This is a genomic window from Glutamicibacter sp. AOP38-B1-38 (genome assembly GCF_052377485.1).
Lineage (GTDB): Bacteria > Actinomycetota > Actinomycetes > Actinomycetales > Micrococcaceae > Glutamicibacter.
Genome location: NZ_JBQSWU010000030.1, coordinates 1 through 48,571, shown reverse-complemented (window position 1 = coordinate 48,571; position 48,571 = coordinate 1). Strand labels below are relative to the sequence as shown.

General features: G+C 57.1%; 47 protein-coding genes. 28 read left to right on the top strand and 19 right to left on the bottom strand.

What is annotated here, in order from left to right:
- Positions 1-112: 112 nt before the first annotated feature.
- From dmpG to ACT3TP_RS15780, 7 genes are all read right to left on the bottom strand, one after another.
- On the bottom strand, positions 113-1,141 hold the full coding sequence (gene dmpG, locus ACT3TP_RS15810; protein ID WP_105678383.1) for a 4-hydroxy-2-oxovalerate aldolase: 1,029 nt from the start codon (positions 1,139-1,141) through the stop codon (positions 113-115).
- Between the two features lie 18 nt (positions 1,142-1,159).
- Complete coding sequence (locus ACT3TP_RS15805; RefSeq protein WP_443445131.1) at positions 1,160-2,095, bottom strand: acetaldehyde dehydrogenase (acetylating); 936 nt, start codon at positions 2,093-2,095, stop codon at positions 1,160-1,162.
- Positions 2,096-2,151: 56 nt separating this feature from the next.
- Positions 2,152-2,994 (bottom strand): 2-keto-4-pentenoate hydratase, encoded by an 843-nt coding sequence (locus ACT3TP_RS15800; protein WP_442346900.1) that lies wholly within the window; start codon positions 2,992-2,994, stop codon positions 2,152-2,154.
- Positions 2,994-3,932 (bottom strand): 3-carboxyethylcatechol 2,3-dioxygenase, encoded by a 939-nt coding sequence (locus ACT3TP_RS15795; protein WP_442346901.1) that lies wholly within the window; start codon positions 3,930-3,932, stop codon positions 2,994-2,996. Before ACT3TP_RS15795 ends, ACT3TP_RS15800 begins: the two co-directional genes overlap by 1 nt.
- A 250-nt stretch (positions 3,933-4,182) precedes the next feature.
- Positions 4,183-4,470 carry an alpha/beta fold hydrolase gene (locus ACT3TP_RS15790; RefSeq protein ID WP_444620978.1) on the bottom strand — a complete coding sequence of 96 codons (288 nt, stop codon included), beginning with the start codon at positions 4,468-4,470 and terminating at the stop codon, positions 4,183-4,185.
- A gap of 38 nt (positions 4,471-4,508) precedes the next feature.
- Positions 4,509-5,036 (bottom strand): alpha/beta fold hydrolase, encoded by a 528-nt coding sequence (locus tag ACT3TP_RS15785; protein ID WP_444620977.1) that lies wholly within the window; start codon positions 5,034-5,036, stop codon positions 4,509-4,511.
- Between the two features lie 57 nt (positions 5,037-5,093).
- Positions 5,094-6,923: an FAD-dependent oxidoreductase gene (locus ACT3TP_RS15780; protein ID WP_444620975.1), complete on the bottom strand. Its 1,830-nt coding sequence runs from the start codon at positions 6,921-6,923 to the stop codon at positions 5,094-5,096.
- Between the two features lie 165 nt (positions 6,924-7,088).
- On the opposite strand from ACT3TP_RS15780, the gene ACT3TP_RS15775 reads away from it, so the two are divergent.
- The 3 genes from ACT3TP_RS15775 (at position 7,089) to ACT3TP_RS15765 (ending at position 10,771) form a co-directional block, all read left to right on the top strand.
- The gene (locus tag ACT3TP_RS15775) at positions 7,089-7,598 is read left to right on the top strand and encodes a MarR family winged helix-turn-helix transcriptional regulator (RefSeq protein ID WP_444620974.1); all 510 of its coding nucleotides are present in this window, start codon (positions 7,089-7,091) and stop codon (positions 7,596-7,598) included.
- 182 nt (positions 7,599-7,780) lie between these two features.
- Positions 7,781-9,133 (top strand): MFS transporter, encoded by a 1,353-nt coding sequence (locus tag ACT3TP_RS15770; RefSeq protein ID WP_444620973.1) that lies wholly within the window; start codon positions 7,781-7,783, stop codon positions 9,131-9,133.
- 135 nt (positions 9,134-9,268) lie between these two features.
- On the top strand, positions 9,269-10,771 hold the full coding sequence (locus ACT3TP_RS15765) for a CoA transferase (RefSeq protein WP_444620972.1): 1,503 nt from the start codon (positions 9,269-9,271) through the stop codon (positions 10,769-10,771).
- Between the two features lie 235 nt (positions 10,772-11,006).
- Here the strand turns inward: ACT3TP_RS15765 and ACT3TP_RS15760 are convergent, their stop codons facing one another.
- The 4 genes from ACT3TP_RS15760 to ACT3TP_RS15745 all read right to left on the bottom strand — a co-directional run bounded on the left by ACT3TP_RS15760 (position 11,007) and on the right by ACT3TP_RS15745 (position 14,993).
- A complete protein-coding gene (locus tag ACT3TP_RS15760; protein ID WP_444620971.1) occupies positions 11,007-11,867 on the bottom strand; it encodes an alpha/beta fold hydrolase in 861 nt (286 codons plus the stop codon).
- A gap of 132 nt (positions 11,868-11,999) precedes the next feature.
- Positions 12,000-12,488, bottom strand: coding sequence for a PaaI family thioesterase (locus ACT3TP_RS15755; RefSeq protein ID WP_444620970.1), 489 nt, complete (start codon positions 12,486-12,488; stop codon positions 12,000-12,002).
- Between the two features lie 156 nt (positions 12,489-12,644).
- Complete coding sequence (locus ACT3TP_RS15750; RefSeq protein ID WP_444620969.1) at positions 12,645-14,009, bottom strand: MFS transporter; 1,365 nt, start codon at positions 14,007-14,009, stop codon at positions 12,645-12,647.
- A gap of 201 nt (positions 14,010-14,210) precedes the next feature.
- Complete coding sequence (locus tag ACT3TP_RS15745) at positions 14,211-14,993, bottom strand: SDR family NAD(P)-dependent oxidoreductase (protein WP_442346909.1); 783 nt, start codon at positions 14,991-14,993, stop codon at positions 14,211-14,213.
- A gap of 180 nt (positions 14,994-15,173) precedes the next feature.
- On the opposite strand from ACT3TP_RS15745, the gene ACT3TP_RS15740 reads away from it, so the two are divergent.
- From ACT3TP_RS15740 to ACT3TP_RS15710, 7 genes are all read left to right on the top strand, one after another.
- Complete coding sequence (locus tag ACT3TP_RS15740) at positions 15,174-16,595, top strand: aromatic ring-hydroxylating oxygenase subunit alpha (protein ID WP_255248314.1); 1,422 nt, start codon at positions 15,174-15,176, stop codon at positions 16,593-16,595.
- Complete coding sequence (locus ACT3TP_RS15735) at positions 16,592-16,939, top strand: non-heme iron oxygenase ferredoxin subunit (RefSeq protein WP_096283112.1); 348 nt, start codon at positions 16,592-16,594, stop codon at positions 16,937-16,939. Before ACT3TP_RS15740 ends, ACT3TP_RS15735 begins: the two co-directional genes overlap by 4 nt.
- Positions 16,940-16,975: 36 nt before the next feature.
- Positions 16,976-18,190, top strand: coding sequence for an NAD(P)/FAD-dependent oxidoreductase (locus ACT3TP_RS15730; protein ID WP_442346911.1), 1,215 nt, complete (start codon positions 16,976-16,978; stop codon positions 18,188-18,190).
- 29 nt (positions 18,191-18,219) lie between these two features.
- Positions 18,220-18,786, top strand: a complete 567-nt coding sequence (locus tag ACT3TP_RS15725; RefSeq protein WP_096283110.1) for an aromatic-ring-hydroxylating dioxygenase subunit beta — start codon at positions 18,220-18,222, stop codon at positions 18,784-18,786.
- A gap of 72 nt (positions 18,787-18,858) precedes the next feature.
- Complete coding sequence (hcaB, locus tag ACT3TP_RS15720; protein ID WP_442346912.1) at positions 18,859-19,713, top strand: 3-(cis-5,6-dihydroxycyclohexa-1,3-dien-1-yl)propanoate dehydrogenase; 855 nt, start codon at positions 18,859-18,861, stop codon at positions 19,711-19,713.
- Positions 19,710-21,284 (top strand): acyl-CoA synthetase, encoded by a 1,575-nt coding sequence (locus ACT3TP_RS15715; protein ID WP_444620967.1) that lies wholly within the window; start codon positions 19,710-19,712, stop codon positions 21,282-21,284. Before hcaB ends, ACT3TP_RS15715 begins: the two co-directional genes overlap by 4 nt.
- Positions 21,285-21,292: 8 nt before the next feature.
- Entirely contained in the window at positions 21,293-21,754 is a 462-nt protein-coding gene (locus tag ACT3TP_RS15710; protein WP_141393435.1) for a hypothetical protein, read from the top strand.
- A 79-nt stretch (positions 21,755-21,833) separates the two neighbouring features.
- Here ACT3TP_RS15710 and ACT3TP_RS15705 read toward each other — a convergent pair whose 3' ends face one another.
- Positions 21,834-22,622, bottom strand: a complete 789-nt coding sequence (locus ACT3TP_RS15705) for an IclR family transcriptional regulator (RefSeq protein WP_444620965.1) — start codon at positions 22,620-22,622, stop codon at positions 21,834-21,836.
- Positions 22,623-22,760: 138 nt separating this feature from the next.
- Here ACT3TP_RS15705 and ACT3TP_RS15700 point away from each other — a divergent pair, with 138 nt between their 5' ends.
- A complete protein-coding gene (locus ACT3TP_RS15700) occupies positions 22,761-23,330 on the top strand; it encodes a helix-turn-helix domain-containing protein (RefSeq protein ID WP_096283105.1) in 570 nt (189 codons plus the stop codon).
- Here ACT3TP_RS15700 and ACT3TP_RS15695 read toward each other — a convergent pair.
- Complete coding sequence (locus ACT3TP_RS15695; protein WP_096283104.1) at positions 23,327-23,800, bottom strand: PaaI family thioesterase; 474 nt, start codon at positions 23,798-23,800, stop codon at positions 23,327-23,329. The two genes, ACT3TP_RS15700 and ACT3TP_RS15695, sit on opposite strands and share 4 nt — an antisense overlap.
- A 137-nt stretch (positions 23,801-23,937) precedes the next feature.
- Here ACT3TP_RS15695 and ACT3TP_RS15690 point away from each other — a divergent pair, with 137 nt between their 5' ends.
- Positions 23,938-24,972: a zinc-binding dehydrogenase gene (locus tag ACT3TP_RS15690; RefSeq protein ID WP_444620964.1), complete on the top strand. Its 1,035-nt coding sequence runs from the start codon at positions 23,938-23,940 to the stop codon at positions 24,970-24,972.
- Positions 24,973-24,982: 10 nt separating this feature from the next.
- Here the strand turns inward: ACT3TP_RS15690 and ACT3TP_RS15685 are convergent, their stop codons facing one another.
- Positions 24,983-25,792, bottom strand: coding sequence for an HpcH/HpaI aldolase family protein (locus tag ACT3TP_RS15685; protein ID WP_096283102.1), 810 nt, complete (start codon positions 25,790-25,792; stop codon positions 24,983-24,985).
- A 372-nt stretch (positions 25,793-26,164) separates the two neighbouring features.
- Between ACT3TP_RS15685 and ACT3TP_RS15680 the strand changes: the two genes are divergently transcribed.
- A complete protein-coding gene (locus tag ACT3TP_RS15680) occupies positions 26,165-26,818 on the top strand; it encodes a peptidyl-tRNA hydrolase (RefSeq protein ID WP_096283101.1) in 654 nt (217 codons plus the stop codon).
- 116 nt (positions 26,819-26,934) lie between these two features.
- Here ACT3TP_RS15680 and ACT3TP_RS15675 read toward each other — a convergent pair whose 3' ends face one another.
- A complete protein-coding gene (locus ACT3TP_RS15675; protein ID WP_444620962.1) occupies positions 26,935-27,792 on the bottom strand; it encodes an SDR family oxidoreductase in 858 nt (285 codons plus the stop codon).
- 440 nt (positions 27,793-28,232) lie between these two features.
- Between ACT3TP_RS15675 and ACT3TP_RS15670 the strand changes: the two genes are divergently transcribed.
- From ACT3TP_RS15670 to ACT3TP_RS15650, 5 genes are all read left to right on the top strand, one after another.
- Positions 28,233-30,230 (top strand): SH3 domain-containing protein, encoded by a 1,998-nt coding sequence (locus tag ACT3TP_RS15670; protein ID WP_176484052.1) that lies wholly within the window; start codon positions 28,233-28,235, stop codon positions 30,228-30,230.
- Between the two features lie 264 nt (positions 30,231-30,494).
- Complete coding sequence (gene hutG, locus ACT3TP_RS15665; protein ID WP_096283098.1) at positions 30,495-31,475, top strand: formimidoylglutamase; 981 nt, start codon at positions 30,495-30,497, stop codon at positions 31,473-31,475.
- 119 nt (positions 31,476-31,594) lie between these two features.
- Positions 31,595-32,548: a metal ABC transporter substrate-binding protein gene (locus ACT3TP_RS15660; protein ID WP_444620961.1), complete on the top strand. Its 954-nt coding sequence runs from the start codon at positions 31,595-31,597 to the stop codon at positions 32,546-32,548.
- Positions 32,545-33,285 carry a metal ABC transporter ATP-binding protein gene (locus ACT3TP_RS15655; protein WP_444620960.1) on the top strand — a complete coding sequence of 247 codons (741 nt, stop codon included), beginning with the start codon at positions 32,545-32,547 and terminating at the stop codon, positions 33,283-33,285. Before ACT3TP_RS15660 ends, ACT3TP_RS15655 begins: the two co-directional genes overlap by 4 nt.
- The gene (locus ACT3TP_RS15650; RefSeq protein ID WP_096283096.1) at positions 33,282-34,154 is read left to right on the top strand and encodes a metal ABC transporter permease; all 873 of its coding nucleotides are present in this window, start codon (positions 33,282-33,284) and stop codon (positions 34,152-34,154) included. The genes ACT3TP_RS15655 and ACT3TP_RS15650 overlap by 4 nt, the downstream gene beginning before the upstream one ends.
- Positions 34,155-34,345: 191 nt before the next feature.
- Here ACT3TP_RS15650 and ACT3TP_RS15645 read toward each other — a convergent pair whose 3' ends face one another.
- On the bottom strand, positions 34,346-35,032 hold the full coding sequence (locus tag ACT3TP_RS15645; protein ID WP_096283205.1) for a metal-dependent transcriptional regulator: 687 nt from the start codon (positions 35,030-35,032) through the stop codon (positions 34,346-34,348).
- A 227-nt stretch (positions 35,033-35,259) separates the two neighbouring features.
- On the opposite strand from ACT3TP_RS15645, the gene ACT3TP_RS15640 reads away from it, so the two are divergent.
- The 8 genes from ACT3TP_RS15640 to ACT3TP_RS15605 all read left to right on the top strand — a co-directional run bounded on the left by ACT3TP_RS15640 (position 35,260) and on the right by ACT3TP_RS15605 (position 42,601).
- The gene (locus tag ACT3TP_RS15640; protein WP_443466087.1) at positions 35,260-36,339 is read left to right on the top strand and encodes a LacI family DNA-binding transcriptional regulator; all 1,080 of its coding nucleotides are present in this window, start codon (positions 35,260-35,262) and stop codon (positions 36,337-36,339) included.
- Positions 36,336-37,850, top strand: coding sequence for a sugar ABC transporter ATP-binding protein (locus ACT3TP_RS15635; RefSeq protein ID WP_096283094.1), 1,515 nt, complete (start codon positions 36,336-36,338; stop codon positions 37,848-37,850). The genes ACT3TP_RS15640 and ACT3TP_RS15635 overlap by 4 nt, the downstream gene beginning before the upstream one ends.
- Entirely contained in the window at positions 37,850-38,818 is a 969-nt protein-coding gene (locus tag ACT3TP_RS15630) for an ABC transporter permease (protein WP_096283093.1), read from the top strand. The genes ACT3TP_RS15635 and ACT3TP_RS15630 overlap by 1 nt, the downstream gene beginning before the upstream one ends.
- 47 nt (positions 38,819-38,865) lie before the next feature.
- The gene (locus ACT3TP_RS15625) at positions 38,866-39,804 is read left to right on the top strand and encodes a substrate-binding domain-containing protein (RefSeq protein ID WP_444620958.1); all 939 of its coding nucleotides are present in this window, start codon (positions 38,866-38,868) and stop codon (positions 39,802-39,804) included.
- A gap of 64 nt (positions 39,805-39,868) precedes the next feature.
- Positions 39,869-40,792 carry a ribokinase gene (locus ACT3TP_RS15620; protein ID WP_444615689.1) on the top strand — a complete coding sequence of 308 codons (924 nt, stop codon included), beginning with the start codon at positions 39,869-39,871 and terminating at the stop codon, positions 40,790-40,792.
- A 32-nt stretch (positions 40,793-40,824) separates the two neighbouring features.
- On the top strand, positions 40,825-41,208 hold the full coding sequence (gene rbsD, locus ACT3TP_RS15615; RefSeq protein WP_444615688.1) for a D-ribose pyranase: 384 nt from the start codon (positions 40,825-40,827) through the stop codon (positions 41,206-41,208).
- A gap of 290 nt (positions 41,209-41,498) precedes the next feature.
- Positions 41,499-41,690, top strand: a complete 192-nt coding sequence (locus ACT3TP_RS15610) for a hypothetical protein (RefSeq protein ID WP_096283089.1) — start codon at positions 41,499-41,501, stop codon at positions 41,688-41,690.
- 101 nt (positions 41,691-41,791) lie between these two features.
- On the top strand, positions 41,792-42,601 hold the full coding sequence (locus ACT3TP_RS15605; RefSeq protein ID WP_105552930.1) for an oxygenase MpaB family protein: 810 nt from the start codon (positions 41,792-41,794) through the stop codon (positions 42,599-42,601).
- On the opposite strand, the gene ACT3TP_RS15600 is transcribed toward ACT3TP_RS15605, so the two are convergent.
- Positions 42,598-43,095 (bottom strand): DUF6328 family protein, encoded by a 498-nt coding sequence (locus ACT3TP_RS15600; protein WP_096283087.1) that lies wholly within the window; start codon positions 43,093-43,095, stop codon positions 42,598-42,600. The genes ACT3TP_RS15605 and ACT3TP_RS15600 overlap by 4 nt on opposite strands.
- Before the next feature lie 165 nt (positions 43,096-43,260).
- On the opposite strand from ACT3TP_RS15600, the gene ACT3TP_RS15595 reads away from it, so the two are divergent.
- On the top strand, positions 43,261-43,629 hold the full coding sequence (locus ACT3TP_RS15595) for a hypothetical protein (RefSeq protein ID WP_096283086.1): 369 nt from the start codon (positions 43,261-43,263) through the stop codon (positions 43,627-43,629).
- 100 nt (positions 43,630-43,729) lie between these two features.
- Positions 43,730-46,195: an ABC transporter gene (locus tag ACT3TP_RS15590; protein WP_444620957.1), complete on the top strand. Its 2,466-nt coding sequence runs from the start codon at positions 43,730-43,732 to the stop codon at positions 46,193-46,195.
- Here the strand turns inward: ACT3TP_RS15590 and panD are convergent, their stop codons facing one another.
- The gene (gene panD / locus ACT3TP_RS15585) at positions 46,196-46,618 is read right to left on the bottom strand and encodes an aspartate 1-decarboxylase (RefSeq protein WP_096283085.1); all 423 of its coding nucleotides are present in this window, start codon (positions 46,616-46,618) and stop codon (positions 46,196-46,198) included.
- Positions 46,619-46,690: 72 nt separating this feature from the next.
- Positions 46,691-48,235 (bottom strand): histidine ammonia-lyase, encoded by a 1,545-nt coding sequence (hutH, locus tag ACT3TP_RS15580; protein ID WP_444620955.1) that lies wholly within the window; start codon positions 48,233-48,235, stop codon positions 46,691-46,693.
- Positions 48,236-48,571: the final 336 nt, after the last annotated feature.

The window sequence follows — 48,571 nt, the reverse complement described above, 5'->3', positions numbered from 1 at the left end:
TGTTTACCTATACGGCCCAACAAAAGCCAGAAGCGGGCAATGGTTCAGGGATAACGTATGAATGCCGGGGGATCAGATGATCACCCCGGCATTCAATGAACTGCGGAAATACTTATTTAGCTGCTGCCAGCTGCACTGCCACGTCGACAATCATGTCTTCCTGGCCGCCCACGTAGCCGGCCTTGCCGACCTCTTCGAGGATCTTGTAGGCAGGAACTCCGTAGCGCTCGGCTGCACGCTCGGCATGGATCAGGAACGAGGAGTATACCCCGGCGTAGCCCTGCATGATCGAGGCGCGGTCCATCACCGGCATGCGGGTGATGAATGGCTTCACAATATCTTCGGCGGCACCCATCAAACCCTGGATATCAACTCCGGTTTTGATGTCCAAGCGGTCAAAGGCCGCGGCAAGGACCTCGGTGGGGGAGTTACCCGCGCCGGCGCCCAGAGCCATCAGCGTGCCGTCGATCTGCTTAGCCCCTGCACGGACGGCGAACACGGAGTTCGCTACGCCGAAGCTCATATTCTGGTGGCCATGGAAGCCAACCTGGGCATCATTGCCAAGCTCGGAAACCAAAGCCGAGACACGGTCCGAGACATCATCAAGGATCAGTGCGCCAGCCGAATCGACCACGTAGACGCACTGGCAGCCAGCGTCAGCCATAATGCGTGCCTGCTTGGCCAATTCTTCAGGCGACACCCGGTGGGACAGCATCAGGAAGCCCACGGTTTCCATGCCCAGCTTGCGTGCATGTTGGAAGTGCTGGATCGAGACATCTGCCTCGGTGCAGTGGGTGGCAATGCGGGCTACCGATGCGCCCACCTCGTGGGCTTGGTTCAAGTCATGGATGGTGCCCAGACCTGGGAGCATCAGCACGGCAATTTTTGCCTGCTTGGCCTCGTCTACCGCGGCCTTGATCAGGTCGAGTTCCGGGGTCAGCGAGAACCCGTAGTTGAACGATGAGCCGCCCAGGCCGTCGCCGTGGGTGACCTCGATGACCTCAACGCGGGAGTCATCCAGTGCGCGCACCACCGAGCGGACGTGCTCCTCGGTGAATTTGTGGCTCATCGCGTGCGAGCCGTCGCGCAGGGTGGTGTCGGTCAGACGGATGTCAAAGGTGGTGTCCATTGGTGCAGTCATGGTGTGCGTCCCCAATTCCTAGTTCACCGACGCGGCGGAGCGCGCGGCGTCGATCTTCTCTGAGAGCAGGTCCGCGGTGCGGGTAGCTGCAGCGGTGATGATGTCCAAGTTGCCTGCGTATTCCGGCAGGTAGTCGGCGGCGCCGGCGACCTGGACCCAGATGCCCACACGGCCAAAGCCGCCCCAGTCTTCGCGGGCTTCCTCGAACTGTGGTTCCATGCGAAGTTCATAACCTGGGACGTAGTCGCGGATATCGGCGGCTGCCTTGTCGATGGCCGCACGGATCTTGTCTTGGGTTTCGCCGGCTGTGGCAGCCTCGGCAGGGATCATCGCGTAGATGGTGTTGCGCATCATCATCGGTGGTTCCACCGGGTTGATGATGATAATTGCCTTGCCACGCTTGGCGCCACCAACCACTTCAAGAGCCTTGGCAGTGGTTTCGGTGAACTCGTCCACGTTGGCACGGGTGCCCGGACCGGCAGACTTCGAAGCAATGGAGGCAACGATTTCTGCATATTCCACCGGAACCACGGAGGAAACGGCAGCCACGATTGGCGTGGTGGCCTGGCCGGCGCAGGTAATCATGTTCACGTTCATGGTGTCGGTCAATGAATCCAGGTTCACTACCGGTGCCAGGTACGGGCCGACAGCCGCGGGAGTCAGGTCAATGGCGTGAATGCCGGCGGCCTTGTACTTCGGGGCATTGGCCTCGTGTGCTTTCGCCGAGGTGCATTCGAAGACAAAGTCAGGCAGTTCGTCCTGAGCTAGTAACCAGTCCACACCTTCGGCAGAGGTGGTGATGCCCAGGCGCGCTGCGCGAGCCAATCCGTCTGAGGAAGGATCAACACCAATCATGTATTTGACCTCGACGTTGGTCGAGCGGCGCATAATTTTGAACATCAGGTCGGAACCGATGTTTCCGGAACCGACAATGGCGGCTGTTTTCTTGGCCATGGGAGAGCTTCCTTAGCTACAGAGCAAAATGGATGGTGGGGTAACGCAGGGCGTTACTAGGAGAAATTGATCTTCAGCGAACCGAGCTCACCAAAATCTGCGGTGGCGGTCGAGTTCTTGACTACCGGCATAGCGCCGGTGAAGGAACCGGGCAGGATCAGCTGTCCGGCTTCAAGGGAGACTCCCTGTTCACCGAGCACGTTGGCTAGCCAAGCAAGCGGGGCAACCGGATCATTCATCACGGCACTGCCCTTGCCGGTGGCTACCTTTTCGCCATCGATAATGAGCGAGCATTCAACCTCAGCCAAGTCTTCGATGCGCACATCAAGTGGGGTGGTGCCCACAGCGATAGCGCCGCAGGAAGCATTATCGGCCACGGTGTCCACCAGCTTGATATTCCAGTCTTCGACTCGCGAATCGATGATTTCAATGGCTGCGTAAACTTCACCGATAGCTTCGGCTGCCTGTTCACGGGTGACACCGGGACCGGTCAAGGTTTCCTTAAGGATGAAACCGAATTCTGGTTCTACCTTGGGGGAGATGAACGAATCTGCGGGAATCTGTGCGTCTTCGTGGTGAACCATGTCGGCGAAGAAGTAGCCGAAGTCCGGTGAATCAACACCAAGCTGCTTCTGCATAGCAAGCGAGGTTAGACCGACCTTGCGTCCGGCAAGAACACGGCCCTTGGCCAAATGATGCTGCAACTGCGCATCTTGGATCTGGTACGAATCCTCTACGGTCATGTTCAGCACTCGGTCACGCAGTGGCGGAACTGGAACCAATGATTCGGTGGCGACAAGTAGTTCGTCTGCCAACCGCTTGATCAATTCGCTACGTGGAGCCTCGGAGGAATGGTTGCTTGCCCATTCCGCTGCGCCTGTCTGAGGAGCCTGTGTCATTACTTAATCACCGCTGTCGTTACGCCGAATCCGGCTATGTATTCTTTGATTGGTTTGTAGAACTCGTAGGTGACTTCGTAGTCACCGCAGGCCTTCAATGCCGAGTAGGCTGCCACCCAGGTGCGCACCTCGTGCGAGGAGTGGCCTGCTACTGCGTCCATCTCATCCGCGTTGAGCGCATCAAAACCAGTCACATCCCCGGACTTGCAAATCTCAAGGAACGCGCGATCCCATTCGGGGTTCAAATCCATGATGTTTGCGTCGCCCTTGGCGAAGGCCAAAGCGGTATCGATGGTGCGCTGCTGGCGCGTTGCGCGGGCTTCCGGAGTTGGTTTGCGTCCGTCGGTGAGGAATGCGCGTTGCGCTTCGGTGGCTGTCGCGATCTGCGGCACTGGGGGATCATGGGACAGTCCGCCGGAACCGATGAATAGGACCTTCTTGTCGGAGTCCTTGAAGAACTCACCCACAGCCTGGCCAAATTTGCGCACGCGTGAAACCTTGCAGAAAGGAGGAGCGACGGAATTGACGAAGATGGGAATCATTGGCTTGTCAGCGAGGTTGCCGTACATGATTTCCATTGGCTGCACCGCACCGTGGTCGACTTCCATCTTGCGGCTGATTGCGGTGTCTATGTCCTGATCGATTACGTACTGAGCCAATTCTTCGGCGATGGACGTGGGGACGTTGATGGGCCCCTCCCACGAGTCATAGTCGCCGGTGCCCAAGGCTTCATAGCCAATGCAGAATGGCGGCATCAGGTCGTAGAAGAACCCGTTGTAGTGGTCCGGGCCGAAGTTGATGACCAGATCCGGATCGAAGTCTTTGACGAAGGCGCGGGCTTTTTCGAAGGCTGCCTCAACGGCTGCTTTGACCTCAGCTGGTGGGTTGACGTGTTCCAACAGTGGACTGTGGGACATACATAGCAATGCCTGGGGCATGATGTTCTCCTTGAACTGGCGGCAGACTTAAACGAGTCTCTGATGGCTTGTTATCCATTTCACTCGGTAAGCAACCGCGAGGCTAGTTTGTGTTCCATCAGTCGGAACAGCGCACAATTATTTGACGACGCAGCTTAAAATTTCCATGGTGCAGTGGCTAGTGCGTTGTATTCTTTCGGGGGCCGAAGATGCGGTGCCCTAGAACGGTATGAGCGTTACTTGGGCACCGCCTCGTCTTCTACAGCACGTTTTACATGTGGCGATTCAGGTACGCCGAGATCACCTGGTTGAATTCATCTGCGCGTTCGACCTGTGACCAGTGGCCGCACTGATTGAAAATGTGTGAATCGGCAGTAGGAATTACGCTTTGCAGTTCGTGGGTCCGGGTGACTGGAATGACGACGTCCTGCATGCCGTGGATCAGCAGTACTGGGATTTCCAGCTTGCTGAGTACTTCAAAATCCAGTGGCAGCGCGTCACGGTCACGGTCGCGTGCGGTGACAACATCAACCAGACGATCACTGGCAGTGTCGTTCAAGGCCGACTGGTAGCGCAGGGAAACGAGCTCGTCAGTGACTAGTGATTTATCGACAACGAACTGTTCAAGTGTCCGGCGGATGCCTGCTTCGGAGAGCTCTGGCTTGGAGTGCCCGGAGAGTGCAGCGGTTTTTTCGCGCCGCCGGTGCCCATGGATACGATGCCTAGCAAGCGTTCAGGGAAATCGATGGCGAATTGCATGGCAACCCAGCCGCCGATGGAGTTGCCGACGATCCAGGTTTTGTCGATGCCCAGTGCATCGAGAACTCGCACCGAGTGGCGGACCCATTCTTTGATGCCGTATTCGATTCCTTCTGGGACGACGGTCTGGCCGTAGCCGACGGAGTCGATGGCGATGCAGCGGCCGGTCTGCGCTAGCTGCGGGAGATTGAGCCACCAATTGGCTGCGGCGGTGACGCCGGTGCCTGAGCCATGGAGGAAAAGCATCGGAGCGCCTTCACCCAGTTCGTGGTAATGGGTCAGCTCGCCCTCTGCGGTCTGTAGCCATTTGTCTTCGAGACCAAAGAACTCGTCTGTGGTGTATTCCGGGATTGCGGTCTGGGTCATTGAATTTTCCTTTGAATCGTTGGTGTTCTGTGAAGTGAGCAAATGAATCGAGTTTGGCTAACCAGCCGTGACAAGAGAGGCTAAAGTGGTTCCAAGGACCTGTTCCAGAGCCAGGGAAAGCTGCTTACCGGCTTCGCCTGCCTCCCAGGTATTTTTGATCTGGCGCCACGCAATGTATCCGTCGGGGCGTACCAGCAGGGCTCCGGCTTCCTCGATTTTACGGACACGGGCCCAGTAAGCGTACGGATCTTTGATTTGTTCTTCCCCAACAACCAAGGTGTCGAGGAACGGAAGATTAAGATCTTGAGCGGCGTCTTTCCATGCTTGTCCGGACAAACCGGTAATCAGAGTGAACCGACCCTTGCCCGTGACATCCAATGTAGAGATTCGTCGTCCGTTGGCGCCAACGAGCCATGCATGCGGTAGCTTGGCACCGGGGCGCGTCGTGGCCTGCAGATGCAACTGAGGATCGAGCGCAAAGACTTCCTCCTCGTGGGAATCCGAAAGGACCGCCGTGCTGGAATAGCGTTGGTTTAGTTCGACACCCAACGCATTAAACTCGGTGTTCTTCAGCTCCAGTGATGTGGCGAGCTTTTCTCGGAGCTCTGCGCCTTCCTTGGTAGGTGCCTGCAATCGCGCCAGTCCTGCTTCGATGGATTTTGTTCCATCTCCCATCTCGGTATTGAAGCACTCTCGAAGCGGCGCATAGTCCAAACGGGACTGGTTAGCGCGTGCAACGATCTGGGCACCGACAGGTATTCGTTCGTCAGAGTAGGAATCCAGAAGAGATTCTCCGGCGTAGCCCTTGACAGCGTATGCCAATTTCCAGGCGAGGTTGTAAGCATCTTGCATGCAGGTGTTGGATCCCAATCCGCTGCTTGGCGGATGACGATGTGTTGCGTCTCCACCGCAGAATACGCGACCCTTCGACATGGACAACGCATGCTGTTGGTTCACGTACCAGGTAGACGTGCCTTGCAAGTCGATTTGCAGATCAGGATCGCCCACCAGCGTTCTAATTTGGGAGATCACCCGTTCATCGCTGAGATCGGGTTCACCGTCATCCACGCTGAAACCCCAACCGGCAATCCATTCGTCCCATGGCCGGACTGCCCGGAGCAAGCCCATGCCGATCTCGCCGAAATCAGCCGCAGGGTTCATGATCCAATGCAGAATGCTGGGGCGATGGGCGACGTAGGAGGACAGATCTGCGTTGAATCGGACATACGCGGTGCCTGCTCGGGCGGTGTGGCCCTCGAACTCCAGTCCAAGTTCCTCGGCGATTTGGCTCTTGGCTCCATCTGCTCCTACCAAGTAGCGGGCGCGCAAACTATATTCTTGACCGGAGGCGCGATTGAGCAGGTGGACTGTCACGCCGTTGGCGTCTTGTTCATGGCCAAGATACTTAGTGGAGAAAAGGACCTTTGCCCCTCGTTCTGCCGCGTTCTTGACCAGAAGTGGTTCCATATAGGTCTGAGGTATGTCCAGCATGGTGCATGGACTGGCTTTGACATAGTCCCCTGAACGGAGATCTCCGGTACCCCAGGTTTCCAATCGAGCAATTTCTGGCCCGTTCAGTGAAGTAGTGAAGAGCGTATCGCCCATTTCTTTCCACGAGACGGCATATTTTTTCGCTTCTTCTTCTATCCCCAGATCCCTAAGAACCTCGACGGCTCGAAGATTCGTAATGTGGGCGCGCGGAGTGTTTGCCAGCCAAGACCATTGGGAAATCATTGTTGTCCGTACACCGTAGCTCGCCAACGCGAGAGCCGTCGTAGCGCCCATCGGTCCGGTTCCGACGATGAATACATCGGTGTCGAATTCGTTGTGGTCCGAAGAATTATCTAGGTGATCGGCAGCGCCGATGATGCTTGTGAAATTGTTCATTAGTCGTTTCCTTGGCTAGGTCGGGCGGCGGATGAGGAATTCTGATTGTTATTTCCTGATGGATAAGCCTTAGCTTTATATGAATGAGAATGTTTCTTGCCTTAGCAGGAAGTCCTCAGTGAGTGCCGTCACAATCATCCTAAACTAGTTAGCTGGTGAAGTAAATTGAATTCTGAAAAAGACTCCATTGACGAGGTTCAGCGACAGTGGACGCGAATCTTGCCTGCGCTTGATACTTCGCCGATGGTAATTACCGGGCGCATTAGATACCTTGCCCAGGCGATTCAGGCGGGTAGCGACGAGGTTCTGGCCCGACAAGGATTGACCCGAGCAGATTTCGACATCCTTTCGGTGCTGGTGCGCAGTGGACGAGCATTGAGTCCGACCGAAATTACGGTCCAATCTTTGATTAGCGCTCCGGGTACGACTAAAAGAATCAAGAAACTTGAGTCTGACGGCCTTGTTAATCGAATTTTGAACCCAAGTGACAAGCGTGGATATCTTATAGAACCCACGAATCATGCATTGGAAATCTTCCAGCCCGTCGTGGAGTCCATCTCTGACTACGAGCGGACGCTGCTAGGCAAGTTGGAGCCCAGGGACGTTATTCAACTTACGGAAAGCTTGCGGGCTTTCGTGTCTGCGGTCCGAGAGTCAAAAACGGAATCTGACTAGGAATGTGGCGATGGTTACGTCAGGGGAAGGGCGAGGAAGTGGAGAGAATTTGAAAAAAGTTATTTGCTAGTTAAGTAATTTCATGTGATAGTAGTCACGAAGAACGATGTTGTGCCGACCAGATTCGGAATTGCGACATTGATTCCCGACCTTTCCTACAGCTCTCACTCTGGAGACCTCCTGTGTCTACTCACCAAAATGATCGGCGTACCGCCGGTCCCTTTAAAGTTGCGATGGCAAGCTTCATCGGCACGACTATCGAATATTACGATTTCTTCATTTACGGCACCGCAGCCGCGCTTGTCTTTCCCCGGCTATTCTTTCCCGAAGCCACACCAGTAATGGGAACCTTGTTGTCCTTCGCTACGTTCGGTGTCGGCTTCCTGGCGCGTCCGCTCGGTGGCATCGTATTCGGGCATTTTGGTGACCGCATTGGACGCAAGAAAATGCTCATCATCTCCCTCGTGGGAATGGGCTTGGCGACGATGCTCATGGGATTGCTCCCCGGGTATGCGCAAATTGGCATAGCCGCCCCGATCTTGCTCACGCTTCTGAGACTGTTCCAGGGCTTCATGGTTGGAGGTGAATGGGGTGGTGCGACGCTGATGGCTGTCGAGCATGCGCCTAAAGGCAAACGTGGATTCTACGGGGCATTCCCTCAAACTGGCGCTCCTGCCGGAACAGCTCTGGCCACCGTGGCGTTCCTCTCTGTTTCTCAGTTGCCGGACGAGGCTTTCTTCACATGGGGCTGGCGTCTGCCGTTCTTGGTAAGCGCGGTCTTGGTAGTGGTCGGCCTCATCATTCGTATGGCAGTTTCCGAGTCTCCGGCGTTCGCCGCCGCACGTTCGAAGGATGCGATCGTCAAGCTCCCGATTAAGGAGGCGTTCAAGCGCCGCCCGAAGGAGATCTTCCTGATCGCGGGAACCTACATGTCCCAAGGTGTCTACGCGTACATCACCATGAGCTACCTGGTGAATTACGCGTCCAAGGTCGTTGACTTGGATAAGAGCACTGCACTGATGGGCGTCTTCATTGCAGCCGTCATTGCCACAGTGCTTTACCCGGTGTTTGGCGCGTTATCGGACACATACGGACGCAAAACCATGTACCTGATAGGTGCCCTAGCCATGGGTGTAGTTACCTGGCCGGCGTTCATGCTGATCAACACCGGAACCGCCTGGGGATTCACAACGGCTGTCGTCCTGCTCTTCGGCATTGCCATGCCACCTGCCGCAGGCGTCACCGGATCCTTGATGGCCATGGTGTTTTCCCGAGAAGTCCGCTACACCGGAGCATCGGTGGGGTACACGCTTGGCACTCTGGCCGGACCGGCCTTTGCGCCAACGATCGCGACCGCGTTGTTCGCAGCATACGGATCCTCTGATGCCGTAGCCATATACATGATCATTGTTTCGGTGATCTCCGTCGTCTCGGTTTCATTGCTCCCCGGTGGCTGGGGACGGAAGGAAGCGCTCTACAACGCCGAGTCCCAGGACCAAGCCATAGAGGCAAAGGTCAAGGCCGCAGCAAACTAGGAGTCGGGAGCGTCGCCGGGTCGATTTCGAGCGGCGCTCCCGAGCGAACGCGAGCGGCCGAGAGGCAAGCTTCGCGGCCGTCCGTGAGGAACTAAGTTCCTCACGGACGCAACCGGCCCCGACGATCTCTGAGGAATGATTACGCTGTCGAAACTTACGCTCGAGCAAAAGATTCGCGCCTCTCTGGCCGCGCCGCTGAACTCCGAAAATGTGCTTGATCCGGATCGAGAGTTGGCAAAAATATTGTCCCTTGTGGGACTTGACGCAAAAGATGGGGGCGGAACTGTGACCTTCTCCGGCAAAGACCCCATCTTGAAGAGTCCTTGGCCGCTTGCAACCATGGGCGGAGTGGCGCTGATGGCCAAATCCGTCGCTGCAGCCGACCTATGGCGCCATCGCACGGGTACGGGACAAGACCTGTCCTTGGATCTACGTCGGGTACCTCATCGCCTGTGCCCCTTCTATGATCAGAAGTGGGAACTGCTCAACGGATATCCTCCTGTCAACGCGCATGATCCGACGAATCCGTTCTTTCCGTCATTCATGTACCCGACCCGAGACGGCCGCCTGATCCAGTTGCTTAACATCTACCCGAAAGCAAAAACCAAAGCCCTTGAATTCTTGGGCTGCGCAGATAACTATGACGCCATCGCCGAAGTCACCCGCGGGTGGGATTCCTTTGAACTAGAGAAGGAAGCTAATCGACGTGGCCTCCAAGCCACGGTGGTTCGCAGTACCGAAGAATTTCTCGAACACGAGCAGTTCCCGCACCTTGCCGGACTCCCACTGATTCATATCGAGAAAATAGGAGAATCTGCACCCGAACCCTTTTCTGCGGACCCCGTATCACCGCTGGACGGCGTGCGAGCCCTCGGTCTGGGACATGTCATTGCAGGAGCAGGACTCGGTAGGACCCTGGCCTACCACGGTGCCGATGTTCTGAATATTTGGAGACCTTTCGACTTCGAAATGGATTCCATCTACAGCACCTCCAGTGTAGGAATGCGTTCGGCAACGCTGGAAATCGGGGATCCAGACGGAATGAGCAGAATGCTTGACTTGGCTCGGGACTGCGATGTGTTCTTCGCGAACCGCCGGCCTGGCTACCTGAACCATTTCAACCTAGCGGCAGAGCACCTCGCAGAAATCCGCCCAGGGATCATCCACGTTGAGATGTCTCTGTACGGCCCCACTGGGCCATGGGCAGACCGTACGGGATTTGATCAGAACGCTGGCGCGGTCACCGGGATCCTTTCCCGCGAGGGAACCAATGAAAAACCGCAACTGACGGAAATTTTTGTTATCAACGATTACGCCATGTCATGGCTTGCGTCCATGGCTGTCATGGCCACATTGAAACGCAGGTCGGTGGAAGGCGGAAGTTACAAGATCCACCTGTCGCTTGCGCGTCTGTCGCTGTGGCTGATAGAGCTCGGAATCTTCGATAAGAACTACGCCGCAAAGGTCGGAGCTACCGTCGGTGAGCATGCATTCCTGGATCCCGAAGTGTTCCAAGCACAAACCCCAAGTGGGCACTACCAAGGGGTCACCGATCAGGTGACAATGTCGGAAACCCCGGGACGATTCGCCTTTCCACTCGTTCCGCGAGGATCCAGTGAAGCACGGTGGCTGCCCTAACAGGGGTTACCGGTCGGGTAGTCCCGGGCTGTGCGAACTGGCCCCGGAAGAATACAGCAGTTGATTTTCTGGCCTGGTGACCGATCCGATCAAGGATCGCATCGGTGGCGACTTGGGTGTCTTTAGACGCGCAACGTGCGCCAAAGACAGTCCATGCCGTTAGTTGAAACGCCGGAAGCCCCGACGGTCCTTGGAAAAGGACGTGCGGGGCTTCGGCGGCGGTTGAAGTGTGTGGCTACTTGGCCATATGTAGTGCCAGGTACTGCTTGATGACCTGATTAAATTCTTCGGCACGTTCAACCTGTGACCAGTGGCCGCACTGGTTGAAGATGTGCGAGTCGGCGGTCGGGATGACTGCCTGCAGTTCGTGGGTGCGGCTCACCGGGATGACGACGTCCTGCATGCCGTGGATCAGCAACACAGGGATGTCGAGCTTGCCCAAGACCTCGAAGTCCAGCGGCAGGGCGTCGCGGTCGCGGTCCCGTGCCGTGACGACGTCGACGAGGCGGTCCGAGGCAGTGTCGTTCAACGCCGAGGCGTAGCGCAAGGAGACGAGTTCGTCGGTGACCAGGGACTTGTCCACAACGAACTGCTCCAGGGTGCGGCGGATGCCTGCCTCGGAGAGCTCGGGCTTGGCGTGGCCGGAGAGGGCAGCGGTCTTCTTGGCCCCGCCGGTGCCCATGGACACGATGCCCAGCAGGCGTTCGGGGAAGTCGATAGCGAACTGCATGGCGACCCAGCCGCCGATGGAGTTGCCCACGATCCAGGTCTTGTCGATGCCCAGGGCGTCCAAGACGCGCACGGAGTGGCGGACCCATTCCTTGATGCCGTATTCGATGCCTTCGGGCACGACGGTCTGGCCGTAGCCAACGGAGTCGATGGCAATGCAGCGGCCGGATTTGGCGAGCTCTGGCAGATTCAGCCACCAGTTGGCTGCGGCGGTGACGCCGGTGCCTGAGCCGTGGAGGAAGAGGATGGGGGTGCCCTCGCCTAGCTCGTGGTAGTGGGTGATTTCGCCCTCGGCGGTTTCCAGCCACTTGTCTTCGAGGCCGAAGAACTTGTCTGTGGTGTATTCCGGGATTACTGATTGCGTCATGGGGTACTCCTTCATTTTGGTCACGAATGTCGTATGTTGCTGGTCCGCAAAACGGCATGGATCCTAAACTCAACGATAGGAACTACGCGTAACTATTGCTTCCTCGCGTTCCATCTAATGGAACGCGAGCGGCTACTTACCTAGCTTGCGTTCCTTGATGACGTAGGTGAACGTCGCATGCATCAAGGCTTTATCTTCGGAATCTGAGACGGTGACCTCGGTGACAGCGACCGAGCCGCCGCCACGAAGAATCTTTGCGGTAGCCACGACGTACTCGGTTTTGGAATTGCTCATGTAATTCTGATTTGACTGCACAGCGAGTGGAAACTGGCCCGAATCGGCGTAAGCCGACATAGCGAGGAAGGTACCGGCAATATCGGCCGCGCCAAAGAGTGCTGCTGCCGAGTACATGCCGTTGGCTTGCGCGATGGAATCCTGCAATGGCATGCGAAGGCTAATGGTTTCGCCATTGGCAGCATGCGGTGCAAGCCCCAACGTGGTCACTATGTCATCGAAGCCCAAACGTGAAAGGAACTTGCTGACTAGCTGATCTAAATCTTCAACATTGGCCGGAATAGCCATTGAAACTCCTAAAATGATGGGATCGGTCTTGAAATTCACTCTATTCGCCACGGCCGCGAACTAGAACCTTAGGTTTCAAACGATGAAACGACCAGCGATGTCAAGTGCTCACACACAACATTGGAGCGCTCTGCGACCCAGAGCGCTCCAATGGCAAAACGGTCTTTGGCTGACGTTCTGCGAACAACGGCTTACCTAGCGGCCCAGAACCTGATCGTCGATGGATTCGTCGGCTCGCGAAGCAGCCCGCTCTGCACGTCCGCGAGTTTCCTTGGACAGTAGTACAGCCAGACCAGCGAGTACGATCAGCAAGATGAAGTACCACGCGATGTTGTTGGTTCCACCACCATTTTCGAGGCTAACCAACCACGTAGCCATCAGTGGGGCAGTGCCGGCGCCGACGAGTGAGCCGAGCTGGAAAGTCAATGAAACACCAGTGTAACGATCCTGTGTTTCGAACTTCTCCGCCAAGAAAGCACCGATCGGTCCGTACATCGAAGCTTGGATGATTGGATTTCCAACCAGGAAAGCTAGCGCAATCAACCAGAAATTACCGGAGTTGAAGAGCGCAAACATGGGGAAGACCAATGCTATGGAAATACCTGCACCGACCAACATGACAGGGCGACGTCCATAACGGTCTGAAAGCATAGCAAAGAATGGAATCGCGAAGATATGCAAGAAGGAAGAAACTGTAAGCATCATCAGCGCTTCTTGACGAGTGACAACGCCAGTCCCTGCAACGTAAGGGACCATGAAGATAGCCAAGAGCGCCTGCATGAACAACGGACCAGCGGCAGCAAGGATTCCGTAGAGCGAAGACAACGGGTATTTGGTCAGTACGCGCAATATTGGTACACCTGTGTGCACTTCGCCCTTCGCTTGGGCTGCGACGAAGTCAGGCGATTCGGTGACGCGGTATCGCATGTACAGACCGATAACTACCAAAGCTGCAGAAAGCAAGAAGGGTATGCGCCAGCCCCAAGCGAGGAACTGATCCTGCGGCAGGCCAGCGAACAAACCGAGCATCAAAGTAGCGAGTACCGAGCCGGTTGGACCGCCGGTGACGGCGATCGAAGCAGCAAGCCCTCGGTTTCTTTCTTGGACGTGTTCGGCGGCCATCAATGTGGCCCCCGCCCATTCGCCGCCGACGGCAAGTCCTTGGACTACACGCAGGAGCACAAGAATCAACGGAGCCGCTACACCAATCGTGGCGTAGCCAGGCATCAAGCCGATGCAGACAGAAACAATGCCCATCATCATCAGCGTTATGAACAACATGTTTTTGCGACCGAAGCGGTCGCCGAAGTGACCGAAGAGGATGCCACCGATAGGACGAGTGACGTAGCCGGCTAACAAAATAACAAAGGACAAGGTCATGCCCAAGGTTGGGTCCATCTCATCCGAGAAGAAGAGGTGTGGGAATACTAGACCTGCTGCGGCTCCATAAAGCAGGAAATCGTAGTATTCAACGGTGGATCCAAGGAAGCTGGACACGAGTGCCCGTTTGGTTTCCTTAGATGATTTAGGCTGTTGAGCCGAGGCGGGTGCCTGATCCATTGCGTGCTCCGAGTGTGGTGAATGGGTGAAGACGGGCTGTGCGTGAGTCGATTGACTAGCAAGACTATGGCGCTTCAAATAGTGTGAGTTGAATTACTCAGATCTTGCTAAACGTCGTTCCGTACATCGGAACGTTCTGCTGCAATACCGATCAATATCGGTTGAGACTAAGTGTCAAAAACGGTATGGGCGCGGCATTTCTTAACCCAGCCGAAGCGCGCCGTCGAGACGCACAACTTCGCCGTTAAACATCGGATTAGTAGTAAGTGAAACTACTAGGTGCGAAAATTCGGTTGCTTTTCCGAGCCGGTTTGGATGAGGAACTGAGTTGCCAACGGCGTTGCGAGCATCCTCCGAAAGTACATCCATAAACGGTGTATCAAAGACGCCTGGTGCAACGCCGAAAACTCTGATCTTATCCCGTGCGAGATCACGTGCTGCTGGCAAGATCATGGAGTTAATTCCACCTTTAGCTGCTGCATAGGCGACTTGACCTCGTTGTGCTTCAAACCCGGCTACAGAGCTCGTCAATACGATCGCACCTCGGCCGAGGGCTTCCTCGGGCTCATTTTCTGCCATGACTTGCGCAGCTAGTCGAAGCACATTGAACGAACCCACGAGATTGATCTGAATCTGACTTAAGAATGAGTCCAATTTATGTGGAGTTCCTCGATGGAGTGTTTTTTCCACAACTGCGCTCCCTGCTGCATTGACTACTGCACGCAGACCACGCGGGGCGGTGGCTGACAGCTCCAGGGCCGCCTGAATTGATTCTGGGACTGTGACATCCACTGTACAAAAGTGGCCTTCTATTGATTTGGCAATCCTTTCGCCGGCTTTGCTGTTTCGGCCAGCAACGGTAACTATTGCACCGGCTCGCGCGAATTCCCTCGCCGTTGCTTCTCCCAGCCCGGAGGTTCCTCCGACAACCAGTACGCCCGCGTTCTGCCACGTATCTGAATTTTCGATTGATGAGTCAGTCATTTTGCTTACGGTACCCAAAGAAAGTTGCGGCCTATCTACTCCGTGCCACCAGATGGAACACCGTGATCAGTGGTGTGAAAAGCAGATTTTAGTAAGTGACCAGAGTTCAGGTTGTTGACAAGTTGCCCGGTCTTATGGTTCGGAACAGTGGCTGGTGTTCTGCATTACGTACGTGGATAAATGGTTACTAAGCAAGGTCGCCAGCAGTCGGCGGCACCAAAACAGAGCAAGGACGGTACGCAGATGGGCACCGCTGATAATTGTTCCTCTCAACCAGAGGCAAACGCTTCAATTGGCCGCATGGATCGACCAGCAGAGCTAACCCGTAATATCGATGTCAGTACCCTAGTCGATTCTGAGGGTGGTCTGATAGATCGTTCAATCTACACCGACCATACGATCTATGGGCAGGAGCAGCGACGCGTCTTTGCTCGAAGCTGGCTATTCTTGGCGCATACCAGCCAATTCAAAAAGCCAGGAGATTTCTTCACAACGTTTATGGGCGAAGATCCCGTCATTGTCACGATGGATAAGACCAGGAAGATCCGTGCTTACCTGAACTCCTGCCGTCACAGAGGCGTGCGTCTGTGCCGTGCCGATGCGGGCGCCACCAAGATGTTCACTTGCACGTACCACGGTTGGTCCTTTGACCTCGCTGGAGCGTTGAAGAGTGTCCCCAACGAGCAGGCTTATCCGGAAGACTTCGACCGGAAAAAGTGGAGTCTGATTGAAGTCCCAATGGTCCACGAGTATAAGGGACTTATCTTTGGCAACTGGGATCATAACGCTGAACCTCTAGAAGAGACACTTGGCGACATGCGCTACTACATGGATGCCATGTTGGATCGAGATCCTGAGGGCACCGAGGTTATGGGTGGCGTGATGAAGTGGGAATTGGAAGGTAACTGGAAGCTCGCTGCAGAGCAGTTCGCTACCGACTGGTATCACGTAAATATGTCTCATGCATCGGCACTGATGGTGCTATCCCCGACTGGGCGTGGACCAAAGCCGGAAATTGTTGCCACTCCGGGGCGTCAGTTTGTCAGCGAAAACGGTCACGGTGCAGGTTTTCCGACCCACCCGAAGTCACGCTTTGATGCGAAGCCAGTCCACGAATACTACGACTATGAATTGTTGCGTGAACGCCTCGGCGACGCGGCAGTCGAAGGTCCAATGACTACTGGTCATGCTACGGTTTTCCCGAACTTCTCCTACCTGCCAGTCAACGGTTCCATCCGAGTTTGGCACCCAAAGGGACCGGACAAGATCGAGGTCTGGGCTTGGGTATTGGTTGATAAGTCGATGCCTGATGACGTGAAGGACGCGCAGCGTCTTTACAACCTGCGAACCTTTGGCCCTTCAGGCATCTTCGAAGCTGATGACGGAGAAAACTGGTCTGAAATTCAGGCAATTTCCCGTGGTTTTGTCACGAACCAGGTGCCGCTGAACTTCCAGATGGGCATCGGATCGGAGAAGGACGACGGAACGTATCCGGGAAAGACCAGCGAACTGTATTCAGATGCTGCCGGACGCTCGTTCTATAAGCACTGGTCAAAATTGATGAACACCCCTGCATGGCATGAAAAGAAGGAAGAAGCATGAGCAACTCACTGAACATCGGATCCGTTGATGACATTGATGAAGGCGAAGCAAAGGTTATTCCGGGCGATGAGAACGGCACCGGTAACGACATTGCCGTCTTCCATGCAGAAGACGGTAACTTCTATGCACTCGATGACACCTGCACCCACGAAGAAGCTTCGCTAGCGGACGGCTGGATTGAAGGTACCGAAGTGGAATGTCCAGTGCACTCGGCAAAGTTCTGCCTCAAGGCAGGCACTGCGCTTTGCATGCCAGCGACCATCGCCGCGCGTACCCACAAGGTTGAGGTTACCAATGAAGGCTTGGTGCTTTACCCGAATGTTGCAGCTAACGCTGACGCCTAAACGGTAATCACGAAAACGAATACGGACAGGAAAATCATGGCACTGGAATCAGTGATCATTGCAGGTGGTGGCATGGCAGGATTCACCGCAGCTCGCCAGTTGCGAGACCGTGGATATACCGGGAAGCTGACCATCATTGACCCCGAGGGTATGCCCTACGACCGTCCGCCGCTGAGCAAGGACTACCTGCTAGCCAAACGTGATGCAACACAAATTCTGCTAAGTGCCGCAGACTGGTTCAGCACCCACAACGTGCAGGTTATCACCGGTAAGGTCGTGGAACTGGACGTTGATACTCCCACGGTTACGCTCTCAGACGGTCAGCAGCTCGGTGCGGACAAGATTATTTTGGCTACCGGTGGCACCGCCCGACGCCTACCGATCCCTGGTGGGCAACTGCCGACGGTGCTCGAATTACGCACTATGAATGACGCGGACCACCTTCGATCCGTACTTGGTGAGGGCGTTCGCATGGCGATCGTTGGGGCGGGGCTCATCGGTGCCGAGGTCGCTTCCTCAGCGTTGCAGCTCGGTGCCACCGTGACCTTGATTGATCCGGTGGACCCCCCGCTGGTTCCCGCGGTCGGTGAGGTTTTGGCACGCCGTCTTCACCAAATGCATGATCAGCAGGGCGTCAGTGTGGTCACCGGTGTACCTACCGAGATCACCGTGGATGGCAGCGGAGTACACACCATTTCCTTGCAGGATGGCTCGGCCATCGAGGCAGACACGGTGCTTGTCGGTATCGGCATTGTGCCTGATACCGGGCTCGCCGCTACTAGCGGCCTAGACACCGACAATGGAATTCTGGTCGATGAATCCCAGCGCACTAGCCATCCAAATGTTTACGCAATCGGTGACACCGCACGCACACGATTAGCAGACGGAACGCTCTTGCGCCGTGCCGAACATTGGGAACACGCGATGAACACCGGGACCACGGTTGCCGCCGCCCTGCTCGGTGAAGAATTACCGGTACACGGTGCCTCTTGGTTCTGGTCGGACCGACATGGGGTCCACGTTGAAGGCGTGGGATCGATGCTCGGCGAAGGAACGCAGGTAATTCGTGAGCTTGAAGGAATCCCCGTTGCTGCCTTCCGCATCGATGAGCAGGGAATGCTTGCAGGCTGTGCGGCGATTGATGGTGGGCTGATGGTACGTGCAGCGCGTCGCATTATTGACAAGCAAAAGCCAGTGAACGCAGAACAACTGGCTGACCCCACATTCGATCTGAAAAAGCTAGCCCGTTAGGGCCACAGAGAAGGAACGAGGATCTGTTCATGACACAGGATGCAACTGCAACTAGCGAGAGCGAAGAATTTGGGCTGGCAGGCCAACTTGTCGATTCCGAATTGTCTTACCGTATCGCCCAGTTTTACTTCCGTGAGGCAGAGCTGTTGGATGACGGACGCTTTGCCGACTGGTTGGAAATCTTTGAAGAGGACCTATTCTATTTCGCACCGCTACGCACCAACAGGTTGCGTCGACAGGCTGCTCTTTCTATTGGTCGTGAAGGTGAAGCCGCTTACTTTGACGAAACAAAAGAGTCATTGGCTTGGCGAATCCGCCGATATGACTCGGGCATGGCGTGGGCTGAAGATCCGCCTTCGCGTACTCGTCACCTGATCTCAAATGTGACAGCCCACTGGGTGAGCAAAGACGAGCTGAGCGTGCGTTGTGCGTTCTTGGTTTATCGCAACCGGCTTCAGACCGAAACAGATATATATGCAGGTGGCCGAACCGACATTATCAGGTTGCGGGAAGACGGCAGTTTTGGCGTGGCTCGCCGCGAGCTGCTTTTCGACGCAAATGTGCTTCAGGCAAAGAACCTAAGTACCTTCTTCTAACCACTACCCAAAAGAGTGTGTCCGTCCACGAAGGCGGCGGGTGGCTCTTCACAGATATTCAGGAGAACAGTCGTGAGCACAGCTAAATCAGCGAACGGATGGCTCGACGGGGACGTCGCGCTCATCACCGGTGGTGGTTCGGGAATCGGACGCGCGGTAGCCGAACGATTCTTGGCTGAAGGTGCCAAAGTCGCAATTATCGGACGTAACCAGGACAAGCTGGAGCAGGTTGCGGAAGAGTCTTCCTACCCGGAAAACATGCTGACGATTGCAGCTGACGTGCGTGACTCGCAGGCGTTGCATGTTGCCGTCAAGCATACGGTTGAACACTTTGGGAAATTGAATATCCTAGTTCCCAACGCAGGAATTTGGGACTTTAACCGTTCGGTTACACGCTTAGACGGACAGCAGCTCTCCGATTCATTCGATGAATTGTTCTCGATCAACGTCAAGGGCTATTTGCTCACCGTGGAAGCTGCTTGGCGTGAGCTGGTCGACAGCCGCGGGTCAATCGTCATGACCCTTTCGAATGCATCGTTTCATACGGCCGGCGGAGGTCCGGTGTACACCGCAAGTAAGTTTGCGGTGCGTGGACTGGTTAATCAGCTGGCCTATGAACTTGCGCCGAAGGTACGAGTGAACGGTGTAGCCGTCGGTGGGATGAATACCGATCTGCGAGGGCCCGAATCTATCGGGCTGGCCGATCGATCGATCGCAGACTCCTTCGCCAAATCCTCGATCACCGGGAACAACCCACTGATTCCGTTACACGACGCCTCGACAGACCCAGTCGATTTCACCGGCTCATACGTGCTGCTGGCATCGAAGAAAAATTCAAGTAATATCACCGGACAGATCATTCAGGCTGACGGCGGTATCGGCATTCGCGGTTTCGGTGACCGCGCCGCAGGAGGAGACCAACTGTGAAAGATATCAACATCAACGCGGTCAGCGGGGTGCTTCGCCAAGCAACCTTCTTTCCTTCCCAAGAAGCACTGGTCTATGGTGACGAAACCTGGACCTATGAACAGTTTGTGGCAAGGATTCGCGACTACGCAAAGGCCTTCGTAGCCAATGGCGTCAAAGAAAATGACCGGATTGCTTATCTTGGGCTTAACAGCGCGAATTTTTTGTTTATCAATCTCGCCGCTTGGTGGGTTGGGGCAGTCTTTGAGCCACTGAACTTTCGTCTGGCCCCGCTGGAAGTTGAAGATTTGCTCGAGCGTTCGCGGCCCAACGTGCTGTTCGTTGAGCCTGATCACCAGGGAGTCGTAGAGACGATTTTCAGTATCGAAACTCTCGCGGCCAACACCAAGATGGTGATGATTGACAATGATGTTCAGGCACCGCTGAAAGCGACAATTCTGAACCTCTTTCAGTTGGCCACCGCGTATCTGGTTGCTGGGGAGAACACCAAACTTGGCGACCCAATTGAACGGTTCGATTCTGATTTAGGGATCTTGATGTTCACCTCCGGGACTACCGGCCGTCCCAAAGGTGTGCAGCTAAGCCACGGTAATATCTGGTGGAACTCGATGAACGTGGATTCGCTGGTCGACACTCGACGCGGTGATAGCAACCTTGCGGTTGCTCCGCTCTTTCATATTGGTGGTTTAAACGCGCTGACAATCCGGAGCATGGTGCGTGGCGGGCGCACCATTGTGAGACGCAACTTCGATCCGCGTAAAACTTTGCAGGACATCGAAAAGTACTCTATCAATCAGAGCTTCCTAGTACCTGCGATGCTTGCGGCTATGCAACAGACTGATGAGTTTGAAGAAGTCGATATTACGAGCATGCGTGCGTTAATCTGTGCGGGTGCACCGGTTCCGCCGGTGCTTCTCCAGCAGTACTTGGTCAAGGGCGTAGACGTGCAGCAAGCCTGGGGGCTTACCGAAACCGCTCCTTTCGCAACTTATCTACCAGCCGAGTTGACACACCAAAAACCCGGATCGTGTGGCATTCCGATGCCATACACCGAAATTCGCATTGTCGACCCGGCTACTGGAGAAGATGTTGAAAAGACCGGCGATACCGGCGAAATGTGGGTGAAGGGACCGAACGTCACTTCGGGGTATTGGGAGAACCCGGAAGCCACGGATTCAGCATTCTCTGAGGGTTGGTTCCGCTCCGGAGATATTGGGTACCGCGATGGAGAGGGGTATCTCTACATCGTTGACCGACTGAAAGACATGATCATCTCCGGCGGAGAAAACATCTACCCTGCAGAAGTAGAACGTGCTTTGGCCGGATTTCCGGGCTTAAGAGACGTCGCGGTAGTTGGCATACCTGACGAACAGTGGGGCGAAAAAGTGGTCGCACTGATCAGCTGCAAGCCAGGAGTGGAGCCCACGATCGAGGAAGTTCGTGAATATGCGACCTCCCACGTTGCGCGCTACAAACTACCTAAAGAAATAATGCTGCTCGAAGATGTGCCGCGAAACGGTGCAGGTAAGCTCGATAAGTTCAAAATACGCACAATCGCCACGGGTAGGTAAACACACAAATGAGCCACGACGAAGTAGACCTAATTAAATGGCCTGACTCATTACCGGAAAGCTGGACATTGGTTGAGGTTGCGTCAGCAGAAGGCTTCGATATTGCATTCGAAGTATTCGACGCAAATCAGACCCGCGGTCGATGTGATGTAGTTCTTGCTTTGCATAGTGAACTTAGAGACGCCTATCCGGTATCGGCACACGATCGAGTGCTCAGTGTCTCTCCCAATGCTGTCGCGCAGAGCATTCAGCTGGTGTCCGAAGAACTCATGCGCCGCGATCCAGAATGTCGTCGCTTGGTGATCGCCACAGATGAATCCGATGTCGCGCAAATAGCGCGTGCAGAGGCGGCGGGCTACCGCTACGTCGTCGACGTCGATTTATATGATCGAGCGGTAAGTCTGATGACCGCGGAACCAGCCTGGGTCCTAGAAGAATCCCGCCGGATCGACGAAGTTCCAACGCGTTAATTCAAGATGCAAGGCAAAACCGGATGACTCACAATAATTCGTGAGTCATCCAGTTTAAGCGTTAAGTGACTATTGGTTACTACGTTCGTTGCGCGGCAGCGCTGACCGCTGCAGCTGCACGAGAGGCTTCGTATGTCACACGACGTAGAACCGAGGTCTGACTCTCAGGGTTGAAGCGTCCCGTCGGGCCAGAAATAGAGAGGGCCGCAACTGCTTGCCCGGTACCGTTGAACACGGGTGCGGCTACGCAATTTAGCCCCACCAAAACTTCATCGCGGTCGTAACCCACATGATCTTTTCGGATATTGGTCAGTTCGAGGGACAATCTGTCGGCGTCGGTAATGGTGTTTTCGGTCCAGGCGTACATTTCTTTACTTAGTACGGTTTGGGCCGCATCTGGGTTGTACGCGAGAAGTACTTTGCCTACCGCGGTGCAGTAGGAAGGCAGCCGTCCGCCGATGCGCGAAGGGCTGCGTACCGCAAGCTGTCCATATAGTTTGTTTAAATAAACCACGTCTGTGCCCTGGAGTATGGCTAAATGGACGGTTTGGTGAGTAGTTTCATACAGATTAACCATGAACGGCGTTAACGCGTCACGTAGTCGAGCATGGAGGTCAGATTCTTGCGTTGTACCCAAATTCTGGATCATCTTGCCTAACCGGTATGCATTACCAGCACGTTCCACTGCATCATTGGACTGAAGAGAAGCCAAGAGCCGAAAAGCCGTGGACTTCGAAAGTTCTGCACGACGTGCAAGTTCGCTGACGCCGACTCCAGTGGTAGCTTCTTCACCGAAGGCGCGTAGTAAAGCCATCGCCTTGTCTACGGCGGTGCGATTATCACGAGAAGACGCGGAATTTGATGACACGCAATACTCCTATTGGCAAAACGCCGGGGGGAAGACACTTCAACATGGTGACTTTTGAGCTTTACTTAATGGTCGCCCTCGCAAGAATTAATGTCAAACATGACTGACAATACGTAAATTATAAGTGACAATAATAGTGTGAAACACAATGAAATTATCGCGATAAACATCCGCAGGTTCCGCCGTGAGCGCGGACTTTCGTTGGGGGAGCTGTCAAAACGTACCGGTACTTCAAAACAGACGCTTTCCCGTATTGAATCCGGCGTCGGAAACCCCACCATTGAAACGCTTGAAGCGATCTGTCTGGGTTTGGGCACAAGTGTTCCAGCAATCCTGAGCGACTACGGAAGCAATATCCGATTGCAACGTGTAGCAGACGCACTAGTGCGTGAACACCGTGTGGGGTTCATCAGAGACCTCGATCGTATTTACGGAACAGGTTTCGTAGAAACGAGCATTATTCGTGTGTCTGTGCAAAAGGAAACTGTATTTAAAGCGCATGCACGAGGAACCTTACATCAGACCTATGTAATTTCTGGCGAGGTAGTCATCAGCGGAGAATTCGAGCGGGTCCAGCTATCTGAGGGAGATAGTTTTAGATTTCCAGGGGATATAACTCATGGGTACCGAGCCAGTGGTAACGAAGCCATTTTGCACATCACCACTACGGTTCCCCAGGTTGCTCAGTTTAGACCCATGGTTGACTAGCCACGATCTTCACGTGCGGCGTATTGCCCAGGCATAGTAATGACCGCCAAGGTACACCGCGAAATACACACCAGCTTGCCTTGCTCGTTACGAATATGAATCTGCCAAACATGAGCTTTGCGACCGAGATGGATAGCAGTTGCCTCACCATAAACGAATTCACCGGCAATGCCGGGTCGCAGGTGATTCGCGTTGATTTCCTGGCCGACCACGTGAAATTGCGAACTATCGATCACTAAGTAGCCAGCCCAAGAAGCCAAGGTTTCTGCGAAGGCCACCGAGGCTCCGCCATGAAGTACACCTGCGGGCTGTACAGTGCGCTCATCTACGGACATTCGGCCCTTCAAAGAATCATTGGTGATTTCTGTAATCTCAATGCCCAAATTGTGGTTGAGCGTACCTTCGGCTTTGGAATTCAGATCCGCAACTGAGGATGTTGCATGCCAGATGCTGTCGTTAGTTTTGCTCATTGATACACCAAAAAATTCTGCTAGGAAGTAGACCTTTCTCCTGCCTGACTGTATAAAGATTAGCCGCGCTTTCCTAGTAACCATTCCGGCTAACGGCACGTTTACTAGACATGTGGAAATGATGCACTGAAGACTCTATGAAGAGAAGAGCTTCGCCGTTTGCCGAAGCGACACAGCCATATTTCCTAGGAGCACAGAAAATGCGCGCAGCTGTTGCCATTTCCCAGAACCCAAACGATCCGTTATCAGGGCTATTGATCAAGGACGTGCCCGAGCCGCGGGTAGAACCAGGCTGGGTGAAAGTTCAAGTCAAAGCATCCTCGGTGAACATGCATGATCTGTGGACGCTGCGAGGTGTCGGTCATGATCCCAAAAACATTCCCATCATTCTTGGATGTGATGTCTCGGGTGTCACCGACGACGGTCGCGAAGTCATCATCCATCCGGTGATTGCTGACGCAGAAGCTGGTGAAGGTGATGAGACTTTGGATCCTAATCGTGCGCTATTATCCGAACGGCACGATGGCGGCTTCGCTGAATACATTGTTGTTCCCGAACGGTGTGTGCTGGACAAGCCGTCCACACTGAGCTTTGAAGAAGCGGCTTGCCTCCCGGTGGCGTGGTCTACCGCCTACCGAATGCTTTTTACCCAAGGCCAATTGCGCAAGGGGCAGAAAGTTCTCGTTCAGGGCGCTGGCGGGGGAGTTGCCAGTGCTGCAATCAGCCTAGCCAGTGCCGTTGGAGCGACGGTCTACGCGACTAGCCGGAGCGTGAAAAACCGAGAATTGGCGACCGCGATGGGTGCTGCTGAAGTCTTCGAATCTGGTGAACGGCTTCCAGAGCGTGTGGATCTAGTCATTGAAACCGTGGGCGAAGCCACCTGGGCGCACTCTTTGCGTTGCCTGAAGCCCGGTGGCGCAATCATCATCGCCGGTGCCACCAGTGGTACTAACCCGGAGGCGGACCTTGGGAGAATTTTCTACCAGCAACTTCGGGTCATCGGTTCAACAGGCTCTACGCAAGAAGAGACGGCTGCAATGCTGAAATTCGTAGAAAAGCACCAGTTGCACCCAACCATTGACCGTGTACTTCCGCTGGACCGGATCCATGAAGGATTCCAGGCCATGATTGATGGTGGCTTGTCGGGCAAAGTGGTCATCACAATACCGTAGCGCTATTTGATCAGTAAGAGTTTGCTGGTGATGCTGCGTTGGAATCAATGTACTTTGCAGCTATTGCCTCGGTATGGCGGGCAAGGATGGAAACGTCGGCTGCGACATTTACGAAATCGGCGCCTGCAGCCAGATACATCTGGGCCATCGGTTCGGCGAATGCGTTTACGCCGACAAACTTCCCTGCCTCTTTGCACGCCTTGATGGTAGACAGCACGGCTTCTACCACTCTCGGGTGATCCTGCTGACCGAGCAGCCCCATGGACGCCGAGAGGTCTGCGGGCCCAATAAAAACACCAGACACCCCATCGGTACCTGCAATCTCGGCTGCGTTACCCACGGCTGTCTCGGTTTCTATCTGCACTACGAGCGTGATGAGGGAGTCAGCCTTCTGCAGGTATTCATCCACCCTGTTCCAACGCGCAGACCTGCTCAGCGAGGCGCCGATGCCGCGGATTCCCAGAGGTGGATAGCGCACCGCAGCCACAGCAGCCTCTGCCTGGGCGCGATCGTTGACCATCGGAACGATCAGTGACTGTGCGCCGGCATCCAAGTACTGCTTAATGATTGTCGCGTCGTTTTGTGCAACTCGGACGATGGGAACCGTCGGATACGCGGCGATGGTGCGAAGTTGGCGCTGCACAGTTTCGAGCCCCATGGCACCGTGCTCTGCGTCGATCAACAAGAAATCCAGTCCGGCACCAGCACAAATTTCGGCTACAGTTTCGTCTCCGGAACATAAGAAGATCCCCACGCTTGGACGGTTATGCTGCGCAATGAGGTCTTTAAAAGTTGCTGGACGGTGCAATGCGATATTCATGTGATGGACTTTCTGAGAAATCTCTCCGTGGCGCTGGCGAAGCAAAGAGCGTTGGACTCAAGGGCATCTGACAATTTCTGGGATTAACCGCTCGCCGGTTGATTCGAAAGAGTGACCAACGAGCTGGGCGAAAATTGACTTCTTTGAGCTTCGATTACCAATGCAATTCTAGGTTTCGGGATAAAATCCACCTTCGCACTGGCCGACGTGCTGGCTATCACAATATGCGAGAGGCGATAGCAGTGAAAGCCGGTTTTCCAGTAGTCGGAAATCTTTGCAAACGTCGTTCAATACCAGGAATGCGAATGGACGCTTACCTATGGTGAGCTAACCAAAGATCGTTGAGATCTGCATACACAATAGGATGGTCTGGTGAGTGAGCATACCGAACGAGAACCAGACGAGTTAGTGCAGCCCATCATCTTGCGGATCGATAAGGAAGACCCCTCCACCGAAGATGAGGGAATTTCGGCGGTCGCCCGAGCTGCGGTGATCGCGTACCTGCAGGACCCGCACAATGAGCAGTGGCAGATCTGGGCCAGCCAAGCGTTCGCTAAATCAGTACGCCGGGCTAACCCGAAAATGTTCGCCAAAGTGCTCGAACTCTTCCCCGAGCAAATGGTCAGCGAGGTGGGCAGTGCCCAAGCTGTCGGGTTGCCGCCGCTTCCCGCGGCCGCGCTGCCCAAACTAATTGCCAAGCTGCAGGTCTCCGGAACCGAGCTGCCCAAAAGTGATGAAGTGCTGGTAGCACCGGTGAACATTGTGCTCAATAAATCCTTGGAGATGTCCACCGGGAAAGCCGCAGCGCAAGCTGCCCATGCACTCTTCGCTTGGCTGACCGAAGCACAGCCAGAACTCATTGAAAACTGGCTCAAATCCCATGCGCCGGTGGGGATCAAGCAACTGCCGCGCACCGAGTTCGACAAGCTTTGCCCGCAGGCTTCCGGACCGGTGATTCAGGACGCTGGGCGTACCGAGATTGAGCCGGGATCCACCACCGCCTTTGTGCTCTTGACACAACAGTAGGTAGTTGCAGAACTCAGCATTTACCAAGCGCACAAATGCTGACATGTTTTTTCTGCACGCCGAATCCGTTGTTGAAGTCATCGTGGTGAAGCAACGGGCATGAACAAATCGGCGGATTATTGCGGAGTCGAAGCGAGATAGGTTTCAAGTGACTGCGCAGCGGTGCCGGTGATGGTCTCGACGGCTTCGCTAATAGGTGCCATGGTGTTGCTGGCTACCGCGGTATAGGTACTTACCCAGGCATCGACCTGCCACTCTGGGGTGCCGTAGCTGGCGCGCGAGGCATAGGCCTCTTCGATGCTTTCGTCGTAAAAGCTGATCTCGCGCCCGCGGACTCGGCCGATGGTCGCAGCGATCTCCGCGAAACTCAGTGCCTCCGGACCGGTAAGGTCATAGGTCTGCCCGATATGTGAGCCTGGGTCGCGCAGCACGGCCGAGGCGGTCCGCGCAATGTCTGCTCGTGCAATGATCGCGACTCGGCCGTTGCCGCCGGGACCGCGGATCACACCGTCTTCACCGACCATGGCTTCCATGAAGTCGATGTAAAAGCTGTCTCGCAGCATCGTCCAAGCCATCCCGGAAGCCTTGATGTATTCTTCGGTTTCGAAGTGGTCACGCGCGAGGGTAAAAATGGCGTCGGGTGCGGCACCGGCGAATGAGGTGTAGACGATGTGCTGCACGCCGGCTTTGGCTGCGGCATCGATGAACGAACGGTGCTGGTCCAGACGATCTGCAGATTCGGAAGCGGACACCATGAGGAGCGTCTGCACGCCTGTGAGAGCCTCGATAGCGGCGGTTTGGTCGCCGTAGCTGAAAGGGTGGACGGAGCTATGGGGCAACTGCGGCGCCTTTGCGGGCGTACGGGCCAGCAGCCGCTGTGCGACACCGTGGGCAGCAAGTTCGTTGGCGATATATCCGCCAAGGACACCTGTTACGCCGGTAACTGCGATACTCGCGCCGGTGGTGTTGTTCATGAACAAATCCTTTCCTACCCGGCCACTAATTGACCGTTCGCTATGGACGACACCGCCATCCTATCGGGTGCTATCTGTCCGGCGCGCGGGCAGTAGATAGCTCAGCGTACTCATCGATTACGGCGGCCGCACGGTGGTAGTTGGCCGGGGTGCTCTCAGGAGTTGACGCCGGTGACCATTTTTCCTGTTTCCTCGTCTGCATCTTTCGGCTTAATGCCAGTAAACTTTGATGAGCCATCAAGAAATGGCATCAAAATCTTTTCGCGAGAGTGAACAATAATATGGGCGTTAACCGTGTACTGGGTCTGGGGCTTACGTCTATTTTGACTCTCGGGCTTGGTGCTCCAGCTATAGCGGCTGCACCGCTACAGCCGGCCACCGTATTTGCAAGTACGGTGGCCACAGCAAAGATCATCAAAAAGACTAAGGCAAGCCTGACGATGCGTAAGACCGCGTCAAGCAGGGCAGCGTCGGTGCTCGTAATTCCCAAGAACACCACACTGAACGTTTCGCGGAGCAGCTCCGGCTGGGACCAAGTCAGCTACAAAAGCAAAATCGGGTGGGTCCCGGCTCAGCAACTGACACCAGTCAAAGCCCAGACGCAAGCAACGCCAAAAACCGTTGTCTATCGCTACCTCAAATCATTCCAGTCGTTGCGGCAGAAACCTTCGGCAGCGTCTGCCTCGCTGACCGGGGTCATCCGCAAAACTAAGGTTCAACGTCTAGGCTCCTCCGGATCATGGACGCGCATCAAGGTCGGACGAAGCATCGGATTTGTTCCCACAAATCAGCTATCCTCGGCGATGCCGGCGGCTGTCTACAAGTATTCGAAAGCCAAGCAGCCTCTATTCCAGAAGAACTCGAGCAATTCGAAGAGATTGGCTACTGTCGCCTCTGGCGCCAAAGTTGAATGGTTCCGCACTTCCGGTAGCTGGGCTCATGTCTCGGTGTCGGGGACAAAGGGATGGATCTCGGCTGCAAAGCTCAGTAGTACAAAGCCGGATACCACCAAGATCATCGGCTCACGCTGGCTCATCGCGGACACGGTGCTTCGTGAGGGAAATTGGAACAAGACCAAATCTTTGGGCACCATAAGGGCCGGAGAAAAACTCGGTCTGGTTCTCACCAAGGGGTCGTGGAGCAAGGTTCGGACAACTCGCGGCATCGGGTGGGTCCCAACAGCAAATCTGACAAGCAGAGCGTTCAAAGCAATCCCCGCCACCCCGCGATGGGTCGTGAAGAATACAACCCTGCGTACCGGAGCTTCCAGCAGCACGGCAAAAAAGGCAACGGTGCTTGCCCGCGAAAAGGTGACTTTGTACGGCACCTCAAATGGCTGGTCCCGCGTCAAAACCTCGAAGGGTCTTGGCTGGATTTCTTCGAAGGATCTCTCGGCGAACAAACCCGTGTCCGACGTGTTGAAGGGCAGCCGGTGGGCCATTAGTTCGGTAGCGGTCCGGGCCTCCACCTCGTCAACAGCAAAATCTTTAGGGACGATTCGCCCCGGCAGCAAAGTAGGGTTCTATCGCAGCAGCGGCTCTTGGTCAAAGATCAAAACCGGACAGGTTATCGGCTGGGTGCCGAGTTCTACGCTGATCGACAAGACCTATGCCCCACTGAATAACGTCAAACGCTGGGCAACTACCAACGTGAATCTGCGTGAAGGCGGATCCACCTCATACCGGTCTTTAGGCGTCATTCCCAAAAATCAGCAAGTCACCGCGCACGGAACAGCTAACGGGTGGACTCGAATCACCACTGCGCAAGGTGTCGGATGGGTCAGCTCTGCCTACGTGACGTCCAATCCTCCTAAAGCACCGGTTCCCGACAAGCAGCAGGTATTCCGGTGGACTACGGCGAACGTGAACCTACGAGCCGGTGGCGGAGTTGAGCACCGAAGCCTAGGCGTAGTGCCCATGGGCGAGAAGGTCACCTTCCTTAAGATGAGCAATGGCTGGTCGCAGATTAAATCTTCTCAAGGCACCGGGTGGGTCAGCGCCAAATACCTGGCTACTAAAGCGCCAGTGAGTCTGCATCCCGATGCGCAACGCGTGCTCAAGGCAATCGACCATCGTTTCGGTGACACCGTGAGCAATATCTATACCATCAGGAGCGGGTCGGTGGGGCACAGCGCAGGCAAGGCAGTTGACCTGATGATCCGGGATTACAAGAACAAGAACCGTATTGCCCAGGGCGACCAGATAGCCCAGTTCTTGCTCGATAACCGGGAACAGCTCGGCGTGTATTACCTCATCTGGCAGGACCAAATTTGGTTGCCAGGTTCGGGGTGGAACGAATACTCAGCTTCGGGTAAATACGGGACGCAGTTCACCAATAATTGGAATGACACCACCAAGCACATGGACCATATCCATGTTGAGGTCTATGGCGATTCCGGGTCCGATGGCCGGCTGGACCTGAGCGCACTGGGGCACTGAATTCGTCTGGAGGGCTAAGCCACGTGGGTGGCTGCCCTCGTGGGGTATCCGCGGTGCAGTGGGTTACCGGCTACTTTGGTGAGTCTATCCAGTGTGCACAACGGATGTTCTGGACTCGCACTTGCCCGCCTTTGGCTTCCCGGAGCTGGTGCGATGGCAGTCAAGGACATTCAATTCCCGCCCAAAAGAGCGGTAGTCCGAAATTTCGGACTGAATTGGCCCCGGGTGCTAGTGAGCAGGTCTTGGATCTGATCTGCTGGTGACATGGAGAAAAATGCGTCGCATGCCAAGGTACAGGTAGACCGGCCAGCTGCACCCTGGGGTGGTCGCATCGACGGGACCGGCGCCGAGCACCTGCGCTGGCACCAGCACGTTCACACCGGGGAGATTTCAGCTTTAGAGACCGGCGCCAGCCTCCGGCCGGCATCCCTGCTGGGGTTCGCCTCGGACGCAGGCGTACTTCGAAATCAGGGGCGGACCGGCGCAGCCAACGGCCCGCAGGCGTTGCGCGCAGCTTTAAGTTCGCTGGCGGTTCACCACCCACGTGCCGTGCATGATGCGGGTGACATTGTGGTGCTCGGTGACGAACTCGAATCAGGCCAGGTTCGACTGGCCCAGGCGGTGTCGGCGCTGCTGAACGCCGGCACGATGCCGGTAGTGCTTGGCGGAGGGCACGAGACAGCCTACGGATCGTTTAGCGGACTCTTTGATCATTTTCGCGCACAACCCGGCACGCGCATTGGAATCTTGAACTTGGACGCTCATTTTGACCTGCGTAGCGCACCGCGCCGGAGCAGCGGGACACCGTTCAAAGATATCGCCAATGATATGCAAGCGGCCGGACAAGATTTTAACTACGCCGTCATTGGCATCAGCGAAGCAAGTAATACCCCGGTGCTCTTCGACCAGGCTCAGGGGCTCGGGGTCCAATATCTTGTAGATGAGCAATGCGGCGCGGGGAATCTGGGAACGGTCATCGAGTTTGTTGATGGATTCCTGGATTCTGTTGACCAGCTGTATCTGACCATTGACCTTGATGTTCTGCCAGCCGCGACAGCCCCGGGGGTCAGTGCGCCGGCAGCCTACGGGGTGCCCTTGGAGGTTATTCACGCGGTGTGCCGCTACGTTGCGGACAGCGGAAAACTTGGACTTGTTGATGTGGTGGAGCTGAACCCGAGCTTTGATATCGACGGGCGTACCGCGCGTACCGCTGCCCGACTCATCAATACGTTGATCGGCACTTAGCAGGCGCACGCATTCCGCGCTGATTGCGACATCAACTTTGAATGTTTGACCCCTCAAACATTATGCTGTGTAAAAGCGGATTTCTCGCGGGCAGTCAAAGTGAAATGGTGTGAGCAACGGTGCAAGCAGCAAAAGGTCCACGGACCAGAACAACGCATTCTCGTGTTCTGGCGCTGGCCTGCGCAGTCACCTTGATCCTCAGTGGTTGCAGCGCGTCGAGCCAACCGGAGACGGTGTCACCCCAGGATGCTCGGCCGGTGGTGCTGACAACCTTCACGGTACTGGCCGATATTGCCCAAAACGTGGCAGGCGAACACCTGCGCGTGGAATCGGTGACCAAACGCGGGGCGGAAATCCATGGTTATGAACCCACCCCGGACGATTTGCGCAGGGCCTCCCATGCAGACCTCATCCTAGATAACGGGATGAACCTGGAAGCCTGGTTCGAACAGTTTGTGCACGATAACCCCGCACCCCATGCCACCGTCAGCAACCGGGTGGCGCCCATCAGCATCACCGGGGGCGCAGGCAAGGGAAAGCCCAATCCGCACGCGTGGATGAGCCCGCTGAACGTCAAGGCCTATGTCGATACGATGGTCCACGCATTCAGCGAGCTGGATCCGGCACATGCCGATGACTTCCGGAGCAATGGCACCATTTACAAACGCAAACTGCAGGCGGTTCAGGACTCGCTGGTGGCCGATCTTGCCCAGGTGCCCGAAAGCCAGCGCGTGCTGGTCTCCTGCGAAGGAGCCTTCAGCTATCTGGCCAGGGATGCCGGATTGCGCGAAAAGTACCTCTGGGCGGTGAATGCCGAGTCCATGGCCACCCCGCGCAAGGTGGCCGCAGCCATTGACTACGTGCGAGAGCATCAGGTTCCTGCGGTCTTCTGCGAATCAACCGTTTCAGATGCGGCCATGCAACGAGTCGTCGAATCCACCGATGCGCACTTCGGCGGAACACTCTACGTCGATTCGCTGTCCGGACCCGACGGTCCGGTGCCAACCTATCTGGATCTGATCACCCACGACGCTCAAACCATTACCCGCGCCCTCCGAGGAGAACTGCCATGACGCTCGCTATCGATGTTGCGCAAGCGACGGTCCACTATGGCCCGGTCCTTGCCCTGGACAAGGCCTCGATCCAATTGGAGCGCGGATCGGTCTGCGGACTGGTCGGCATGAACGGCTCGGGAAAATCCACGCTCTTCAAAACCATCATGGGGCTGGTCAAACCCGATACCGGCACGGTCCTGGTCAACGGGCTCAATCCACTGCAGGCACGCAAGTCAGGGGCAATCGGCTACGTTCCGCAAAACGAGGCAGTGGACTGGGACTTCCCGATTTCGGTGCGCGAGGTAGTGTTGACCGGACGCTACGGGCGCATGGGGATCACCAGAACACCTAGGAAAGCTGACCATGCAGCCGTGGAAGCAGCGCTGGAACGCGTAGAACTCACCGCGCAGGCGTCACGGCAGATCGGCCAGCTCTCCGGGGGCCAGAAGAAGCGCGCCTTCGTGGCACGCTGCATCGCCCAAGAAGCAAGCATCATGCTGCTCGATGAACCCTTCGCCGGGGTGGACAAGCGAAGCGAAGCAACAATTACCAAGCTGCTGCGCGAGGTCGCAGACCTCGGTGGAAGCGTGCTGGTCTCCACCCATGACCTGCACGCGCATCCGACCTTGGCGGACCAGGCAATCCTCTTGATGCGCAAGGTCCTGATGCACGGAGCTCCGCAGGTGGTTCTGCAACCGGAAAATCTTGCCATGGCCTTTGGCCTGGATCCTATGAATCGAGGCGACAGCGCGTGAATCTGATCGAATTACTAGCCGAGCCGCTGGGCTATACCTTCATGGTGCGTGCGCTCGCCGTCACCGTGATCGCGGCGATTCTGTGCGCGGTGCTTTCCTGCTGGCTGGTGCTGATCGGTTGGTCGCTGATGGGGGACGCGGTATCCCATGCGGTATTGCCCGGGGTAGTGCTTGCCTATATCGTCGGTGCGCCTTTTGCCTTGGGGGCATTGGTCTTTGGATTCTTGGCCGTTGCGCTGATCGGGGCGGTGCGTGACACCTCCAGACTGAAGGAAGATGCGGCCATTGGGATCGTGTTCACTACGCTCTTTTCCTTTGGGCTGGTGCTGATCTCGGTCACCCCGAGCCACCTGGATTTGAACCACATTATCTTTGGAAATCTGCTCGGAGTTTCCGCAGCGGACCTGTGGCAAGTGATCATCCTGGGAGCGGTGACGTTCCTGATCCTGATCCTCAAGCGCAAAGACTTCACGCTATACGCTTTTGACTCGACCCATGCCCACGCACTGGGGATGAATCCGAAATTGATCGGGGCGGTGCTCTTGGGACTGCTGGCTATGACCTCGGTGGTGGCCTTGCAGGCCGTGGGAGTCATCCTGGTCGTGGCGATGCTGATCATCCCCGGGGCGAGCGCTTACCTGCTGACAAATAGCTTCGGCAAGATGCTGGTGATCGCCCCGGCGCTGGCAGCGCTGGCCGGGATCATCGGGGTGTATATCAGCTACTACCTGGATGCTTCCACCGGCGGCATGGTGGTGCTTTCGCAGGGTGCGATCTTTGTCCTGATCTATCTGTTCAGCCCGCGCCAAGGATTGATTGCGCATCGATTTGCGGTGGCGCGCCGACGCAAGAACCTGCAGCAAGCCTGATGATGTGAGCTATTGACCGCGTTTCGGCGCGCCTTATTTGCCGAGGACACCGCCGCGGCCAAGCCAAGGCGAGCTTGCAAAAACGCTGTGGATTCACAAGATGGAAGGTCTCATCGGCTTTATTGACCGAGCCGTGAGTTCGTAGCCCACACGCCGGTGCACCCTTGGGAAGTACGCTCAGTGTCCCCGTCTTAGCGCACGGAGTCCAGCAGCGAAACCCAGACCGCTTCGGTGGCTCGGGCCCCGAGGCGGATTACCGCCTCGTCGCCATGCACCGCTATTTCTACGGTGTCGGAAAACGGGGCGCCGGTGGTCACGGTGAGTTCGGCCCCGACAATAATTCCATTTTCCGAAAAGTACTGCAGCAATTCCGAATCCGAATCGGAGATCCGTTCCACGGTGACCTTCTGGCCCGGCTGTGCCTCGGCGAGCAGGATGGCGGCGGGAATTGTAATGGTGCCTTCTGCGGTGGGGATGGGATCCCCGTGCGGGTCGCGGCTCGGATGCCCGAGCAACTCGTCGATGCGTTGGATCATGAAGTCGGAGACCGCATGCTCAAGCTGTTCGGCTTCCTCATGCACCTGGTCCCAGCGGTAGCCGAGCATTTGGACCAGGAAGGTTTCGATCAGCCGGTGCCGGCGCACCATGGTGACCGCGTACTCGCGCCCCAAATCGGTCAAGGTGACCGCGCCGTAGGGGGCGTGGTCTAGCAGGCCCTGCTGGCGCAGCTTCGACATGGCTCCGGAGACGGTGGAAAGCTTAACCCCCGCCTTCTCCGCGATCACCGTAGGAGTCACCGCCTCAGTGGACCATTCGTTGAGACTGAAAATGATCTTGAGGTAGTTCTGCGCGCTATCTGAAAGTTGAGTTACCGACACATCACCCATCATAGACAAACTGCGCTGTGCGCGCCGTCGAGCACAACTCGTGGCCAGGAATAAATCTGAGTTATTTGGTGACCGCGCCGTGTTTGGCTAAAAAATCGAAAGTCATTGTGGTCTTTTCCAGGATTCGTCCGCGGCCTCCAATTTTGTCCATCCGTACCGTCTTGACTTGCAAAACTTGTTAGGGAAGACTGTGTAATCGATTCCATGGAATCGATTACATGAGTAAGCAAGGGAGCTTATCGGCCATGAACGCCGTCACCATCAAGGACGTTGCCAGCGCAGCAGGAGTATCTGTTGCCACCGCTTCGCGCGTCCTTTCAGGTCACCCGGCGACCTCGCCAGCTTCCCGGACCAAGGTTGAAAGCGCCGCGAAAGAACTGGGCTTCATGCCCAACGCGCAGGCCCGCTCACTGCGCTCCACCAAAACAGATTCCATCGCGTTGCTGATCTCTGACTTGCGCAACCCCTACTTCTCAGACCTGGCACATGCGGTGGAACAGCATGCGCGCACCGCCGGGCTGATGACCTTCATTGGCAATGCCAATGAAGATGCCGCACAACAAGATGATTTCCTGGCCACCATGCTTTCACGCCGTGTGGACGGGCTGGTCATCGTGCCGCAGGGACTGAATGAAGAATCAAACCAGCCCAGCGAAATGATGAATCGGGTGCTTTCCAGCGGCATTCCCACCATCTTCGTTGACCGGGCACTGCCTGGTGTCCAGGTTCCAGCCATCACCGCCAACAGCGCCCAAGCGCTGGATGAAGCGGTAGCAACACTGAAATCCCTGGGCCACCAGAACATTGCCTTTGTCGGCGGACCCAAGCACGCCTCCACCGCCCTTGAACGCTACAGCGCGTTCGAAACCGCATTGGCGAACAACGGGCTGGTTGGGGATGAAGCATTGCACTTTGTCGGTGACTTCCAGCCAGCCTCCGGCGCGCTGGCAGCTCAATGGCTGCTGGAAAACCCCGCTAAACCCAGTGCCGTGATCATTGCGGATGCTCCGATGTCCATCGGAGCGCTGCGCGTCTGGCGCGAACTGGGTGTCAGGGTCGGCGCCGACCTGTCGGTGATTACCTTCGACGAGGTCGATGCGATGCTCATCCACGATCCGCCGATTGCCACTATCGGCCATGACCTGAGCCAGATGGGAAAAATGGCAGTTCAGGCCCTGCGCGAAGTGATGGCCGGCCAGAAACCGGAACCCGAAGAACTGATTAGCAAATTTACGCTGCGCCCCTCGGTGGCGCCAGCCAAGGCAACACAAGTGATGGAAGGAAAGGTGCGCCCATGAGCAACGACGCTCTACTGGTCCTTGACCGGGTCTGCAAGTCGTTCGGCCCAGTCCAGGTAATCGATGAGGTTACCGTCGAGGTCCACGCCGGCAAGGTGTCGGTGCTGCTCGGCGAAAATGGTGCAGGCAAATCCACCTTGATCAAGATGATCGCCGGAGTGCACAGCGCCGATTCCGGACGCATCTTGATGGACGGCAAGGAAGTGCAGATCCCGGATACCAAGGCTTCCGAAGCCCTGGGCATCGCCACCATCCACCAGGAACTAAACCTGGTGCCCTCGATGACCATCGCGGAAAACATCACCCTGGGTCGGGTGCCGCGTCGCTTTGGCATTATCAACCGCCGCGAGATGCGGCGCATTGCCCGCGAAGCGCTGGACCAGCTGGGTCTGAACCTCGACGTCAACACCCCGGTAGGCGATTTAGGGCTAGCCGAGCAACAGCTGGTGGAGATCGCCAAGGCACTATCCTTGGACGCCCGGGTCCTGATCCTTGATGAACCAACTGCGGCCTTGACCAACGCCGAGATTGCAGGTCTCTTCGAGGTCGTCAACCAGCTCAAGACCAAGGGCGTGGGCATGGTCTTCATCAGCCACCACCTCGATGAGATTGCCGCCATTGGCGACTTCGTCAACGTGCTGCGTGATGGAAAGTTCATTGCCACCGTCCCGGCAGACACCGCCGAGAACGAATTGGTGCGCCTGATGGTGGGCCGTGACATCGACGCGCAATTCCCGCGCCAAGCTGCCATTCCCGGCGAGCAGAACCTGCTGAGCGTGGAAAATCTCAGCGTCGGAGCACTGCAGAATATTTCGCTGTCGGTTCGTCCCGGCGAGGTCGTGGCGCTGGCCGGATTGATGGGTGCTGGACGCACCGAACTGATCCGCGCGATCGCTGGAGCGGATAAATACACCTCGGGCACCGTAAAGGTTGCCGGCAAAAAACTGCCGCGCAATGACGTTGCCGCGGCCACCCGTGCAGGCTTAGGCCATGTGCCTGAAGACCGCAAAACGCAGGGACTGGTCCTGGACGCCTCGGTTGCCGAGAACATTGGCTACGCCACCATGGCATCCACCGCCAAAGCCGGACTGGTGGACCGCAAGGGGCAGCGTGAACGCGCCGAGAAGGTCGCCGCCCGCCTGCGGATCCGCATGGGGAATATCGACCAGCCGATTCGTTCGCTCTCCGGAGGCAACCAGCAAAAGGCGGTCTTTGGCCGCTGGTTCTCCGCCGGGGCCAAGGTGCTCTTGCTCGATGAACCAACCCGCGGCGTCGATGTCGGGGCCAAGGTTGAAATCTACGAATTGATCAATGAGATCACCGCCTCCGGAGGCTGCGTACTGATGGCCTCCAGCGAACTGCCCGAAGTGCTGGGTATGTCCGACCGCGTCCTGGTGATGAGCCAGGGCCGGATCGCCGGAGAATTAGCCACCAATGAAGCAACTCAAGACAGCATCATGGCCCTTGCCGTGAGCAATGTGCACCGCGAAGATGAAATGGGAAAGAAGTAATGAGCAGCGTAGCCACCACACCCAAGAAGGGCTTTGACTTCAAGGCATTCCTTGCAAACAACGGTGCCCTAGTCGGCCTGGTTGTTCTTTGCCTTGCCATGTTCATCGCGACCCCGCGCTTTTTGACCGGGCCGAACCTGATGAATATCGGCATCCAGGTTTCCACCATCGCGGTGATGGCCTTCGGCATGACCTTTGTGATCGTCGCCGCCGGTATCGACCTGTCCGTCGGTTCCATCGCAGCGATCTCCGCCATGACCTCCTCCTACTGGGTGACCACCGCCGGGCTGCCCGACGGACTATCGATCGTGGTTGGCCTGGCCATCGGCGGGTTGTGCGGCTGGGTCACCGGTGCCATGAGCGCCTACGGCAAACTACCGACCTTCATCGCCTCGCTAGCAATGCTCACCATTGTGCGCGGGCTGACCCTGGTCATCTCCGACGGTCGCCCCATCGCTACCGGCGATTCGGTGTCCTGGCTGGGCGGGGACCTGGGCTTCATGCCGGTGCCCATCCTGATTCTGATTGTCTCCGGGCTCATCGCAGCGTTCGTGCTGAACCGCACCATCATCGGCAAGAACGCCTTCGCCGTGGGCGGCAACACCGAAGCCGCACGTCTCTCGGGCATCCCGGTCAAGCGCGTCCTGGTGACCGTGTTTGTCATTTCCGGTATCTTCGCCGCACTGTCCGGCATGATTCTGGCAGGCCGGCTGGACTCGGCGCAGCCGACCTTGGCCAGCGGATACGAGCTGGACGCCATTGCGGCGGTGGTCATCGGCGGCGCGTCGCTTTCCGGCGGCGTGGGTCGTATTTCCGGAACGCTCATCGGTGCACTGGTCCTGGCGGTCATCCGCAACGGCCTGAACCTGCTCTCGGTCTCCGCCTTCTGGCAGCAGGTCGTCATCGGCCTGGTCATCGCGATCGCCGTGGGCTTCGACGTGCTGCGCCGCAAGAACGTGCGCCACTAAGACTTTTATTGATCAACCACCCAACATTTAGTTCAAAGGAGAACCCGATGAAGCACATCGTGCGCAAGACCACCGCCCTGACCCTGGGCCTGGCCCTCGTACTCGGCGCCAGCGCCTGTGGCCGCGGCGAAGCGGCAACCGAGGGCGGCAACGCGACCCTGGCCGTCTCGACCCTGAACAACCCATTCTTCGTAGATCTGCGTGACGGCGCAGAAGCCGAGGCCAAGGCGCAGGGCATCGAGCTGTCGGTGGTCGACGCGCAGAACGACTCGGCCAGCCAGGCGAACCAGCTGGCCACCGCCGCCACCGACGGCAGCGCCGGGGTCATCATCAACGCGGTGGACACCGAAACCGCGGAAGCCGGCCTGGCTCCGGTAGTCGCGGCCGAGCTTCCGATCGTCGCCGTTGACCGCTCGGTGGGAGAGACCGAGGTCGCATCCTTCGTCGCCTCGGACAACGTGGCCGGCGGCGAGCAGGCAGCCAAGGCACTGGCGGAGTCCCTGGATGGCAAGGGCAAGATCATCATCCTCGAAGGCGTGCCGGGGGCCTCGGCCACCAACGAGCGCGGCGAGGGCTTCACCAAGGGTCTGGAGGAATTCGCAGGCATCGAGGTCGTTTCCAGCCAGACCGCCAACTTCGACCGTGCCGAGGCACTGGACGTGGTCACCAACCTGATGCAGTCCAACCCGGACGCCGACGGCGTGCTGGCCATGAATGACGAAATGGCACTCGGCGCCATCCAGGCGCTGGGCAACAAGGCCGGCAAGGACGTCAAGGTGGTCGGCTTCGACGGCACCGAGGACGGCTTCAAGGCAGTCGAGGCAGGCACCCTCGTGGCCACCATCGCGCAGAACCCAGCCGAGCTGGGCAAGCAGTCGGTGCAGATCCTGGCCAAGGCCATGAAGAATGAAACCGTCGAGGAAAGCGTCCAGGTCGCGGTGGACACCGTTGACACCGAAAACGTCGCCGAATACATCACCAAGTAATTCCAGGCAGCACCCCATTCGCCGGCCGAGAGCCCATGCGGCTGCAACAAGCTAAGGAAAAATCATGAAGGACAACGTACAGGTCACCATCGTTGGATCCAGCAACGTGGACATCACCGCACTGATGAACCGCCTGCCCGGCCCCGGCGAGACCGTGTTGGCCGATTCCTACCAGCTCTCGCCCGGCGGCAAGGGGGCCAACCAGGCGCTGGCCGCTGCGCTGGCCGGCGCCGCCACCGAATTCATCGGCGCCGTTGGCAACGACTCGCACGCCGGCATCGCTCTGGGGCAGCTCGAAGAGGCCGGGGTGAAGCTGGATCGCGTGGCCCGTGCCAGCGAGCCCACCGGCGTGGCCATCATCCAGGTGGATGCGGCCGCGGAGAATTCCATCGCGGTGGTTTCCGGAGCCAACTCGACGGTGACCGCGGACGCGGTCAGCGCGGCCGGCGAGCTGCACGGGATCCTGGTGCTGCAGGGCGAGATCCCTGCCTCCGGCATCAAGGCAGCCATGGATTCGGCCACCGACCGGGTTGTGCTCAACCTGGCGCCGGTGATTGAACTGGACCGCGAGTACCTGCTGAAGGCCAACCCGCTGGTGGTCAACGAGCATGAGGCCGAAGCCGTGCTGCAGCAGCTGAACCCGCACCCTGCCCGCCGTTTCGACAGCAAATATGAGCGCCTCGCCGGAATGCTGGTTGATGAGGGCATCGCCAGCGTGGTCATCACGCTCGGTGCCAACGGTTGCCTGGTCGCCGACCGGGTCACAATAGAAAACGGCGGAGTCCAAGTTCGCGCGCTGCCAGCGGTCAAGGTCAAGGCCGTGGACACCACCGGTGCCGGCGACGCCTTCACCGGTGCGCTGGCCGCCCGTTTGGCCAACGGCGATAGCTTGGCTCAAGCCGCAGAATTTGCGGGCAAGTTCGCAGCCCTGACCGTGCAGGCGCACGGTGCCCAGGCATCCTACCCGCGTTCTCTAGAGAACCTCTAAGACCATTTCGAGCAAGACCTAAGGAAGCCTTCGTGCTGAAATCCGAAATCCTCAACGCCCCGCTGCTTGGCGCACTGGCCAAGTGCGGGCACACCGACACCGTGGTGATCGCCGATTGCGGCCTGCCGATTCCAGAAGGTCCGGTGGTCATCGATCTGGCGCTGACTCCGGGTCTGCTCAGCTTCGAGCAGGTGCTTCAGGTGCTGACCCGCAACATGGTGATTGAGCAAAGCACCTTGGCTGCAGATGCCGAGGGCGGGGTGGTCCAGGAACTATGCGTGTCGCGGGGGCTTGAACCGGGGTTCATCTCCCACGAGGAGCTGAAATCCGCATTGCCCCAGGCCAAGATCATTGTGCGCACCGGGGAAGCGACCCCGTTCGCCAACGTGATTCTGCACTGCGGCGTAGCCTTCTGACCGACCTGATTCCAGCCGGTGTCAGCAGCTTGCCGGCACCGGCATTGCTGTCTGCCAAGCAAAGAAATGCATTGGAACATGAATTGACCGGCAGTCCACTTCATACCTAATTCGCGTGCACCCGGTAGCTCAGTAAGGGGATATGTGCTTGGTTCTCTTCTGGTGGGTTAGTCGAGACGAGCTGCTGTTGACGGGAGCTTGGATTAGCATCGCGCACAGCGCTTCACTCGCAAGCGCACCGGAATGAGCATGGTGTTAGCGTCATGCCGATCTTTTATGGAGGATAGCCAATGAAGATAGCTTTTTATGCAGCATTTGCTGCTATGGCGATCGGCGCGGCAACTGTGATCCTGACCGTGCCAGCACTATTCCATGAACCTAGCCAGTTGCAAGCAGGCTTGGTAATTTGGGCGGGAATAATATTCTTGGCTGGGCTTACCATCGTGAAGCTGCTGAAGTACGTGGCCACGAAAGAAGCTTGATGCTTCTGTTCCCAGATTCTGACAGGGCTTCCTCATGTTTGCCGGCTACGCGGGGGAAGCCCAGATAGTTGTTTCACAAGCTGGTCCCTAGAATTGGCCTCATGAGGCAACGCAAGATGGCAGGACGACACGGTGAGGTTTTTTCCCTTATTGCGCCCGAAGCCGGGCTCTTGCTCGGCGCCGGACGGGCGATCCTGCTGCAACTCGCCCACCCGCAGATTGGCTTGGCCATCGCCAAGCATTCTGATTTTGCTTCGAATCCGCTCGGCCGGTTGATCCATACCCTTGGCTATATTTACGCGCTGAGCAACGGGACCCCAGAACAGCAAAGAACCATCATCGACTACGTGAACACCGCGCATCAACCGGTACACGGTACGCGAAACCCCGATCGGGAAACTCCGGCCTACTCGGCGATGGACCCAAAATTGCAGATGTGGGTTGCCGCAACCCTCTATGACTCGGCACGGGTTATCGCCGCCGAAATCCTCCCCATGGCTGAATCCAGCGACAACGAGAACCTGTACCGGCAGTACGCCGCTCTGGGTGATGCTCTGCAAATGCCGGCTCACTTCTGGCCGGACAGCCTTGGCGAATTTGATGAGTATTTCGACCGAACCCTCAACACGCTGAGCGTCACTCCACAGACTCGTCGCCTGGCCGATGAACTCTTTTTGGGTAGCAACGCCCCGTGGTGGATCCGCATTGGACTGCCCTTGATGCGCGATGTGACCATCGCCCAGCTTCCACCCACGGTGCGCGAACAATTCGGCTACGAGCTTTCCGCGAAGGCCGCCAAACGCAACGCGCGAGCCATCTCCTTCGTGCGGTTGGCCACGCGGATATTGCCCAAATTTATCAGGCACGCGCCAATGCGATGGATGCTACGTCATGTGGACCGGATGGGCTAGCCGCCGGTCTTTGCTTGGCCAACATCTTGGAGTCTGCCTGGAAACAGGATGCGTGGCAAGGCAAGCAGCAAGAACAACGTCACCAGGATCAACGAGCCACCGATCCAAGCACCGGTTTCCCAGCCGAAGAATACCTGCAACACGAACCAGACGCAGCCAGAGACAAGCAATCCCACCCCGATACCCACGATTTTTAGCACGATATGGCCAAGGTTTACCGTTTTTTCCTTCAGCCGCTGGCCAAAGAAAAAGCGGTGAACGGCCACGGGGGTAATCAGTAGCAGGATCAGCAGGGTCGCAGCGACCAGCAAGACGACGTAAACAATTTCATCCTTGTGGGTGAGCACTTCAAATCTCGCCTGGAAAGGCAGGACCACCAAAAAAGCTGCCAGAATCTGCAGACCTGTCTGCATCACGCGCATTTCCTGGAGCAATTCGTTCCATTGGCGATGCGGGGCACCATCGCTGGTATCTGGATGGGAACGCTTATTCATCACAGCTCTCCTCGATCAGAAGGCGACCGCCAGCGGAACAGGTTCGCCAGCTGAGGCTACGCCAATTTTCTTGAAACTAGACAAGACGTCGGGTTGCAGACTTTCCAAACTGTCGGCCTTCATGGGTAATTTGAGTATCCCAGTAGGAAAACTATAAGGGAGGTCATGATGAAACTCGAGAACGAAGCACGCATTCAGCCAGATATCTGGACCATGCCTGACAAAGGACTCTCGTGGTGCGATTGCGGCGCGGCGCATGAACTCAGCGCCGACATTGTGTACGGATTCGCCGAAGAGCTCGGGCTGGATACACGTGAGGCGATGACGCACCCCCAACTGGTTGAACTCACCATGGAGGTATGGAACTTTGAAGCGGTTTGTCGTTTCTTCCACCTCGCCTTGAACGAAGCGACACAATTTATCCACGGCACCGTAGCTGAGGAATATCCGTTCGCCGAAGGGATCGATATCGTCGGATACTTCTCGAAAACCTGGCAAGGCTGCCCGGCGGCAGAGTGCCGTGGCGATGACTAGCCAGAGCGACCGGACAGGTTCGGGTAACTAGCGTTCACAAGAGCCAATCGCACGGCGTGGAAATTGGGCGGTGAGGCTCGCGGCGCATACTGTGGGGAAGATGAAGAGTATTGCACCGAGCCAGGCGGCGGCAAACCATGACGGATACATCCATGTGCGCGGCGCAAACGAGAATAACTTGGATAACGTGGAAGTGCGGATACCGCGCGACGCGATTGTGGCTTTCACCGGGGTCTCCGGCTCAGGAAAGTCTTCCTTGGCCTTTGGCACAATTTTCGCCGAATCCCAGCGGCGCTTCCTCGAATCTGTAGCGCCCTATGCGCGCCGATTGATCGCCCAAGGCCATGCCCCGAAGGTTGAATTCATCTCTGGTCTGCCGCCGGCGGTCGCCTTGCAGCAGCGTCGGGGGACCGCCAGCTCCCGGTCCAGCGTCGGGACGCTGACCACGTTGTCCAACTCGGTGCGGATGCTCTACTCACGTGCCGGGGATTACCCGCAAGGAGCGGCCCGGCTCGATTCGGATGCCTTCTCCACGAATACCGCTGTCGGCGCATGCCAACAATGCCATGGAGTGGGCACGGTGCACTCGGTCAGCGAGCAGTCGCTGGTTCCCGAACCATCGCTGAGCATCCGGGACGGCGCGATTGCCGCCTGGCCGGGAGCCTGGCAGGGTAAAAACCTGCGCGATATCACCACCCACCTCGGCCACGACATTGACGTTTCCTTCGGCAGCTTGCCGAAGGAAACGCGTGACTGGCTGCTCTTCACCGAGGAGCAACCGGTGGTCGAGGTGACCCCCGAAAGAGATCGTGTAGCAAAACCATATAAGGGACGGTTCTGGAGCGCCGAACGCTATGTGCGCCATACCGTGGCGACCTCCAAGAGCGAGAATTTACGCGCCAAGGCGTTGGCCTTCATGCATTCGCAACCCTGCGCCGAGTGCTCCGGGACGGGGTTCCGCCGCGACTCGCTTCGGGTGAAGTTCGCCGAGCTGGACATTGCCGAATTCAACGCGCGCTCGTTGCAATCCTTGGCTGAGCTCTTGCGCCCCTTCGCGACCGTGGCCGGTGGCGAGGCCCAAGCCGATGTGGTGAGCATGATCAGCATCGACCTGCTCGCCAGAATCGAAGTGCTCCTAGAACTCGGGCTGGGGTACCTGAGCCTAGACCGCAGTACTCCAACCCTTTCACCGGGGGAGATGCAGCGGCTACGCATTGCCACGCAGCTGCGTGCCGGATTATTCGGCGTCATCTATGTGCTGGACGAACCCTCGGCGGGGCTGCATCCGGCCGATGTGCAACCCCTGATCGAGGTGCTTTCCGCCTTGAAAGACGAGGGCAACTCGGTGTTCGTGGTGGAACACAATATGGACGTGGTCACCCGCGCCGAATGGATCGTTGATGTGGGACCCGGGGCGGGCAGCGGTGGTGGCCAGGTGCTTTATAGCGGGGAGGTCGCCGGCCTGGCTCAGGTCGAAGAGTCGGTGACTCGCCGGTTCTTGGACGCTTCTCCGGCACCGGCGCGCAACCTGCGCAACGCCACCGACTGGCTGGAACTGCGCGGGGTGAACCTGCACAACCTGGTGGATGTCGACGCGAAATTCCCCTTGGGTGTTTTCTGCGCGGTGACCGGTGTATCAGGTTCGGGAAAATCCAGTCTGGTCTCCGGGGCGCTGGCCCAAGGCGCGGGCGGTCCGGCCGTACCAGCCCAAGATGAACCCGAAGATGCACCGGTGCAGGCTGTCATCAAGGAAGTGACCGGGGCGGGTCAGATCAATCGGGTGGTGCTGATGGATCAGAAACCCATCGGACGTACCCCGCGTTCCAACGTGGCCACGTATACCGGCCTGTTCGACGCAGTCCGCAAGACCTTCGCCGACCAGCCACTGGCGCGTGAACGCAGTTACGGGGCAGGCCGGTTTTCCTTCAACGTCGCCGGCGGCCGCTGCGAGAACTGTCTGGGCGAGGGCTTCTTGGAGATCGAGTTGCTCTTCCTTCCCGGCACCTATGGACCATGTCCGCAGTGCCAGGGAACCCGGTACAACGAACAGACCTTGGAGGTCGAATACCAAGGGAAGAACATTGCGCAGGTGTTGGAGCTGAGCGTTGCTCAGGCAGAGGAATTCCTGGCCGGAACTCCGGCCGCGGCCCGTGCGCTGGCGACTTTGCGGGAGGTCGGGTTGGGCTACCTGTCATTGGGACAGCCGGCCACCGAAATGTCTGGTGGTGAGGCCCAGCGGATCAAGCTGGCCACCGAACTGCAACGCCAGCGCCGTGGTCATACCCTGTATCTGCTGGACGAGCCGACCACCGGGTTGCACCCTGCCGACGTGCAGCTGTTGGTGGCGCAACTGCACCAGCTGGTGGACCAAGGACATACCGTGATCGTGGTGGAACACCATATGGATGTCGTCGCAGCCAGCGATTGGGTGATCGATTTGGGGCCAGCCGGAGGGGACGGAGGCGGACGAATTATCGCCGCGGGAACACCGCACCAGGTGGCGCAGAACCAGGCCAGCCGGACCGCGCAATTCCTCGCACTTCGGCTGGCCGGAGACGACAGTTAATTAGTTGCCGCGAAGCTGCGCGTACGGCGGACTCTGCACGCCATCGGCAATTGCTTCGGCTGGGTCATCACCGAGATGAATCATCTTGTTTTGACCATCCACGTGGACCACGCTTGGCACGTAGGCGCGGGCCTCGGCGTCCTGCATCTGCGCGTAGCTGATGATGATCACCAGGTCTCCCGGATGAACTAGGTGGGCGGCGGCACCGTTGATGCCGATCACGCCGCTGCCTGGCTCGCCGGCAATGGTGTAGGTTTCCAGACGTGCCCCATTGGTGACATCCACGATGCTGACTAGTTCGCCCGGCAGGATATCCGAGGCCGCAAGCAGTTCGGAATCGATGGTGATCGAGCCGACGTAGTGCAGGTCGGCCTGGGTGACGGTCGCCCGATGGATTTTGGACTTAAACATGGTGCGTTGCATGGAACGAGTTCCCAATCTAAAAGAAGGTTTGCCGTGCCAGTTTACTACCCGGCACGGCAAACTTCCTGTGGGCTATCGTCCCTGTGCGCGATGCAAGGCCTCAAGTACCGTTCCGTCGGCTACCAATCCGTAGGCCGCTTCGAGCTCTGCGGAGAGGAACCGATCCTCGCCGGGGCCGGCAACTTTGGTGCGCAAAACGTCGTGCACGGCTCCGGTGACCGGTGCCGGGGTCAGCGGCTGGCGCAGGTCCAGGGCCCGCGCGGCAACCACTAATTCGATGCTCAGCACTCGGCGTAGATTGTCTACCGCGGTGCGCAGCTTGCGGGCCGCGTGCCAACCCAAAGACACGTGGTCTTCCTGCATGGCGGAAGACGGAATCGAATCAACGCTCGCCGGCACAGCCAATCGCTTATTCTCGGCAACCAGTCCTGCCTGCGTGTACTGCGCGATCATCATGCCCGAATCAACTCCGGGATCATCGGCGAGGAATGCTGGCAAGTCCCGCGAACGTGCCGGATCAAGCATTCGGTCGGTGCGGCGTTCGGCGATGGACCCTAGATCGGCCACGGCGATTGCCAGGAAATCCAATACGTAGGCAACCGGGGCACCGTGGAAGTTTCCGTTGGAAGAAACCTCACCGGTTGACAGCACCACCGGATTGTCGATGGCGGCGGCCAATTCGCGGGTGGCGACCATGCGGGCGTGGGTGATGGTGTCGCGAACGGCCCCGGTGACTTGCGGAGAGCAGCGCAACGAATAGGCGTCCTGCACCCGGCCATCGCCCTCGCGGTGCGAGGCGACCAGCTCGGAGCCGTCCAGCGCGGCGAACATGTTGGCGGCGCTCACTGCTTGGCCGGGGTGCGGCCGCAATGGTTCATGGAGTTCGGGGCGGTACACCTGATCGGTGCCGAACTGGGCCTCGACGCTCATCGCAGCGCTGAGATCGGCAATGTCAGCCAAATCTTCCAGATCGGCCAATGCCATCAGCAACATGCCCAACATTCCGTCGGTGCCGTTGACCAGCGCAAGACCTTCCTTTTCTGCAAGCTCCAAAGGCGCAATGCCCGCTTCTGCAAGGAGTTCGGGAACCGGACGGATCATTCCATGCTTATCGGTGGCCTCACCTTCACCCATCAACACCAGCGCACAGTGCGACAGCGGTGCGAGGTCACCGGAGCAACCCAGCGAACCGTATTCGCGCACCAGCGGTGTGATCCCGGCATTAAGCAGCGCCACCATCGTCTCTAGAACTATCGGGCGCACACCGGTGTGGCCGCTCGCCAGGGTTTTGGCGCGTAAGAACATCAAGGCACGAACCACTTCACGTTCCACCGGTGCACCCATGCCAGCAGCGTGCGAGCGAATCAGCGAGCGCTGCAGCTTGGCGCGGTCTTCCGGAGCGATGTGCCGGGTGGCCAGTGCGCCAAAGCCCGTGGAGATCCCGTATACCGGAGTTTCGGATGCAGCCAACGCATCGATATGTGCGCGAACCTCGGCCAATTTCTCGCTGACTTCAGCTGAAATATCAACGTGGATATCCTGACGAGCCACGCGCAATACATCCTGTGCGGTGGCGTTCGATAGGCGAAGCGTTACCGAGGGTTGGTTGGAATTCATTGAAGCTCTTCCGTTTGTTCGTGAAGTTGTCTCTGCCGTCTATTCTTCGCCAGATACCTCTCAGATTCTCGTATTCTGGTGCTCATCTGTCTGGTATCTCGGACATAGTGGCGAAGCGGATTCTAGATTTATAAATTTCAAAAATGTTCACCTCGTTGTCGCAAATCAATTCCCTAATTCCGCATATTTCATTCTGTGGCAGAAAGCGTGAGTGATAGTTACGAGAATTTCGCGAATTGACTTCATGAATACCAAAACTATGTTGAAGTTGACGTAAGCTCTGGAGACCAAAGCACAAAGACGTGACATGGCTTTGTTAACAAACCGGTTAACGAG

Excerpts from the sequence above, each read along its gene's own strand:
- ACT3TP_RS15620 (WP_444615689.1), top strand. The coding sequence starts at position 39,869 with ATGAAGGACAACGTACAGGTCACCATCGTTGGATCCAGCAACGTGGAC.
- hutG (WP_096283098.1), top strand. The coding sequence starts at position 30,495 with ATGGAGAAAAATGCGTCGCATGCCAAGGTACAGGTAGACCGGCCAGCT.
- ACT3TP_RS15765 (WP_444620972.1), top strand. The coding sequence starts at position 9,269 with ATGATTACGCTGTCGAAACTTACGCTCGAGCAAAAGATTCGCGCCTCT.
- ACT3TP_RS15690 (WP_444620964.1), top strand. The coding sequence starts at position 23,938 with ATGAAGAGAAGAGCTTCGCCGTTTGCCGAAGCGACACAGCCATATTTC.
- ACT3TP_RS15745 (WP_442346909.1), bottom strand. The coding sequence starts at position 14,993 with ATGACTGACTCATCAATCGAAAATTCAGATACGTGGCAGAACGCGGGC.
- ACT3TP_RS15695 (WP_096283104.1), bottom strand. The coding sequence starts at position 23,800 with ATGAGCAAAACTAACGACAGCATCTGGCATGCAACATCCTCAGTTGCG.
- ACT3TP_RS15590 (WP_444620957.1), top strand. The coding sequence starts at position 43,730 with ATGAAGAGTATTGCACCGAGCCAGGCGGCGGCAAACCATGACGGATAC.
- ACT3TP_RS15675 (WP_444620962.1), bottom strand. The coding sequence starts at position 27,792 with ATGAACAACACCACCGGCGCGAGTATCGCAGTTACCGGCGTAACAGGT.
- ACT3TP_RS15710 (WP_141393435.1), top strand. The coding sequence starts at position 21,293 with ATGAGCCACGACGAAGTAGACCTAATTAAATGGCCTGACTCATTACCG.
- hutH (WP_444620955.1), bottom strand. The coding sequence starts at position 48,235 with ATGAATTCCAACCAACCCTCGGTAACGCTTCGCCTATCGAACGCCACC.
- ACT3TP_RS15760 (WP_444620971.1), bottom strand. The coding sequence starts at position 11,867 with ATGACGCAATCAGTAATCCCGGAATACACCACAGACAAGTTCTTCGGC.
- ACT3TP_RS15655 (WP_444620960.1), top strand. The coding sequence starts at position 32,545 with ATGACGCTCGCTATCGATGTTGCGCAAGCGACGGTCCACTATGGCCCG.
- ACT3TP_RS15595 (WP_096283086.1), top strand. The coding sequence starts at position 43,261 with ATGATGAAACTCGAGAACGAAGCACGCATTCAGCCAGATATCTGGACC.
- ACT3TP_RS15795 (WP_442346901.1), bottom strand. The coding sequence starts at position 3,932 with ATGCCCCAGGCATTGCTATGTATGTCCCACAGTCCACTGTTGGAACAC.
- ACT3TP_RS15640 (WP_443466087.1), top strand. The coding sequence starts at position 35,260 with ATGAGTAAGCAAGGGAGCTTATCGGCCATGAACGCCGTCACCATCAAG.
- dmpG (WP_105678383.1), bottom strand. The coding sequence starts at position 1,141 with ATGACTGCACCAATGGACACCACCTTTGACATCCGTCTGACCGACACC.
- ACT3TP_RS15725 (WP_096283110.1), top strand. The coding sequence starts at position 18,220 with ATGACACAGGATGCAACTGCAACTAGCGAGAGCGAAGAATTTGGGCTG.
- ACT3TP_RS15780 (WP_444620975.1), bottom strand. The coding sequence starts at position 6,923 with ATGAACAATTTCACAAGCATCATCGGCGCTGCCGATCACCTAGATAAT.
- ACT3TP_RS15635 (WP_096283094.1), top strand. The coding sequence starts at position 36,336 with ATGAGCAACGACGCTCTACTGGTCCTTGACCGGGTCTGCAAGTCGTTC.
- ACT3TP_RS15625 (WP_444620958.1), top strand. The coding sequence starts at position 38,866 with ATGAAGCACATCGTGCGCAAGACCACCGCCCTGACCCTGGGCCTGGCC.
- ACT3TP_RS15600 (WP_096283087.1), bottom strand. The coding sequence starts at position 43,095 with ATGAATAAGCGTTCCCATCCAGATACCAGCGATGGTGCCCCGCATCGC.
- ACT3TP_RS15750 (WP_444620969.1), bottom strand. The coding sequence starts at position 14,009 with ATGGATCAGGCACCCGCCTCGGCTCAACAGCCTAAATCATCTAAGGAA.
- ACT3TP_RS15800 (WP_442346900.1), bottom strand. The coding sequence starts at position 2,994 with ATGACACAGGCTCCTCAGACAGGCGCAGCGGAATGGGCAAGCAACCAT.
- panD (WP_096283085.1), bottom strand. The coding sequence starts at position 46,618 with ATGCAACGCACCATGTTTAAGTCCAAAATCCATCGGGCGACCGTCACC.
- ACT3TP_RS15685 (WP_096283102.1), bottom strand. The coding sequence starts at position 25,792 with ATGAATATCGCATTGCACCGTCCAGCAACTTTTAAAGACCTCATTGCG.
- ACT3TP_RS15605 (WP_105552930.1), top strand. The coding sequence starts at position 41,792 with ATGAGGCAACGCAAGATGGCAGGACGACACGGTGAGGTTTTTTCCCTT.
- ACT3TP_RS15735 (WP_096283112.1), top strand. The coding sequence starts at position 16,592 with ATGAGCAACTCACTGAACATCGGATCCGTTGATGACATTGATGAAGGC.
- ACT3TP_RS15805 (WP_443445131.1), bottom strand. The coding sequence starts at position 2,095 with ATGGCCAAGAAAACAGCCGCCATTGTCGGTTCCGGAAACATCGGTTCC.
- ACT3TP_RS15610 (WP_096283089.1), top strand. The coding sequence starts at position 41,499 with ATGAAGATAGCTTTTTATGCAGCATTTGCTGCTATGGCGATCGGCGCG.
- ACT3TP_RS15670 (WP_176484052.1), top strand. The coding sequence starts at position 28,233 with ATGCGTAAGACCGCGTCAAGCAGGGCAGCGTCGGTGCTCGTAATTCCC.
- ACT3TP_RS15785 (WP_444620977.1), bottom strand. The coding sequence starts at position 5,036 with ATGACCCAGACCGCAATCCCGGAATACACCACAGACGAGTTCTTTGGT.
- ACT3TP_RS15730 (WP_442346911.1), top strand. The coding sequence starts at position 16,976 with ATGGCACTGGAATCAGTGATCATTGCAGGTGGTGGCATGGCAGGATTC.
- ACT3TP_RS15740 (WP_255248314.1), top strand. The coding sequence starts at position 15,174 with ATGGTTACTAAGCAAGGTCGCCAGCAGTCGGCGGCACCAAAACAGAGC.
- ACT3TP_RS15630 (WP_096283093.1), top strand. The coding sequence starts at position 37,850 with ATGAGCAGCGTAGCCACCACACCCAAGAAGGGCTTTGACTTCAAGGCA.